The 54,372-nt window shown below is 71.1% G+C and carries 51 protein-coding genes; 8 read left to right on the top strand and 43 right to left on the bottom strand.

The window, feature by feature from the left end; genetic code table 11:
* A partial coding sequence (locus tag BBH68_RS15810; RefSeq protein WP_141713005.1) for a polyprenyl synthetase family protein occupies window positions 1-578 on the bottom strand: 578 nt, incomplete at its 3' end.
* 299 nt (window positions 579-877) lie between these two features.
* On the opposite strand from BBH68_RS15810, the gene fahA reads away from it, so the two are divergent.
* Window positions 878-2,107: a fumarylacetoacetase gene (gene fahA, locus BBH68_RS15805; protein WP_065962872.1), complete on the top strand. Its 1,230-nt coding sequence runs from the start codon at window positions 878-880 to the stop codon at window positions 2,105-2,107.
* Between the two features lie 48 nt (window positions 2,108-2,155).
* Window positions 2,156-2,653: a hypothetical protein gene (locus BBH68_RS15800; protein ID WP_065962871.1), complete on the top strand. Its 498-nt coding sequence runs from the start codon at window positions 2,156-2,158 to the stop codon at window positions 2,651-2,653.
* A gap of 85 nt (window positions 2,654-2,738) precedes the next feature.
* Here BBH68_RS15800 and nuoN read toward each other — a convergent pair whose 3' ends face one another.
* The 14 genes from nuoN to BBH68_RS15730 are packed head-to-tail and all read right to left on the bottom strand — an operon-like array spanning window position 2,739 to window position 18,937.
* On the bottom strand, window positions 2,739-4,367 hold the full coding sequence (nuoN, locus tag BBH68_RS15795) for an NADH-quinone oxidoreductase subunit NuoN (RefSeq protein WP_065962881.1): 1,629 nt from the start codon (window positions 4,365-4,367) through the stop codon (window positions 2,739-2,741).
* Window positions 4,368-4,387: 20 nt separating this feature from the next.
* Window positions 4,388-6,037 carry an NADH-quinone oxidoreductase subunit M gene (locus BBH68_RS15790; RefSeq protein ID WP_065962869.1) on the bottom strand — a complete coding sequence of 550 codons (1,650 nt, stop codon included), beginning with the start codon at window positions 6,035-6,037 and terminating at the stop codon, window positions 4,388-4,390.
* Window positions 6,038-6,040: 3 nt separating this feature from the next.
* Window positions 6,041-7,981 carry an NADH-quinone oxidoreductase subunit L gene (gene nuoL, locus BBH68_RS15785; protein ID WP_065962867.1) on the bottom strand — a complete coding sequence of 647 codons (1,941 nt, stop codon included), beginning with the start codon at window positions 7,979-7,981 and terminating at the stop codon, window positions 6,041-6,043.
* A 15-nt stretch (window positions 7,982-7,996) separates the two neighbouring features.
* On the bottom strand, window positions 7,997-8,296 hold the full coding sequence (gene nuoK / locus BBH68_RS15780) for an NADH-quinone oxidoreductase subunit NuoK (RefSeq protein WP_065962866.1): 300 nt from the start codon (window positions 8,294-8,296) through the stop codon (window positions 7,997-7,999).
* Entirely contained in the window at window positions 8,293-9,228 is a 936-nt protein-coding gene (locus tag BBH68_RS15775) for an NADH-quinone oxidoreductase subunit J (RefSeq protein WP_065962864.1), read from the bottom strand. Before BBH68_RS15775 ends, nuoK begins: the two co-directional genes overlap by 4 nt.
* Window positions 9,225-9,842, bottom strand: a complete 618-nt coding sequence (nuoI, locus tag BBH68_RS15770; protein WP_104531311.1) for an NADH-quinone oxidoreductase subunit NuoI — start codon at window positions 9,840-9,842, stop codon at window positions 9,225-9,227. The genes BBH68_RS15775 and nuoI overlap by 4 nt, the downstream gene beginning before the upstream one ends.
* Window positions 9,835-11,199 (bottom strand): NADH-quinone oxidoreductase subunit NuoH, encoded by a 1,365-nt coding sequence (gene nuoH, locus BBH68_RS15765; protein ID WP_065962861.1) that lies wholly within the window; start codon window positions 11,197-11,199, stop codon window positions 9,835-9,837. The genes nuoI and nuoH overlap by 8 nt, the downstream gene beginning before the upstream one ends.
* A complete protein-coding gene (locus BBH68_RS15760) occupies window positions 11,196-13,691 on the bottom strand; it encodes an NADH-quinone oxidoreductase subunit G (RefSeq protein ID WP_065962859.1) in 2,496 nt (831 codons plus the stop codon). Before BBH68_RS15760 ends, nuoH begins: the two co-directional genes overlap by 4 nt.
* On the bottom strand, window positions 13,688-15,070 hold the full coding sequence (nuoF, locus tag BBH68_RS15755) for an NADH-quinone oxidoreductase subunit NuoF (protein WP_065962858.1): 1,383 nt from the start codon (window positions 15,068-15,070) through the stop codon (window positions 13,688-13,690). The genes BBH68_RS15760 and nuoF overlap by 4 nt, the downstream gene beginning before the upstream one ends.
* Window positions 15,070-15,879, bottom strand: a complete 810-nt coding sequence (gene nuoE / locus BBH68_RS15750; protein ID WP_065962878.1) for an NADH-quinone oxidoreductase subunit NuoE — start codon at window positions 15,877-15,879, stop codon at window positions 15,070-15,072. The genes nuoF and nuoE overlap by 1 nt, the downstream gene beginning before the upstream one ends.
* Window positions 15,880-15,896: 17 nt before the next feature.
* On the bottom strand, window positions 15,897-17,240 hold the full coding sequence (locus BBH68_RS15745; protein WP_065962857.1) for an NADH-quinone oxidoreductase subunit D: 1,344 nt from the start codon (window positions 17,238-17,240) through the stop codon (window positions 15,897-15,899).
* Complete coding sequence (locus BBH68_RS15740) at window positions 17,240-17,995, bottom strand: NADH-quinone oxidoreductase subunit C (protein WP_065962855.1); 756 nt, start codon at window positions 17,993-17,995, stop codon at window positions 17,240-17,242. Before BBH68_RS15740 ends, BBH68_RS15745 begins: the two co-directional genes overlap by 1 nt.
* Entirely contained in the window at window positions 17,992-18,546 is a 555-nt protein-coding gene (locus BBH68_RS15735) for a NuoB/complex I 20 kDa subunit family protein (protein WP_065962853.1), read from the bottom strand. The genes BBH68_RS15740 and BBH68_RS15735 overlap by 4 nt, the downstream gene beginning before the upstream one ends.
* Window positions 18,547-18,577: 31 nt before the next feature.
* Window positions 18,578-18,937, bottom strand: a complete 360-nt coding sequence (locus BBH68_RS15730; protein WP_065962852.1) for an NADH-quinone oxidoreductase subunit A — start codon at window positions 18,935-18,937, stop codon at window positions 18,578-18,580.
* A 701-nt stretch (window positions 18,938-19,638) separates the two neighbouring features.
* Between BBH68_RS15730 and BBH68_RS15725 the strand changes: the two genes are divergently transcribed.
* The gene (locus BBH68_RS15725; protein ID WP_065962850.1) at window positions 19,639-20,463 is read left to right on the top strand and encodes a C40 family peptidase; all 825 of its coding nucleotides are present in this window, start codon (window positions 19,639-19,641) and stop codon (window positions 20,461-20,463) included.
* Between the two features lie 117 nt (window positions 20,464-20,580).
* On the opposite strand, the gene BBH68_RS15720 is transcribed toward BBH68_RS15725, so the two are convergent.
* Window positions 20,581-21,003: a CBS domain-containing protein gene (locus tag BBH68_RS15720; protein WP_065962848.1), complete on the bottom strand. Its 423-nt coding sequence runs from the start codon at window positions 21,001-21,003 to the stop codon at window positions 20,581-20,583.
* Window positions 21,004-21,277: 274 nt separating this feature from the next.
* Here BBH68_RS15720 and BBH68_RS15715 point away from each other — a divergent pair, with 274 nt between their 5' ends.
* Entirely contained in the window at window positions 21,278-22,063 is a 786-nt protein-coding gene (locus BBH68_RS15715; RefSeq protein WP_065962847.1) for a VOC family protein, read from the top strand.
* 20 nt (window positions 22,064-22,083) lie between these two features.
* On the opposite strand, the gene BBH68_RS15710 is transcribed toward BBH68_RS15715, so the two are convergent.
* From BBH68_RS15710 to BBH68_RS15685, 6 genes are all read right to left on the bottom strand, one after another.
* Window positions 22,084-23,436, bottom strand: a complete 1,353-nt coding sequence (locus BBH68_RS15710) for a geranylgeranyl reductase family protein (protein ID WP_425428816.1) — start codon at window positions 23,434-23,436, stop codon at window positions 22,084-22,086.
* Window positions 23,437-23,577: 141 nt separating this feature from the next.
* Window positions 23,578-24,270, bottom strand: coding sequence for a demethylmenaquinone methyltransferase (locus tag BBH68_RS15705; RefSeq protein WP_065962844.1), 693 nt, complete (start codon window positions 24,268-24,270; stop codon window positions 23,578-23,580).
* Between the two features lie 56 nt (window positions 24,271-24,326).
* Window positions 24,327-24,776 (bottom strand): imidazolonepropionase-like domain-containing protein, encoded by a 450-nt coding sequence (locus BBH68_RS15700; protein ID WP_065962842.1) that lies wholly within the window; start codon window positions 24,774-24,776, stop codon window positions 24,327-24,329.
* A gap of 86 nt (window positions 24,777-24,862) precedes the next feature.
* A complete protein-coding gene (mqnC, locus tag BBH68_RS15695; protein ID WP_065962840.1) occupies window positions 24,863-26,062 on the bottom strand; it encodes a cyclic dehypoxanthinyl futalosine synthase in 1,200 nt (399 codons plus the stop codon).
* A gap of 125 nt (window positions 26,063-26,187) precedes the next feature.
* On the bottom strand, window positions 26,188-27,969 hold the full coding sequence (locus BBH68_RS15690) for a serine/threonine-protein kinase (protein ID WP_065962839.1): 1,782 nt from the start codon (window positions 27,967-27,969) through the stop codon (window positions 26,188-26,190).
* A 68-nt stretch (window positions 27,970-28,037) separates the two neighbouring features.
* Window positions 28,038-28,976, bottom strand: coding sequence for a menaquinone biosynthetic enzyme MqnA/MqnD family protein (locus tag BBH68_RS15685; protein WP_079151012.1), 939 nt, complete (start codon window positions 28,974-28,976; stop codon window positions 28,038-28,040).
* A gap of 291 nt (window positions 28,977-29,267) precedes the next feature.
* Between BBH68_RS15685 and BBH68_RS15680 the strand changes: the two genes are divergently transcribed.
* Window positions 29,268-29,471: a cold-shock protein gene (locus tag BBH68_RS15680; RefSeq protein WP_009715975.1), complete on the top strand. Its 204-nt coding sequence runs from the start codon at window positions 29,268-29,270 to the stop codon at window positions 29,469-29,471.
* A gap of 159 nt (window positions 29,472-29,630) precedes the next feature.
* Here BBH68_RS15680 and BBH68_RS15675 read toward each other — a convergent pair whose 3' ends face one another.
* The 5 genes from BBH68_RS15675 to ctaD all read right to left on the bottom strand — a co-directional run bounded on the left by BBH68_RS15675 (window position 29,631) and on the right by ctaD (window position 35,161).
* Window positions 29,631-30,107 carry a cupin domain-containing protein gene (locus BBH68_RS15675; RefSeq protein WP_065962836.1) on the bottom strand — a complete coding sequence of 159 codons (477 nt, stop codon included), beginning with the start codon at window positions 30,105-30,107 and terminating at the stop codon, window positions 29,631-29,633.
* 57 nt (window positions 30,108-30,164) lie between these two features.
* On the bottom strand, window positions 30,165-32,108 hold the full coding sequence (locus BBH68_RS15670; RefSeq protein ID WP_065962834.1) for an AMP-dependent synthetase/ligase: 1,944 nt from the start codon (window positions 32,106-32,108) through the stop codon (window positions 30,165-30,167).
* Between the two features lie 148 nt (window positions 32,109-32,256).
* Window positions 32,257-32,904 (bottom strand): TetR/AcrR family transcriptional regulator, encoded by a 648-nt coding sequence (locus BBH68_RS15665; protein ID WP_065962832.1) that lies wholly within the window; start codon window positions 32,902-32,904, stop codon window positions 32,257-32,259.
* Window positions 32,905-33,108: 204 nt separating this feature from the next.
* Complete coding sequence (locus tag BBH68_RS15660; RefSeq protein ID WP_065962831.1) at window positions 33,109-33,480, bottom strand: hypothetical protein; 372 nt, start codon at window positions 33,478-33,480, stop codon at window positions 33,109-33,111.
* A 7-nt stretch (window positions 33,481-33,487) separates the two neighbouring features.
* Entirely contained in the window at window positions 33,488-35,161 is a 1,674-nt protein-coding gene (gene ctaD, locus BBH68_RS15655) for an aa3-type cytochrome oxidase subunit I (protein WP_065962829.1), read from the bottom strand.
* Between the two features lie 159 nt (window positions 35,162-35,320).
* Between ctaD and BBH68_RS15650 the strand changes: the two genes are divergently transcribed.
* Window positions 35,321-36,943, top strand: coding sequence for a GMC oxidoreductase (locus tag BBH68_RS15650; protein ID WP_065962827.1), 1,623 nt, complete (start codon window positions 35,321-35,323; stop codon window positions 36,941-36,943).
* Window positions 36,944-37,079: 136 nt separating this feature from the next.
* On the opposite strand, the gene BBH68_RS15645 is transcribed toward BBH68_RS15650, so the two are convergent.
* The gene (locus tag BBH68_RS15645; RefSeq protein ID WP_065962825.1) at window positions 37,080-38,177 is read right to left on the bottom strand and encodes an NAD(P)/FAD-dependent oxidoreductase; all 1,098 of its coding nucleotides are present in this window, start codon (window positions 38,175-38,177) and stop codon (window positions 37,080-37,082) included.
* 195 nt (window positions 38,178-38,372) lie between these two features.
* Between BBH68_RS15645 and BBH68_RS15640 the strand changes: the two genes are divergently transcribed.
* Complete coding sequence (locus BBH68_RS15640) at window positions 38,373-38,729, top strand: carboxymuconolactone decarboxylase family protein (protein WP_065962823.1); 357 nt, start codon at window positions 38,373-38,375, stop codon at window positions 38,727-38,729.
* A gap of 84 nt (window positions 38,730-38,813) precedes the next feature.
* Here BBH68_RS15640 and BBH68_RS15635 read toward each other — a convergent pair whose 3' ends face one another.
* The 8 genes from BBH68_RS15635 to BBH68_RS15600 form a co-directional block, all read right to left on the bottom strand.
* Window positions 38,814-40,145, bottom strand: coding sequence for a dicarboxylate/amino acid:cation symporter (locus tag BBH68_RS15635; RefSeq protein ID WP_425428815.1), 1,332 nt, complete (start codon window positions 40,143-40,145; stop codon window positions 38,814-38,816).
* Between the two features lie 352 nt (window positions 40,146-40,497).
* The gene (locus BBH68_RS15630) at window positions 40,498-40,785 is read right to left on the bottom strand and encodes a DUF4229 domain-containing protein (RefSeq protein WP_174589032.1); all 288 of its coding nucleotides are present in this window, start codon (window positions 40,783-40,785) and stop codon (window positions 40,498-40,500) included.
* 42 nt (window positions 40,786-40,827) lie between these two features.
* Window positions 40,828-41,550, bottom strand: a complete 723-nt coding sequence (locus BBH68_RS15625) for a UdgX family uracil-DNA binding protein (RefSeq protein WP_065962819.1) — start codon at window positions 41,548-41,550, stop codon at window positions 40,828-40,830.
* 96 nt (window positions 41,551-41,646) lie between these two features.
* Complete coding sequence (gene mqnE, locus BBH68_RS15620; protein ID WP_065962874.1) at window positions 41,647-42,825, bottom strand: aminofutalosine synthase MqnE; 1,179 nt, start codon at window positions 42,823-42,825, stop codon at window positions 41,647-41,649.
* A gap of 58 nt (window positions 42,826-42,883) precedes the next feature.
* Window positions 42,884-43,345, bottom strand: a complete 462-nt coding sequence (locus tag BBH68_RS15615; RefSeq protein WP_065962814.1) for an Lrp/AsnC family transcriptional regulator — start codon at window positions 43,343-43,345, stop codon at window positions 42,884-42,886.
* Window positions 43,346-43,487: 142 nt separating this feature from the next.
* Window positions 43,488-44,156: a UbiX family flavin prenyltransferase gene (locus BBH68_RS15610; RefSeq protein ID WP_065962812.1), complete on the bottom strand. Its 669-nt coding sequence runs from the start codon at window positions 44,154-44,156 to the stop codon at window positions 43,488-43,490.
* A 62-nt stretch (window positions 44,157-44,218) separates the two neighbouring features.
* The gene (gene mqnP / locus BBH68_RS15605; RefSeq protein WP_065962809.1) at window positions 44,219-45,142 is read right to left on the bottom strand and encodes a menaquinone biosynthesis prenyltransferase MqnP; all 924 of its coding nucleotides are present in this window, start codon (window positions 45,140-45,142) and stop codon (window positions 44,219-44,221) included.
* Window positions 45,139-46,590 carry a menaquinone biosynthesis decarboxylase gene (locus BBH68_RS15600; protein ID WP_065962808.1) on the bottom strand — a complete coding sequence of 484 codons (1,452 nt, stop codon included), beginning with the start codon at window positions 46,588-46,590 and terminating at the stop codon, window positions 45,139-45,141. Before BBH68_RS15600 ends, mqnP begins: the two co-directional genes overlap by 4 nt.
* 85 nt (window positions 46,591-46,675) lie before the next feature.
* On the opposite strand from BBH68_RS15600, the gene BBH68_RS15595 reads away from it, so the two are divergent.
* Window positions 46,676-47,071, top strand: coding sequence for a PLD nuclease N-terminal domain-containing protein (locus BBH68_RS15595; protein ID WP_065962807.1), 396 nt, complete (start codon window positions 46,676-46,678; stop codon window positions 47,069-47,071).
* Between the two features lie 217 nt (window positions 47,072-47,288).
* Here the strand turns inward: BBH68_RS15595 and BBH68_RS15590 are convergent, their stop codons facing one another.
* The 7 genes from BBH68_RS15590 to BBH68_RS15560 form a co-directional block, all read right to left on the bottom strand.
* On the bottom strand, window positions 47,289-48,311 hold the full coding sequence (locus BBH68_RS15590) for a CU044_5270 family protein (protein ID WP_065962805.1): 1,023 nt from the start codon (window positions 48,309-48,311) through the stop codon (window positions 47,289-47,291).
* On the bottom strand, window positions 48,308-48,955 hold the full coding sequence (locus BBH68_RS15585; RefSeq protein ID WP_065962804.1) for an RNA polymerase sigma factor: 648 nt from the start codon (window positions 48,953-48,955) through the stop codon (window positions 48,308-48,310). Before BBH68_RS15585 ends, BBH68_RS15590 begins: the two co-directional genes overlap by 4 nt.
* Window positions 48,956-49,050: 95 nt before the next feature.
* Window positions 49,051-50,133 (bottom strand): c-type cytochrome biogenesis protein CcsB, encoded by a 1,083-nt coding sequence (ccsB, locus tag BBH68_RS15580; RefSeq protein WP_065962802.1) that lies wholly within the window; start codon window positions 50,131-50,133, stop codon window positions 49,051-49,053.
* Window positions 50,130-51,917: a cytochrome c biogenesis protein ResB gene (gene resB, locus BBH68_RS15575; protein ID WP_065962800.1), complete on the bottom strand. Its 1,788-nt coding sequence runs from the start codon at window positions 51,915-51,917 to the stop codon at window positions 50,130-50,132. Before resB ends, ccsB begins: the two co-directional genes overlap by 4 nt.
* A gap of 3 nt (window positions 51,918-51,920) precedes the next feature.
* Window positions 51,921-52,697: a cytochrome c biogenesis CcdA family protein gene (locus BBH68_RS15570; RefSeq protein ID WP_076970862.1), complete on the bottom strand. Its 777-nt coding sequence runs from the start codon at window positions 52,695-52,697 to the stop codon at window positions 51,921-51,923.
* A complete protein-coding gene (locus BBH68_RS15565) occupies window positions 52,694-53,311 on the bottom strand; it encodes a TlpA family protein disulfide reductase (RefSeq protein ID WP_065962796.1) in 618 nt (205 codons plus the stop codon). The genes BBH68_RS15570 and BBH68_RS15565 overlap by 4 nt, the downstream gene beginning before the upstream one ends.
* Before the next feature lie 76 nt (window positions 53,312-53,387).
* Window positions 53,388-54,372: polysaccharide deacetylase family protein (locus BBH68_RS15560; RefSeq protein ID WP_065962795.1), on the bottom strand; the 985-nt coding region annotated here is incomplete at its 5' end.

Here is a 54,372-nt window from a genome sequence, read left to right as displayed (position 1 = left end):
ATCGCGCCGAACCGCCCGGAGACCGCGACCAGCGAGCCGGTCTTCCCCGCGAGCACGTCCAGGTAGTGCTCGATCGGGTCACGGCCGCCCTTCGGCCCCGCCGTCTCCAGGATCTGCCCGGTCACCAGCCGCTCGAACGCCTCGGCCTGGATCCGCACCGCCTCGGGCCCCAGGTCGGCCAGGATGTGCGAGGCGCGCGCGAACAGGAAGTCGCCGGTGAGCACCGCCACCGAGTTGCCCCAGCGGGCGTTGGCGCTGGGCACGCCCCGGCGGACGTCCGCCTCGTCCATGACGTCGTCGTGGTAGAGCGTCGCCAGGTGCGTCAGCTCCACGACCACGGCCGAGGGCACCACCCCGGGCGCGTACGGGTCGCCGAACTGGGCGGCGAGCAGCACCAGCAGCGGCCGGAACCGCTTGCCACCCGCCCGCATGAGGTGCTGGGCGGCCTCGGTGATGAACGGCACGCCGCTTTTCGTGGCCTCCATCAGGCCTTCTTCGACGGCTGTCAGCCCGGCCTGGGTGTCGGCTTCCAGAGTCCGGTCCCGCACGCTCAGCCCGAAGGGCCCGACGACGCTCACGGGGTACTCCTGTCTGCCTGCGGTCACACGCAATGTCGATGTGTCGCTGTCTCCACTAAAGGCAGCGTATCCGGTCGGCTATCGATCACCATGGGCGCCTTCCCGCCTTGTGCGAGCTATCACTTCCCGCGCGCGGCCGACCGGCTCCCCACGACATTTTCCGCGATCACCCGCAGATCAATCCTGCTCACACCCCCGATCATCAGCAGATCGGCCTCCTCCCCCGGGGCTGCCGCCCCATAGGGTGTGGCCCGGCGACACCGGAACCCCCGGCGACGAGGAGAAGGCGAGGCAGCCCCATGCCGCGACAGAGCCCGCTCGACCTGCCCCACGACGACCCCTTCGGCCCGCACAACCTCCCCTATGGGGTCTTCACCACACCGGACGCCCCTGACCTGCGGAGAATCGGGGTGCGATACGGCAATCACGTCCTGGACGCGGGCGCGGCCGCGGCGGCCGCCGGCTCCCCGCACGCCGCGCTGCTCGGCCACCCGACCCTCAACCCGCTGATGGCCGCGGGCCGGCCGGTCTGGCAGGCGGTGCGAGCGGAGCTGCGCGCCTGGCTGACCGAGGAGGCGCGCCGACCGGCGGTCGAGCCCCTTCTGCACCCCCTCACCGCCGTCGCGCTCCATCTGCCCTTCGAGGTCGCCGACTACGTCGACTTCTATGCCAGCGAGCACCACGCCGCCAATGTGGGGAGGATGTTCCGCCCGGAGGGCGAACCGCTCACCCCCAACTGGAAGCACCTGCCCATCGGCTACCACGGGCGCGCGGGCACGGTCGTGGTCTCCGGCACGCCCATCGGGCGCCCCCGCGGCCAGCTGGGCTCTCCCTCCGGTCATGCGCTCCCCCCTTTCGGCCCCTCCCGCCGGCTCGACTTCGAGGCGGAGGTCGCCTTCGTCATCGGTGCCCCTTCACCTGTGAATACACCGGTGCCGCTCTCCGGGTTCCACGACCACGTCTTCGGCGTCTGCCTGCTCAACGACTGGTCCGCGCGCGACATCCAGAGCTGGGAGTACCGCCCGCTCGGCCCCTTCCTCGGGAAGTCCTTCGCCACGTCTGTGGCCGCCTGGGTCACCCCGCTGGACGCCCTCGCCGCCGCCCGCACCGGCCCGCCCGCCCGCGACGTCCCGCTCCTGCCCTACCTCGACGACTCCGCCGCCGAGCCGGGCGCCTTCGACCTGCGCATCGAGGTCGCCCTCAACGGCCACCCCATCGCGCACCCGCCCTTCGCGGCCATGTACTGGACGGCCGCCCAGCAGCTCGCGCACATGACGGTCAACGGCGCCTCGCTGCGCACCGGCGACCTGTTCGCCTCCGGCACGGTCAGCGGCCCCGAGCCGCAGCAGCGCGGCTGCCTGCTGGAGTTGACGTGGTCCGGCCGCGACCCGCTGCGCCTGCCCGACGGCGAGCGGACGTTCCTGGAGGACGGCGACGAGGTGACCCTCACCGCCTGGGCCCCGGGCCCCGGTAACAACCGTGTCGCGCTGGGCGAGGTGACCGGCCGTATCGCCCCGTCGGCGCGGTGAACGCTGTTAGGTTGTCGTGTTCCTGTCCCACGACCGAGGAGTAAGCGCGTGATCAAGGCAGTGCGCATCGCCGGTGCGGTGGCCGCGGCCGCCCTGCTGATGACCGGATGCGGCAGCGACAGCGACGACGGCGGCGACAAGCCGGAGGCGTCCAAGAAGGCTCCGTCGGCCGAGCAGTCGAGCGCCCCGGCGGAGGGGGGCGCGGGCGGCAAGGTGGCCGGCGCCTATGTGTCGAAGTCCGGCGGCGAGGCCCTCTTCCTGTCCATCAGCGGCGAGAAGGCCGCCCTGGTCGCGGGCAAGCACACCTGCACGGGCGAGTACGCCGAGATGGGCAACAAGATGCTGATGCTCGACTGCGCCGACGGCAACACCGACCGCACCATGGGCAAGGTGACTCCGAGCGCGGACGGCAAGACCCTCAAGGTCAGCTGGGACGCCGGCTTGAACGACACCTTCACCAAGGTGACCACCCCCGCCGACATCCCGACCGGCTTCCCGACCGACCTCCCCGGCCTGGAGAGCGTCGGCGGCGTCACCGGCGGCTGACCGACGGCCCTGAAACCCGACCGCCCGGCCCCCACGCGGGGACCGGGCGGACGGCCGCCGGGCGGCCGGGGCGGCGACGCGCGGCTCAGCGCACGAAGACGCCCGCCTGGCCGGCCAGGTCGAGGAAGTACTGCGGGGCGACGCCGAGCACGATCGTCACCACGACGCCGATGGCGATCGCCGCCGAGGTCAGCGGGGACGGCACGGCCACCGACGGCCCCTCCGTCCGCGGCTCGCTGAAGAACATCAGCACGATCACCCGGATGTAGAAGAACGCGGCGATCGCCGAGGAGATCACACCGATCACCACCAGCGCGCCCGCGCCCCCGTCCGCCGCCGCCTTGAAGACCGCGAACTTCCCGGCGAAACCACTCGTCAGGGGGATCCCGGCGAAGGCCAGCAGGAAGACCGCGAAGACCGCGGCCACCAGGGGCGAGCGTCGGCCGAGCCCGGCCCACTTGGACAGGTGCGTGGCCTCGCCGCCCGCGTCGCGCACCAGGGTGACCACGGAGAACGCGCCGAGGGTCACGAAGGAGTACGCGGCCAGGTAGAAGAGGACCGAGGAGATGCCGTCGGGGGTGGTGGCGATGACACCGGCCAGGATGAAGCCGGCGTGGGCGATCGAGGAGTACGCCAGCAGCCGCTTCACATCGGTCTGGGTGACCGCGACGATCGCGCCGCCCAGCATGGTGACGATCGCGACGCCCCACATCACCGGCCGCCAGTCCCAGCGCAGCCCCGGCAGGACCACATACAGCAGCCGCAGCAGCGCGCCGAACGCCGCGACCTTGGTCGCCGCCGCCATGAAGCCGGTCACCGGGGTCGGGGCGCCCTGGTAGACGTCCGGCGTCCACATGTGGAAGGGCACCGCGCCGATCTTGAACAGCAGGCCCATCAGCACCATCGCGCCGCCGATGAGCAGCAGCGCGTCATTGCCCATGGTCCCGGCGAGCGCCGGGGTGATGTCGCCGACCTGGCCGTCGACCACATCGGCGATCCCGGCGTAGGTGACGGTGCCCGCGTAGCCGTACAGGAGTGCGATCCCGAAGAGCAGGAAGGCGGACGAGAAGGCGCCGAGCAGGAAGTACTTGACCGCGGCCTCCTGCGAGAGCATGCGGTGCCGCCGGGCGAGCGCGCACAGCACGTACAGCGGGAGGGAGAAGACCTCCAGCGCCACGAAGAGGGTCAGCAGGTCGTTGGCGGCGGGGAAGACGAGCATGCCGCCGACCGCGAAGAGGACCAGCGGGAAGACCTCGGTGGTGGTGAAGCCCGCCTTCACAGCCGCCTGTTCGGCCTCGCCGCCCGGGACGGCGGCCGGCTGCGCGGCGAAGGAGTCGACGCGATTGCCGTGTGCCGCGGGGTCGAGCCGCCGCTCGGCGAAGGTGAAGACCGCGACCAGCGCGACCAGGAGGATCGTGCCCTCCAGGAAGAGCGCGGGCCCGTCCACCGCGATGGCGCCCATGGCCGCGATGCGCGCCTTGGTCGTGCCGTAGTCCCCGGCCGCCAGGCCCAGGACGGCGGCGAAGGCCGCGGCCAGGGCGACCACGGAGACGAAGAGCTGGGCCGCGTAGCGGTGGCGGCGCGGCAGCAGGGCCTCGATCAGCACCCCGACGATCGCCGCGCCGAGCACGATCAGGGTGGGCGCCAGCTGGCCGTACTCGATGTCCGGCGAGGGGATCTTGTCGGGCGAGACCGACGCCGTCGTCCACAGCATGTGGACAGTGGCCGCGTGGCTCACTTGGCACCTCCGGAAGCACCGTCGTGCGTCGGGCTGTAGCGGAACCAGCCCGCGTCAGTGACGGGGTGTTCGGGCTTGGGATCCTTCTTGTCCACCACGGACAGCGTGTGATCGACCGCCGGGTTGACGATGTCGGTCAGCGGTTTCGGGTAGACGCCGAGGAAGATCAGCAGCGCGATCAGCGGCGCCACCACCACCAGCTCGCGCACCTTCAGATCCGGCATCCCCCGCACCTCGGCCTTCACCGGCCCGGTCATGGTGCGCTGGTAGAGCACCAGGACGTACAGCGCGGCCAGCACGATGCCGACGGTGGCGATCACGCCGATCGCCGGATAGCGGCTGAAGGTGCCGACCAGGACCAGGAACTCACTGACGAAGGGCGCCAGGCCGGGCAGCGAGAGGGTGGCCAGACCGCCGATCAGGAAGGTGCCGGCCAGCACCGGGGCGACCTTCTGGACCCCGCCGTAGTCGGCGATGAGCCGCGACCCGCGCCGCGAGATCAGGAAGCCGGCCACCAGCATCAGCGCGGCGGTCGAGATCCCGTGGTTGACCATGTAGAGGGTGGCTCCGCCCTGGCCCTGCGTCGTCATGGCGAAGATGCCGAGGATGATGAAGCCGAAGTGGGAGATCGAGGCGTAGGCCACCAGCCGCTTGATGTCCCGCTGGCCGACCGCCAGCAGCGCCCCGTAGATGATGCTGATGAGGGCGAGGACGAGGATCGCCGGGGTGGCCCACTTGCTGGCCTCCGGGAAGAGCTGGAGGCAGAAGCGGAGCATCGCGAAGGTGCCGACCTTGTCGACCACGGCGGTGATCAGCACGGCGACGGGGGCGGTGGCCTCCCCCATCGCGTTGGGCAGCCAGGTGTGCAGCGGCCACAGCGGCGCCTTCACGGCGAAGGCGAAGAAGAAGCCGAGGAACAGCAGCCGCTCGGTGCCGGTCGCGAAGTCCAGCGTGCCGGCGGCCCGCGCGTCGGTGATCTGCTGCAGCGAGAAGGTGCCGGTGCCCAGGTCGTCGGCGGTGACCGCGTACAGCCCGACCACCGCGGCCAGCATGATCAGCCCGCCCGCCAGGTTGTAGAGCAGGAACTTGACGGCGGCGTACGAGCGCTGAGTGGCCGTCTCCTCCTCGGACCGCCCTCCTGCCCGGTCCCCGAAGCCGCCGATGAGGAAGTACATCGGGATCAGCATGGCTTCGAAGAAGATGTAGAAGAGGAAGACGTCGGTGGCCTCGAACGAGATCACCACCATCGCCTCGACCATCAGGATCAGCGCGAAGAAGCCCTGGGTGGGCCGCCAGCGGCGGTTGGGCCGGGCCTCCTCCAGCGGGTCGGCGTCATGCCAGCCGGCCAGGATGATGAAGGGGATCAGGACCGCGGTCAGCGCGATCAGCGCGACCGCGATGCCGTCCACGCCCAGCTCGTACCGCACCCCGAAGTCCTTGATCCAGGCGTGGGACTCGGTGAGCTGGTAGTGGGCGCCGTCCGGGTTGAACCGCACCAGCACGATCGCCGCCAGGACGAGCGTGGCCAGCGAGAAGCCCAGCGCCACCCACTTGGCGGCGGAGCGCTTGGCGGCGGGCACGGCGGCGGTGGCGACCGCGCCCAGCGCGGGCACCGCGGCCGTGACCGTCAGCAGGGGAAATGACATGACTCAGACCGCCCTCATCAGCAGGGTCGCGGCGATGAGCGCCGCCGTACCGGCGAACATCCCGACCGCGTACGAACGGGCGTAGCCGTTCTGGAGCTTGCGCAGCCGGCCGGAGAGCCCGCCGACCGAGGCCGCGGTGCCGTTGACCACGCCGTCGACCAGCTTGTGGTCGACGTAGACCAGGCCGCGGGTGAGGTACTGGCCGGGCTTGACGAGCACGACGTGGTTGAAGTCGTCCTGGAGCAGGTCGCGCCGCGCGGCCCGGGTGAGCAGGCTGCCGCGCGGGGCGGTGCGCGGGACGGGGCGGCGCCCGTACTGCGCCCAGGCGAGCCCGACGCCGACCAGCAGGACGACCATGGTCCCGGCGGTGACGGTGGCGGCGCCGATCGGGGAGTCTCCGTGGCTGTGGCTGGTGACGGGCTCCAGCCACTTCAGGAACGCGTCGTTGAGGCTGAACAGCCCGCCCGCGAACACCGATCCGAAGGCCAGCACGATCATCGGGATGGTCATGGACTTCGGCGACTCGTGGGGGTGCGGCTCGGCGTGCGCCCCGGCGGTCTCGGCGGCGGGCTCGGCGCTGGGCTCCTCCGGCGACGGGGTGGTGCCCCAGCGCTTCTCGCCGAAGAAGGTCAGCAGCATCACGCGGGTCATGTAGTACGCGGTGATGGCGGCGCCGAGCAGCGCCACGCCGCCCAGGATCCAGCCCTCCGTGCCTCCCTTGGCGAAGGCCGCCTCGATGATCTTGTCCTTGGACCAGAAGCCGGACAGGCCCGGGAAGCCGATGATCGCGAGATAGCCGAGCCCGAAGGTCACGAAGGTGACCGGCATGTACTTCCGCAGGCCCCCGTACTTGCGCATGTCGACCTCGTCGTTCATGGCGTGCATGACCGAGCCGGCGCCGAGGAAGAGCCCTGCCTTGAAGAAGCCGTGGGTGACCAGGTGCATGATCGCGAAGACATAGCCGATCGGGCCGAGCCCGGCCGCGAGGATCATGTAGCCGATCTGCGACATGGTCGAGCCGGCCAGGGCCTTCTTGATGTCGTCCTTGGCGCAACCGACGATCGCACCGAAGAGCAGGGTGACCGCGCCCACGGTGACCACCGCGGTCTGCGCGTCCGGCGCGGCGTTGAAGATCGCGCCCGAGCGGGTGATCAGATAGACGCCCGCGGTCACCATGGTGGCCGCGTGGATCAGGGCCGAGACCGGGGTCGGACCCTCCATGGCGTCCCCGAGCCAGGACTGGAGCGGCACCTGCGCCGACTTGCCGCAGGCGGCCAGGAGCAGCATCAGCCCGATGGCGGTGAGCTTGCCCTCGCTCGCGTCGGTCGCGTGGGAGAGCACCGGGGCGAAGGCGAACGTCCCGAAGGTGGTGAACATCAGCATGATGGCGATCGACAGGCCGACGTCGCCCACCCGGTTGACGATGAACGCCTTCTTGGCCGCCGTGGCCGCGCTGGGCTTGTGCTGCCAGAAGCCGATCAGCAGGTACGAGGCGAGGCCGACGCCCTCCCAGCCCACGTACAGCAGCAGGTAGTTGTCGGCGAGGACGAGCAGCAGCATCGCCGCGAGGAAGAGGTTGAGATAGCCGAAGAAGCGACGGCGGCGCTCGTCGTGCTCCATATAGCCGATCGAATAGATGTGGATCAGGCTGCCCACACCGGTGATCAGGAGCACGAAGGTCATCGACAGCTGGTCGAGCTGGAAGGCGACGTCCGCCCGGAAGCCGCCCACCGGGATCCAGCTGAAGAGGTGGCTGTGCAGGGCCCGGTCGTGCTCGTCCCGGCCGAGCATGTCGGCGAAGAGCACGGCCCCGATCACGAAGGAGGCGACCGCGAGCGCGGTGCCCAGCAAGTGGCCCTTGCCGTCCAGCCGCCGCCCCCCGCACAGCAGCAGGGCCGCGCCGAGCAGCGGGGCCGCGACGAGCAATCCGATGAGGTTCTCCACGTGAACGCGACCCTTCTAGAGCTTCATCAGGCTGGCGTCGTCGACCGAGGCCGAATGGCGGGAGCGGAAGACCGTCACGATGATCGCGAGACCGACCACGACTTCGGCGGCCGCGACGACCATCGTGAAGAAGGCGATGATCTGGCCGTCGAGATTGCCGTGCATCCGGGAGAAGGTGACGAACGCCAGGTTGCAGGCGTTCAGCATCAACTCGACGCACATGAACAGGACGATCGCGTTCCGCCGGATCAGCACGCCGGCCGCGCCGATGGTGAACAGCAGGGCCGACAGGTAGAGGTAGTTGACCGGATTCACTTGGCGACCCCCTTCGAGTCCTCCGGATGCCCGGCGCCGGCCGGATCGTCGCCCGGATCGCCGGCCTGGTCCGCGCCGCCCCCGCCCTCGCGGCGGTCGGCGCCCTTCGGGTCCTTCGCGCCCTTGCCACCCTTGGCGTCGCGCCCCAGCCAGCGCGCCGAACGCTGCTCCAGCGCGGCCAGATCGGCCAGCGCCTCCCCGGAGACGTCGCGGACCTGGCCGCGGCCGCGCAGCGTCGCGCTGACCGTGAGCTCGGAGGGCGTGCCGTCGGGCAGCAGGCCGGGGATGTCCACCGCGTTGTGCCGGGCGTAGACGCCGGGCGCGGGCAGCGGCGGGACCTGCTTGCCGCCGCGCACCCGCCGCTCGGACTGCTCGCGCTGGCTGAGCGCCCGCTCGGTGCGCTCGCGGTGGGTCAGCACCATCGCGCCGACCGCCGCGGTGATCAGCAGCGCGCCGGTGATCTCGAAGGCGAAGACGTACTTGGTGAAGATCAGGGCGGCCAGGCCCTCCACATTGCCGCCGGAGTTGGCCTGGCCGAGGCCGTTGAAGCTCTTCAGCGAGGCGTTGCCGATCCCGGCGCACAGCAGGATGCCGAAGCCGAGCCCGCACAGCGCGGCGAGCCAGCGCTGCCCCTTGAGCGTCTCCTTCAGCGAGTCGGCGGCGGTGACGCCGACCAGCATGACGACGAAGAGGAACAGCATCATGATCGCGCCGGTGTAGACGACGATCTGGACGACGCCCAGGAAGTACGCGCCGTTGGCGAGGTAGAAGATCGCCAGGACGATCATGGTGCCCGCCAGGCAGAGGGCGCTGTGCACGGCCTTGCGCATCAGGATCGTGCCCAGCGCGCCGATCACGGCCACGGTGGCGAGGATCCAGAACTGCACCGCCTCGCCGGTGGAGGTGGTGCTCGCGGCGGCGGCCAGCGTCATGACTGCACCCCCTTTTGCCGCAGCTCCTCGTCGCCCGCGACCGGCGCGGCCCCGCCCGGGGGGACCTCGCCCTTGCTGACCGCGACCTGGCGCTGCGTCCCGGGCGCGGCCTCGGTCACCAGACCGCGGTAGTAGTCCTGCTCGTCCATGCCGGGGTAGATCGCGTGCGGGGAGTCGACCATGCCCTCCTCAAGTCCCGCGAGCAGCTCCTCCTTGGTGTAGATGAGCGATTCGCGGGTCCGGTCGGCGAGCTCGTACTCATTGGTCATGGTCAGCGCCCGGGTGGGGCAGGCCTCGACGCACAGGCCGCACAGGATGCAGCGCAGATAGTTGATCTGGTAGACGCGGCCGTAGCGCTCGCCCGGGGAGTAGCGCTCCTCGTCCGTGTTGTCCGCGCCCTCGACATAGATCGCGTCCGCCGGGCAGGCCCACGCGCACAGCTCGCAGCCGACGCACTTCTCCAGCCCGTCCGGGTGGCGGTTGAGCTGGTGGCGTCCGTGGAAGCGGGGCGCGGTCGGCTTCTTCACCTCGGGGTACTGCTCGGTGAGCCGCTTCTTGAACATGGCCTTGAAGGTCACGCCGAAGCCGGCCACCGGGTTCTGGAAGTCAGACACCGTCGGCCTCCTTTCCGTCACTGACAGTGTCGGGCCCGCCACTGACAATCAGCTCGCGTTCATGTCGCGGGCGTCGGCGCGGTACGGGCGGCAGGGTCTGGCCGGGCAGCGGCGGCACCGGGAAGCCGCCGGCCATCGGGTCGAAGGCGGGCTCCGGGCCCTCCTCGGCCTCCGCGGAAGCCGCGGAGCGCGAAGCCTCGCGGTCGCGGAAGATGTCGACGACGAAGGACAGCAGCAGGAGCGCGAGGACCGCGCCGCCGACGTACAGCACGATGTCCTGGTAGTCGTAGTTCTCGTTGCGCAGCGCCCGCACGGTCGCGACCAGCATCAGCCAGACCATCGAGACCGGGATGAGCACCTTCCAGCCCAGCTTCATGAACTGGTCGTAGCGCACCCGCGGCAGCGTGCCGCGGATCCAGACGAAGGCGAACAGCAGCGAGAGCACCTTGCCGACGAACCAGAGCATCGGCCACCAGCCGTGGTTGGCCCCCGCCCAGAAGGTGCTGATCGGCCATGGCGCCCGCCAGCCGCCCAGGAAGAGGGTCACCGCGACCATCGAGACGGTGACCATGTTGATGTACTCGGCGAGCATGAACATCGCGAACTTGATCGACGAGTACTCGGTGTTGAAGCCGCCGACCAGGTCGCCCTCGGACTCCGGCATGTCGAAGGGGGCGCGGTTGGTCTCACCGACCATCGCGATGATGTAGATGATGAAGGAGACCGGCAGCAGCAGCGCGTACCAGCGGTCGTGCTGGGAGTTGACGATCTCGGAGGTCGACATCGACCCGGAGTAGAGGAAGACCGCCGCGAAGGACATGCCCATCGCGATCTCGTAGCTGATCATCTGGGCGCACGAGCGCAGACCGCCGAGGAGCGGATACGTCGAGCCGGACGACCAGCCCGCCAGCACGATGCCGTAGATGCCCACCGAGGCGGTGGCCAGGATGTAGAGGATCGCGATCGGCAGGTCGGTGAGCTGCATCGCGGTGCGGTGCCCGAAGATCGAGATCTCGTTTCCGGCGGGGCCGAACGGGATGACCGCGACCGCCATGAAGGCGGGGATGGCCGCGACGATCGGCGCCAGGACGTAGACCACCTTGTCCGCGCCCTTGACGACGATGTCCTCCTTGAGCATCAGCTTCACGCCGTCCGCGAGGGACTGCAGCATGCCCCAGGGGCCGTGCCGGTTGGGCCCGATGCGCAGCTGCATCCAGCCGACGACCTTGCGCTCCATGACGATGGAGATCAGCACGGTCACCATCAGGAAGGCGAAGCAGAAGACCACCTTGATCAGGACCAGCCACCAGGGGTCGTGGCCGAACATCGACAGGTCTTCCGCGGCGAGGTAGCTCATGCGGTCACCTCCGGTTCCGTCGCGACAGCGCCGATCTTGACCAGTTCACCGGGGTGGGCGCCCAGGTCGCGGTACGCGCCGCCGCCCGTGGAATTCAGCGGCAGCCAGACCACCCGGTCCGGCATCGCGGTCACCGCCAGGGGCAGCGTGACCGACCCGGCCGGGCCGCTGACCCGTACGGCCTCCCCGTCGCGCACCCCCGCCTCCGCCGCGGTCGCCGGCGACAGCCGGGCCACCGCCGCGTGCCGGGTGGCGGCCAGCGCCGGGTCGCCCTCCTGGAGCCGGCCCTGGTCCAGCAGCAGCCGGTGGCCCGCGAGCAGCGCCTCGCCCTCGCCGGGGCGGGGCAGCGGACCGCCGGTCTCCATCGGCCCGATGCCGCGCGACCCGCGCCAGGTGCCCAGCCGGGTCAGCTCGGCCCGTACGGCGTGGACGTCCGGCAGGTCGAGCGGCGCCTCCATGGCGTCGGCCAGCATGTGCAGCACGCGCGCGTCGGGAAGGACGTGCCGGCGGGTCATCTGGTCGGGCTTGATGGCCGCCTCGAACGGCCGGGCCCGCCCCTCCCAGTTGAGGAAGGTGCCCGACTTCTCGACGACCGCCGCGACCGGCAGCACCACGTCCGCGTGCGCCGTGACCTCGGTGGGCCGCTGCTCCAGGCTGACCAGGAAGCCGACCGACTCCAGGGCCGCGAGGGCCCGCGCCGGGTCGGGCAGATCGGCGATCTCGACGCCGGCGACCAGCAGCGCGCCGAGCTCGCCGCCCGCCGCGGCCTCGACGATTCCGGTGGTGTCGCGGCCAGCCCGGCCGGGCAGTCCGGCCACGCCCCAGGCGGTGGCGGTCTCCTCGCGGGCCCGCGGGTCGGCGACCGGCCGGCCGCCGGGCAGCAGCCCGGGCAGCGCGCCCGCCTCGATCGCGCCCCGCTCACCGGCCCGGCGCGGGATCCAGACCAGCGTGGCGCCGGTCGCGGCCGCGGCCCGTACGGCGGCGGTCAGCGCGCCCGGCACGGCCGCGAGACGCTCACCGGCGATGATCACCGCGCCCTCGGCGCGCAGCGCCTCGGCGGCCCGCTCCCCGTCGGCGTCCAGGCCGGTGCGGCCCGCGAGCGCGTCCAGCCACTCGGTCTCGGTGCCGGGGGCCGCGGGCAGCAGCGTGCCGCCCGCCTTCGTCAGGCCCCGGGTGGCGTGGGTGGCCAGGGCGAAGGTCCGCTGGCCGTGCTTGCGGTGGGCCTTGCGCAGCCGCAGGAAGACGCCGGGCGCCTCCTCCTCCGACTCGAAGCCGACCAGCAGGACGGCCGGGGCCTTCTCCAGCGCGGCGTATGTCAGCCCGCCGCCGTCCAGGTCGCGGCCCCGGCCCGCCACCTGGGTGGCCAGGAAGTCGGCCTCCTCGGCGCTGTGCGCCCGGGCCCGGAAGTCGATGTCGTTGGTGTCCAGGGCGACCCGAGCGAACTTGGCGTAGGCGTAGGCGTCCTCGACGGTGAGCCGGCCTCCGGTCAGCACACCCGCCCGGCCGCGGGCCGCGGCCAGGCCGCGCGCAGCCGCCTCCAGCGCCTCGGGCCAGCTCGCCGGCTCCAGCCCGCCCGTCTCCCGGTCGCGCACCAGCGGGGTGGTGAGCCGGTCGGGCAGCTGCGCGTAGCGGAAGCCGAAGCGCCCCTTGTCGCAGATCCACTCCTCGTTGACCTCGGGGTCGTCCGCCGCGAGCCGGCGCATGACCTTGCCGCGCCGGTGGTCGGTGCGGGTCGCGCAGCCGCCCGCGCAGTGCTCGCACACGCTGGGCGAGGACACCAGGTCGAAGGGGCGGGACCGGAAGCGGTAGGCGGCCGAGGTCAGCGCGCCCACCGGACAGATCTGGATGGTGTTGCCGGAGAAGTACGACTCGAACGGGTCGCCCTCGCCCGTGCCCACCTGCTGGAGGGCGCCGCGCTCCAGCAGCTCGATCATCGGGTCGCCCGCGACCTGGTTGGAGAAGCGGGTGCAGCGCGCGCACAGCACACACCGCTCGCGGTCCAGCAGCACCTGCGGGGAGATCGGCACCGGCTTGGCGAAGGTGCGCTTGCGGCCCTCGAAGCGGCTGTCCGCCTGCCCGGTGGACATGGCCTGGTTCTGCAGCGGGCACTCGCCGCCCTTGTCGCACACCGGGCAGTCCAGCGGGTGGTTGATCAGCAGCAGCTCCATCACCCCGCGCTGCGCCTTCTCGGCCACGGGCGAGGTGAGCTGGGTCCTGACCACCATTCCGTCGGTGCAGGTGATCGTGCAGGAGGCCATCGGCTTGCGCTGGCCCTCGACCTCGACGATGCACTGGCGGCAGGCGCCGGCCGGGTCCAGGAGCGGATGGTCGCAGAAGCGGGGGATCTCGATGCCGAGCAGCTCCGCCGCGCGGATCACCAAGGTCCCCTTGGGGACGGAGATCTCGATGCCGTCGATGGTGACGGAGACCAGATCCTCGCGCGGCACCGCCGCCTCTCCGCCTCCGGAGGGTGCATTGGTGGTCACGGTCATGCGTTCACCCCCAGGTGAGTGGAGCTCGGATCGTCGGCCCACACGGTGGACTTGGCGGGGTCGAAGGGGCACCCGCCGCCGGTGATGTGCTGCTGGTACTCCTCCTTGAAGTACTTGAGGGAGGAGAAGATGGGGCTGGCGGCGCCGTCGCCCAGCGCGCAGAAGGACTTGCCGTTGATGTTGTCGGCGATGTCGGCCAGCTTCTCCAGGTCCTCCATGCGGCCCTTGCCCGCCTCGATGTCGCGCAACAGCTGGACCAGCCAGTACGTGCCCTCGCGGCAGGGCGTGCACTTGCCGCAGGACTCGTGCGCGTAGAACTCGGTCCAGCGGGTCACCGCGCGCACCACGCAGGTCGTCTCGTCGAAGCACTGGAGCGCCTTGGTGCCGAGCATCGACCCGGCGGCGCCCACGCCCTCGTAGTCGAGCGGGACGTCCAGGTGCTCCTCGGTGAGCAGCGGCGTCGAAGAGCCGCCCGGCGTCCAGAACTTCAGCCGGTGGCCGGGCCGGATGCCGCCGCTCATGTCGAGCAGCTGCCGCAGGGTGATGCCCAGCGGGCCCTCGTACTGGCCGGGGTTGGCGACGTGCCCGGACAGCGAGTAGAGCGTGAAGCCCGGGGACTTCTCGCTGCCCATCGACCGGAACCATTCCTTGCCCTTGTGCAGGATGGCGGGAACCGACGCGATGGACTCGACGTTGTTGACGACAGTGGGGCACGCGTACAGACCCGCGACCGCCGGGAAGGGGGGCCGGAGCCGGGGCTGGCCGCGCCGCCCTTCCAGGGAGTCCAGCAGCGCGGTCTCCTCGCCGCAGATGTACGCGCCGGCGCCCGCGTGCACGGTGATGTCGAGATCCGGGAGGCCGTCCAGGCCGAGCTTCCGCCGGCGCGCGTCGCCCGTGCCGAGGTAGCCCGCCTCGTATGCCTCGCGTACGGCCTCGTGCAGCCGCCGCAGCACGGGCACGACCTCGCCGCGCAGATAGATGAAGGCGTGCTCGGAGCGGATGGCGTGACAGGCGATGATCATGCCCTCGATGAGGGCGTGCGGATTGGCGAAGAGGAGGGGGATGTCCTTGCAGGTGCCGGGCTCGGACTCGTCCGCGTTGACGACCAGGTAGTGCGGCTTGCCGTCGCCCTGCGGGATGAACTGCCACTTCATCCCGGTGGGGAAGCCCGCGCCGCCGCGGCCGCGCAGGCCCGCGTCCTTCACCAGCGCGATCACGTCGTCGGGCGGCATGGCGAGGGCCTTGCGCATGCCCTCGTAGCCCTCGTGCCGCAGATAGGTGTCCAGGGTCCAGGACTTCGGCTGGTCCCAGAACGACGACAGCACGGGTGCCAGCAGCTTCTCGGGGCTGGACTCGCCCCGCTCGACTGTCACGGTCATCACTCCCCCTCCTCGGCGACCGGACCGGACGGGTGGTGCGGGTCGGAGGCGGAGGTCCGCTGCGGCGCGTCATGGGAGCTCGGGTGCGCGGGCGCCTCCTCGTCCGACGGATAGTCGGCGGACCTGGGCGAGACGACCCGGCCGGGCGCCGCCTCCCCCTTGGCCAGCCGCAGCCCGACGAGCGAGGCCGGGCCGGCGCTGCCGCCCGCCTCCACCGCGCCCGGGCGCGGGTCGGGGAAGCCGGCGAGGATGCGCGCGGTCTCCTTGAAGGTGCACAGCGGCGCGCCACGGGTCGGCTCGACGGTGCGGCCCGCCCGCAGGTCGTCGACCATCCGCGTGGCGGAGTCCACCGTCTGGTTGTCGAAGAACTCCCAGTTGACCATCACCACGGGCGCGTAGTCGCAGGCCGCGTTGCACTCGATGTGCTCGAGGGTGATCTTGCCGTCCTCGGTGGTCTCGCCGTTGCCGACGCCCAGATGGCGCTGCAGGGCCTCGAAGATCGCGTCGCCGCCCATCACCGCGCACAGGGTGTTGGTGCACACCCCCACCTGGTAGTCGCCGGAGGGGCCGCGCCGGTACATCGTGTAGAAGGTGGCGACCGCGGTGACCTCGGCGGTGGTCAGGCCCAGCATCTCGGCGCAGAACCGGACGCCGGTGCGGGTGACATGGCCCTCCTCCGACTGCACCAGGTGCAGCAGCGGCAGCAGCGCGCTGCGGCTGTCGGGGTAGCGGGCGATCACCTCCCGGGCATCCGCCTCGAGCCGCGCCCGGACCTCGGCCGGGTAGTCGGGGGCGGGGAGCTGCGGCATCCCCAGCTGCACGTCTGTCACCGGTCGACGCCTCCCATCACGGGGTCGATGGACGCCACGGCGACGATCACGTCGGCGACCTGGCCGCCCTCGCACATCGCCGCCACGGACTGCAGATTGGTGAAGGACGGGTCGCGGAAGTGCACGCGGTACGGGCGGGTGCCGCCGTCGCTGACCACATGCACGCCCAGCTCGCCCTTGGGCGACTCGACCGCCGTGTACGCCTGTCCGGGCGGGACCCGGAAGCCCTCGGTCACCAGCTTGAAGTGGTGGATCAGGGCCTCCATCGAGGTGCCCATGATCTTCTTGATGTGGTCGAGGGAGTTGCCGAGCCCGTCCGGCCCCAGCGCCAGCTGCGCGGGCCAGGCGATCTTCTTGTCCTCGACCATGACCGGCCCCGGCTCCAGCCGCTCCAGGCACTGCTCGACGATCCGCAGCGACTGGCGCATCTCCTCGAGGCGGATCAGGAAGCGGCCGTAGGCGTCGCAGGTCTCGGCGGTGGGGACCTCGAAGTCGTAGGTCTCGTAGCCGCAGTACGGCTGGGACTTGCGCAGGTCGTGCGGCAGCCCGGTGGCCCGCAGTATCGGGCCGGTGACGCCGAGCGCCATGCAGCCGGCGAGGTCGAGGTAGCCGACGTCCTGCAGCCGGGCCTTGAAGATGGGGTTTCCGGTCGCGAGCTTGTCGTACTCGGGCATGTTCTTGCGCATCTTCTTCAGGAAGTCGCGCACCTGGTCGACCGCGCCGGGCGGCAGGTCCTGGGCGAGTCCGCCGGGCCGGATGTACGCGTGGTTCATCCGCAGGCCGGTGATCAGCTCGAAGATGTCCAGGATCAGCTCGCGGTCGCGGAAGCCGTAGATCATGATGGTGCTCGCGCCGAGCTCCATGCCGCCGGTGGCGATCGCCACCAGGTGGGAGGAGAGCCGGTTGAGCTCCATCAGCATCACGCGGATGACCGAGGCCCGGTCCGGCACCTGGTCCTCGATGCCCAGCAGCTTCTCGACGCCCAGGCAGTAGGCCGCCTCGTTGTAGAAGGGCGTCAGATAGTCCATGCGGGTCACGAACGTGGTGCCCTGCGTCCAGTTCCGGAATTCGAGGTTCTTCTCGATGCCGGTGTGCAGGTACCCGATACCGCAGCGGGCCTCGGTGACCGTCTCGCCGTCGATCTCCAGGATGAGCCGGAGCACGCCGTGGGTGGACGGGTGCTGCGGACCCATGTTGACGATGATCCGCTCGTCGTCGGTGCGGGCCGCGGCCTCCACGACCTCGTCCCAGTCGCCGCCGGTGACGGTGTAGACGGTGCCTTCGGTGGTCTCGCGCGCGGAGGCGGAGCGGGTGGAGTGCGTGGCGTGGGTGGCAGACATCAGCTGTACGACCTCCGCTGGTCCGGAGCCGGGATCTGGGCGCCCTTGTACTCGACGGGGATGCCGCCGAGCGGGTAGTCCTTGCGCTGCGGGAAGCCCTGCCAGTCGTCGGGCATCATGATCCGCGTGAGCGCGGGGTGACCGTCGAAGATCAGGCCGAAGAAGTCGTACGTCTCGCGCTCGTGCCAGTCGTTGGTCGGGTAGACGTCGACGATCGACGGGATGTGCGGGTCGCTGTCGGGGACGCTCACCTCCAGCCGGATCAGCCGGTTGTGGGTGATCGAGCGCAGGTGGTAGACGGCGTGCAGCTCGCGCCCCTTGTCGCCGGGGAAGTGGACGCCGCTGACGCCCGTGCACAGCTCGAAGCGCAGCGCCGGGTCGTCACGCAGCGTCCTGGCCACCCTCGGCAGGTGCTCGCGCGCGATGTGGAAGGTCAGCTCGCCGCGGTCCACGACGGTCTTCTCGATCGCGTTCTCCGGGAGGAGCGACTGCTCCTCGAGCGCGCCCTCGAGTTCGTCGGCGACCTCGTCGAACCAGCCCCCGTACGGCCGGGTGGCCGGGCCGGGCAGCCGGACCGGCCGCACCAGGCCGCCGTAGCCCGAGGTGTCGCCGCCGTTGTTGGCGCCGAACATGCCGCGCTGGACGCGGATGGGCTCGCCCTGGTCGCCTCGCCGGCCGGGGAGGTTCTCGGCGTTCAGCTCCTGGTCCGGGTTCACGCCACTGGCCCCGGGGTTGACCCCATTAGCCTCGCTCACCGAAGCAGCCCCTTCATCTCGATCGTCGGGAGCGCCTTGAGCGCCGCTTCCTCCGCCTCGCGGGCCGCGCGCTCGCGGTTCACGCCGAGCTTCTCCTCGCGGATCTTCTGGTGCAGCTTGAGGATCGCGTCGATGAGCATCTCGGGGCGCGGCGGGCAGCCGGGCAGATAGATGTCGACCGGGACGATGTGATCGACGCCCTGCACGATCGCGTAGTTGTTGAACATGCCGCCCGAGGAGGCGCAGACGCCCATCGAGATGACCCATTTCGGATTCGGCATCTGGTCGTAGACCTGCCGCAGCACCGGGGCCATCTTCTGGCTGACGCGCCCGGCCACGATCATCAGATCGGCCTGGCGGGGCGAGCCGCGGAAGACCTCCATGCCGAAGCGGGCCAGGTCGTAGCGTCCGGCGCCCGTGGTCATCATCTCGATGGCGCAGCAGGCGAGCCCGAAGGTGGCCGGGAAGACGGAGGACTTGCGCGCCAACCCCGCCGCCTGCTCGACGGTGGTCAGCAGAAAGCCGCTCGGAAGCTTGTCTTCGATACCCATGCGACGGTTCTCCTCTCTCCTCGGTCTCTGCTTAGTCCCACTCCAGGCCGCCCCGTCGCCAGACGTACGCGTAGGCGACGAAGACGGTGAGCACGAAGAGGAGCATCTCCACGAGCCCGAACAGCCCCAGGGCGTCGAAGGTGACGGCCCAGGGGTAGAGGAAGACGATCTCGATGTCGAAGACGATGAAGAGCATCGCCGTCAGGTAGTACTTGATGGGGAAGCGCCCACCGCCGGCCGGATGCGGAGTCGGCTCGATGCCGCATTCATAGGCTTCGAGCTTGGCCCGGTTGTAGCGCTTGGGGCCGATGATCGTGGCCATCAGGACCGAGAAGACCGTAAAGCCTGCCCCGAGGGCTCCCAGTACGAGGATGGGCGCGTATGCGTTCACCGTCCTCGCTCCCTTCAGTCGACGGTGACTGTGGCGGACCGCACGGACTCACGGACCGCACTCACGAAGATCGCGCACATGTGAGGCAGTTCACAAGCCCGTTTCGCCTGCATCCTATGCCCGTCGGTATGTGATCTGCGACACGGGGTGCAACAACGTCTTTGTGATCTCCACCACCTGACGAAGGATCATGAAGTCGGATGAGCGGTGATCTTGCACTCGAAGCATCCGATCGATCACGAGAAGTGACATACAGACCCGTCGTCACTGGTGAGCGGCTTGTGCTCCTACCAAGATATGGTACCTACACGCAAATTTGCGATGGACGTCTTCACCTGATATGGGACATCCATTCTCATGAGTGACTCCGACGCGGGCCCCCGCGGAGTCACTCGTTGATCGCTACTACGCGCCTTCGTTCACGAGCCGGACCCGGGGAGTGAGGTATGCCACGCGGCAAAAGGTTGTGGATCTCGATTTGATCAGAGTGCTTGATGCGCGGCCTGGATTGGTGATAGGCCCCGCACCGCCTCGCCGGGACCGCCAAATGCCATGCGTATGCGCATGATCGAAAAATTCGGACACACCGCGGAAGGCTCGGAGCAAGATCAAAAACCCCCACTTCAGGGCATGAGCGCGTCAAGTGTGACGCAGTCCACTTTTCTTGATCCCGGACTACGGCCCCTGATAGCGGTTGGACCATGTCCCAGACCGCACACATACCCAGCCACCGGAAGCCCCGCCGTGCCGCCTCCTCCACGCGTGCACTCCGCGCCGGGGTCACCGGTGGCTTCCTCACCCTCGCGGTCGCCGGTGCCGCGGCGCCCGCCGTCGCCGCCGAGCCGGCCGCCGCCGAGTCCACCCTGGAGATGCCGACCCTCGGCTCCACGCTGGCCAGCACCGCCGCGCAGTCCGCCGACGCCACCCAGCAGGCCGCCGCCGACTACCAGCTCCAGGCGCAGCAGGACCAGGCCGCCGCCGAGGCGAAGGCCTCGGCGAAGAAGGCCAAGGCCGAGGCCGACCGCAAGGCCCGCGAGGCCCAGGAGGCGGCGCGCAAGGCCGCGGCCCGCCGCGCGGCCCAGGAGAAGGCCGAGCGGGCGTCCCGTACCGCCGAGCGCACCACCCTCTCCACCGCGACGGCCAAGGCCACGTCCACCGCGACGAAGGCGACGGGTAATGTCGCGACGCTCATCAGCTTCCTGAAGGCCCAGGTGGGCAAGGCGTACGTGATGGGCTCCAGCGGCCCGTCCTCGTACGACTGCTCCGGCCTGACCCAGGCCGCCTTCAACCAGATCGGCATCAGCCTGCCGCGCGTGTCGCAGGACCAGTCGCTCCAGGGCACCCCCGTGTCGCTGGACAACCTGCAGCCCGGCGACCTCCTCTACTGGGGCGGCCGGGGCAGCGCGTACCACGTCGCCGTCTACATCGGCGGCGGCAACTTCATCGGCGCCCAGAACTCGAGCACCGGCATCGTCGAGCGTCCCCTGAGCTACGACCCGCCGACCGGCGCCGTCCGCCTTCTCTGAGGTCCCTGAGGTCTTCCTTCCCGGACCCATGTGGGGCCGCCGTTCCCGTCGAGCGCGGGTCGGCGGCCTCATTCCGTACCCGGCGTGCTTTCCGTACCCGGGCTGGCTCAGGGCGGGCTAGCTCTGGGCGTAGACCTTCTCCACGAACTCGGCGATCTGGTCGTCGCTGAGGTGGTGGGCCAGATCTGCCTCGCTGATCATGCCGACCAGCCGCTTGTCCTTGTCGATCACCGGAAGCCTGCGGATCTTGTGCTGCTCCATCTCGCGGAGCACATCGCTCACGTCCGCGTCGGCCGGGATCCAGCGCGGCGTGCCCTTGGCCAGATCCCCCGCCCTCGCCCGGGACGGGTCCTTGCCCACGGCGACACAGCCGACCACGATGTCGCGGTCGGTCAGGATGCCGCACAGCCGCTCGTTCTCGTCGGCGATCGGCAGCGCCCCGACGTCCAGCTCCCGCATCAGCTGAGCCGCCCGGTCCAGCGTCTCGTGCGCGGGTATCCACTGCGCGCCCGGGTGCATGATGTCTGCGGCCTTGGTCATGGTGTACCTCCTGACGGCCCACCGGCGGCGCAACCGACCCGCGGGCCCGATCCGGTGTCACCGCGGCCGACGCCACGGCGCCCCTCCTTCATTGTCACCACCGTCGGCGGGCCCACGCGACCGGCGACGTGACCGGCGCCGCGGCCCGGCTTCCCGGCGGCGACCCCCGGTGCCCGGTGCCAGACTGAGAACTGCCGGGGCGGGCGCCGCCGGGAGACAGGGCCGCGGCGGCGCGGGACACGGCCCCGGCGACCCATCCGCCGAAGGAGCGCGCATGCTCACCACCGATTACGTCCCCGGCGCCCCCAACTGGCTCGACCTCGGCACCCCCGACACCGACGCGGCCGCCGCGTTCCACACCAGCCTGTTCGGCTGGACGTCGGAGTCGGCCGGTCCGGAAGCGGGCGGCTACGGCTTCTTCAAGAAGGACCGCAGGACAGTGGCGGCCGTCGGCCCGCTCCACGAGGAGGGCGCGCGCGCCGCCTGGACGCCGTACTTCCACACCCCCGACGCCGACGCCACCGCCGCGCTGGTCACCGAGGCGGGCGGCACGGTGCGCGCCGCGCCGTTCGACGTCTTCGACGAGGGGCGGATGGCCCAGTTCACCGACCCCGGCGGCGCCCGGTTCGCCGTCTGGCAGCCCGGAAAGACGCGGGGCCTCGAAGCGGTCACCGAGGAGGGCACGTTGTGCTGGGTGGAGCTGCACAGCCCCGGCCCGGTCGCCGATCTCGCCTTCTACCACACGGTGTTCGGCTGGGACGCCGAGGAGATGCCGTTCTCCGGCGGGACGTACACCGTGCTCTCGACGGCCGGGCGCGGCCGGGAGGGCTCCTTCGGCGGCGTGGCACCGCTCCAGGGGGACGTCGATGTCCCGCAGTGGCTGCCCTACTTCGAGGTGGCGGACTGCGACCTGGTCGCCGACCGGGCCGAGAAGCTCGGCGGCTCGGTGCTGATGCCCGCCATGACCGCCGAGGACATCGGCCGCATGGCGTGGCTGACCGACCCGTCCGGCGCGCACTTCGCCGTCATCACCAGCGCCAACCCGGCGACGGCCGGGTGACGCCGGCTGACCGGGCCGGACTACGCCTTCGGGGCCACCTTCGCCAGGCCGTTGATGATGCGGTCCATCGCGTCGCCGCCCGTCGGGTCGGTGAGGTTGGCCATCAGCTTCAGCGTGAACCGCATCAGCATCGGATGGGTCAGACCGCGCTGGGCCGCCAGCTTCATGACCGTCGGATTGCTGATCAGCTTCACGAAGGCCCGGCCCAGCGTGTAGTAGCCGCCGTAGGTGTCCTTGATGACCTTCGGGTAGCGCTGGAGGGCCAGTTCGCGACGGGCGGCGGTGCCGCGGGCGTGGGCCTGCACCACGACGTCCGCGGCGAGCCGGCCGGATTCCATCGCGTAGGCGATGCCCTCGCCGTTGAACGGGTTGACCATGCCGCCCGCGTCCCCGACCAGCAACAGGCCCCGGGTGTAGTGCGGCTGCCGGTTGAAGGCCATGGGGAGGGCGGCGCCGCGGATCGGGCCGGTCATGTTCTCCGGGGTGTAGCCCCAGTCCTCCGGCATCGAGGCGCACCACGCCTTGAGCACCTCGCGCCAGTCCAGCTCCTTGAAGGAGGCGGAGGTGTTGAGCACGCCGAGGCCGACGTTGCTCGTGCCGTCGCCCATGCCGAAGATCCAGCCGTAGCCGGGCAGCAGCCGGTCCTCGGGGCCGCGGCGGTCCCACAACTCCAGCCAGGACTCCAGGTAGTCGTCGTCGTGGCGGGGCGAGGCGAAGTACGTCCGCACCGCGACGCCCATCGGCCGGTCCTCGCGGCGGTGCAGCCCCATGGCCAGCGAGAGCCGGGTGGAGTTGCCGTCCGCGGCGACCACCAGCGGGGCGTGGAAGGTGACCGGCGTCTTCTCGACGCCGAGCCTGGCCTCGACGCCGGTGATCCGGCCCGTACGGTCGTCGATGACCGGGGCGCCCACATTGCAGCGCTCGTACAGCCGGGCGCCGGCCTTCTGGGCCTGCCGCGCCAGCTGCTCGTCGAAGTCGTCGCGCTTGCGGACCAGTCCGTAGTCCGGGTACGAGGCCAGCTCCGGCCAGTCGAGCTCCAGCCGCACCCCGCCGCCGATGATCCGCAGGCCGCGGTTGCGCAGCCAGCCGGCCTCCTCGGAGACGTCGATGCCCATGGCGACGAGTTCCTTGGTGGCGCGCGGCGTCAGGCCGTCGCCGCACACCTTCTCGCGCGGGAACGCCGTCTTCTCCAGCAGCAGCACGTCCAGTCCCGCCTTGGCGAGGTAGTACGCCGTGGTGGATCCGGCCGGCCCGGCGCCGACGACGATGACGTCGGCGGTCCGCTCCGTGGGTGCGGTCTCGCTCACGCGGGTCTCCCGAGGGCTCGGTAACGGCGTGCCGGTCACGCCGGGCACTGGACAGGTGCAGTCTATGGGGGTGCTCCGGCCGGTACGGAGGGCCACCCCGGAGCGCGCACGGCTCGGCGCGCACGGCTCGGCGCGCCGGCGCTCGCGTCGCGAACGCCCCGGCGCTCACGGCTCAGCCCCGGCGCTCGCGGCTCGGCGCGGCCGCGTCTACGGCTTGACGCCCCGGTGGAGGGCGGCGATCCCGCCGGTCAGATTCCGCCACGCGACCTTCCTCCAGCCCGCCTGGCCCAGCCGTGCGGCGAGCCGCGGCTGGTCGGGCCAGACGCGGATGGACTCGGCGAGGTAGACGTACGCGTCCGGGTTGCTGCTGACCGCGGTCGCGATCGGCGGCAGCGCGCGCATCAGGTACTCGGTGTACACGGTGCGGAACGGCCGCCAGGTGGGGTGGCTGAACTCACAGACCACGAGGCGGCCACCGGGCCTGGTCACGCGCAGCAGCTCGCGCAGCGCGGCGTCCGGGTCGTGGACGTTGCGCAGCCCGAAGGAGATGGTGACCGCGTCGAAGACCCCGTCCGCGAAGGGCAGCCGGGTTCCGTCGCCCGCCGTGAGCGGCAGTTGCGGATGGCGCCGCTTGCCCTCCCGCAGCATGCCGAGCGAGAAGTCGCACGGGACGACGTACGCGCCGGCGGCGGCGAAGGGCAGCGAGGAGGTGCCCGTACCGGCGGCGAGGTCGAGCACGCGCTCACCCGGGCGCACGTCGAGGGCGCGCGCCACGGCCTTGCGCCACAGCCGGGCCTGTCCGAGGGACAGCACGTCGTTGGTGAGGTCGTAGTTGGCCGCCACGCCGTCGAACATCGTGGCGACTTCCTGCGGCTGCTTGTCCAGGGATGCTCGGGTCACGCCCCCATTGTTCACCCGGCGCCGGCCCGCCCCGCGCGGGACCCCGCCCGCGCCGCTCAGCGGCGGCGGTGCACCAGCCGCCCGGCGAGCACCGTGGCCACGCACGCGCCGTCCGCCTCGAAGGCCGCCAGGTCCGCGCGCCCGCCCTCGGCGAGGGCGGGCGGGCGCGGCCGGTCCAGGACGGCGACGCCGCCCCGCCGCGCGGCCGCGAGCAGATCGGGGTCGGTGAGACGCGCCGCGACGACCGCGGTCGCGCCCAGGCGCAGCAGCGCGTGGATCCGCTCGCGCGGGCTGGGCGCGTCCGGCACCGGCGCGTCGTGGACCAGGCCCGGGCCCAGCGTGCCGGGCCACTGCCGCACACGGGCTCGCGGATACGTGCCGCGCAGCGCGTCCAGCGGCCCGACCGCCGCGATCCGGTCGCCGTCGACCGCGACGGCGGCGTCGTGCAGCGGCGCCGCGTCGTCGGGGGCGAGCCGGACGAGGGGCGCCGCGTGGAGGGTCAGCATCAGGGGGCGCCTTGAAGGGTGTTCAGAGCGGGCTAAAAAAGAGTGAGAAAGCTCGGGAAGGGGCCGGGCGGGTGCTCGGAGGGGCGTCAGGAGGCGTCGATCAGCTTCAGCTCCGGGTGGGCGGTGCCACCCTCCAGCGCCGTCGAGGAGAGGTGGGAGACGACCTGGTCGTCGACCGGGTCGTTGGCCGGGTCGTCGTGCACGACCAGGTGCTCGTACGTGGTCGCGCGCTGCGCGGGCACCCGCCCCGCCGTACGGATGAGATGGAGCAGCTCCATCCGGTTGGACCGGTGCCGGGCGCCCGCCGAGGAGACCACGTTCTCCTCCAGCATCACCGAGCCGAGGTCGTCCGCCCCGTAGTGCAGCGAGAGCTGGCCGGCCTCCTTGCCGACGGTCAGCCAGGAGCCCTGGATGTGGGCCACGTTGTCGAGGAAGAGCCGCGCGATCGCGATCATCCGCAGGTACTCGAAGATGCTCGCCTGCGTCTGCCCCTTCAGGTGGTTGTTCTCGGGCTGGTAGGTGTACGGGATGAAGGCGCGGAAGCCGCCCGTACGGTCCTGCACATCGCGGATCATGCGGATGTGCTCGATCCGCTCGGCGTTCGTCTCCCCGGTGCCCATGAGCATCGTGGAGGTGGACTCGACCCCGAGGTTGTGGGCCGTCTCCATGATCTCCAGCCAGCGCTCGCCCGACTCCTTGAGCGGCGCGATGGCCTTGCGCGGCCGCTCGGGCAGCAGTTCGGCCCCCGCGCCCGCGAAGGAGTCCAGGCCCGCGTCGTGGATCCGGCGGATCGCCTCCTCGACCGACACGCCCGAGATCCGGGCCATGTGCTCGACCTCGGAGGCCCCCAGCGAGTGGATCACCAGCTGCGGGAACTCCTTCTTGATGGCCGAGAAGTGCTTCTCGTAGTACTCGACCCCGAAGTCCGGGTGGTGCCCGCCCTGGAACATGATCTGCGTGCCGCCGAGTTCCACCGTCTCGGCGCAGCGGCGCAGGATGTCGTCCAGGTCGCGGGTCCAGCCCTTGGCGGTGTCCTTGGGCGGGGCGTAGAAGGCGCAGAACTTGCAGGCCGTGACGCAGACGTTGGTGTAGTTGATGTTCCGCTCGATGATGTACGTCGCGATGTGCTCGGTGCCCGCGTAACGGCGGCGCCGGGCGGCGTCGGCGGCGGCGCCGAGCGCGTGCAGCGGGGCGGACCGGTAGAGGTCGAGCGCCTCCTGCGGGGTGATGCGGCCCCCGGCGGCGGCGCGGTCGAGGACGGCTTGAAGCGATGCGTTCTCGGTCACCGGGGCGTCCCTTTCGGCGGGTTGCGGACGGACTGCCCCAGCGTACGCCAGCCCTCGCGGCCTCCCGCCGAGGCCCCGCGGCGGCCCGGGGCGTGCCCTCGGCGGGGTGCCGGGACGGGCGGGGGTCAGCGCACCTTGCGCAGCGTGCCGGCCGGGTTGCCGCCCTCCTCGTCCGCCGCCTTGTAGCGCAGCGAGCCGTCGGAGGTGAGGGTGAACCGTTCCTCGGCCGAGCCGTCGCTGCAGCCCGTCTGCTTCTCGCCCTTCCCGACCCGCGAGTCGAGGACCAGCGACGTCGAGGTGGCCGAGACCAGCTTCCAGCTGCTGTCGCAGCGGAGCACCGCCAGCTCGACCCGGCCGCTGCCGACCTTCTCCCCCGGCCTGCCGTCGCGGATGGTGATGGTCAGCTCGCCTCCGGGCAGGCCGGAGTCGGTGGTCAGATCGCCTTTCCAGGTGCCGAGGAACGCCTTGGGCACGCCCTTGCCGGAGTCCTCGGGCTGGCCGTCGCCGCCGTTGCCGCCGTCCGAGGCGCCCGCGGTGGGCCCGGGGGTGTGGGACGAGGAGCTGGGGGCAGTCGCCGCGTCGTTGGAGCCCTCGTCCCCGCCGCCGCCCGGCAGCACATGGAAGACGACCGCCGCGGTCGTGGCAGCGGCCAGCGCGCCCGCGACGGACAGCACCAGCGTGCAGCTGAGCGCCTTCGGCCGGTCCTTCCGCCCGATGGCGGCGGACACGGCGACGCTGCGGCCCTCCTTCGGCCGGTCGTACGGCCCATCGTCCGGCTGCCGGCCGTCGGGGTGCCGCTCGCCTGGCCGTCGGCCGTCGGGGTGCGGGCCGCCGGGCGGGACGGGTGCTCCGCCGTCGGCCCGGACCGGGCGGCCGTACGACGGGTCCGGCGGCCCGAACGCCCCCAGGGGCGCCGCGGGCACCGACGTGGGCGGGGCGCCCGGAGCCGTCGGCGGCGGGGTCGCGGGCGCGGCCGTCGGCGGGGCCGGGGCCGCGGCGGGCGCCGACGCGTCCAGGTCGAGGAGTTCCACCGCCTGGCGGCTCACCCGCTCGACCAGCGGCCCCGGCAGCCACCCCGGCCGCACCAGGCTCGAGGCGCCCCCGTCCGGGGCGAGGCGGCTCAGGATCCGCTCCGGAGCGGGCCGGGCCGCCGGGTCCTTGGCCAGGCAGGCGGCGACCAGGTCCCGCAGCTCCCCGGTCAGGCCGGGGCCGAACCGGGGCTCCTCATGGACCACCTTGTAGAGCAGCGAGGCCGAGCTGTCGCCCGGGAAGGGCGCCTCGCCCGTCGCTGCGTACGTCAGCACCGCGCCCAGCGAGAAGACATCGGCCGCCCCGCTCACGCCGAGGCCCAGGATCTGCTCGGGCGACATATAGCCGGGCGAGCCGATCGAGGCGCCGGTGGAGGTCAGCGACACCGTGCCCTGCGTGGCGCGCGCTATCCCGAAGTCGATCAGGCGCGGGCCGTCCAGGGCGAGCAGCACGTTCGACGGCTTGACGTCGCGGTGGACCAGCCCCAGCGCGTGCACCGCCGCCAGCGCCTCCGCCAGCCCGGCGCCCAGGGCCCGTACGGACCGCTCGGGCAGCGGCCCCTCGTCGGCGACGGCCTGGCTGAGGGACGGGCCCGCGACATAGCCGGTGGCCACCCACGGGACGCGCGCGTCCGGGTCGGCGTCCAGGACCGGCGCGGTCCACTCCCCGCCGACCCGCCGCGCGGCCTCCACCTCGCGCCGGAACCGGGCCCGGAACTCGTGGTCGAGCGAGAAGTGCGCGTGCACGACCTTGACCGCCACGGTCCGGCCCCCGGCGCTGCGCCCCACGAAGACCCGGCCCATGCCGCCCGAGCCGAGCCGGCCGAGCAGCCGGTAGGCGCCGATGACCTGAGGATCCTCCGCTCCCAGCGGCTCCATCGCGTTGCCTCCCCCTCGCCTCCGCGCCGCTCCAGCTTAGGGTCCGTCGTACAGACCTTGGACCGCCGCTACCCCGCTGCGCCCGGGCCGGAGCCCAGGCCCGCCGGGCGCACCCGTACGTCGGCGGGGTAGCCGGACTCCGGGCCGCCGGTGCGGCGGGCGAACTCGGCGATGCCTTCGAGCTGCCGTTCGCCCAGGCTGAAGTCGAGGGTGGTGAAGTAGCGCTCCAGGACCGGGGCCTCCAGGGCCTCCCAGCGCGCCGCCTGCTCGGCGACCTTGGTGACCTCCACCAGGGACAGATCGCGGGAGTCGAGGAACGCCTGGTGCATCTTGTGGACGATCTCCGGCTCGCGCTCCAGGTACTCGCGGCGCGCCGCCCAGACCGCGAAGACGAACGGCAGCCCGGTCCACTCCTTCCACATCTGCCCCAGGTCGTGCACCTGGAGGCCGAGCTTCGGGGCGTAGTGCAGATTGGCGCGCAGCGCCGCGTCCCCGATGAGCACCGCCGCCTCGGCCTCCTGCATCATCAGGCTGAGGTCGGGCGGGCAGGTGTAGTAGTCGGGGCTGATCCCGTACCGCTCGGCGAGCAGCAGCCGCGCCAGCCGTACGGAGGTGCGCGAGGCGGAGCCGAGGGCGACCCGCGCCCGGTCCAGCTGCTCGAGCGGCAGCTGGGAGACGATCACGCAGGACATGACGGGCCCGTCGCAGCCGACCGCGATGTCGGGCAGGGCCACGAGGTCGTCGGCGTTGCGGAGGAACTCCACGAGGCTGATCGGGCCGATGTCGAGATCGCCGCGGACCAGCTTGTCGTTGAGCGCGTCCGGGGTGTCCTTGGTCAGCTCCAGGTCGAGGAGAGCGCCGCTGGTGGCCAGGCCCCAGTAGAGGGGCAGGCAGTTGAGGTACTGGATGTGGCCCACCCTGGGCCGGGTCCGGCAGTGCGGGTGGGCGCCGCCCGCGGCGGTCGTGGCGGATGTACTCCGGTCGGGGGAACTCGGTGAATTGTCCACATACGGAGGCTAGCCCCGCGTGTCGTCGACGACGGCGGCGGGGGCCCGCTCCGGAGCGGCCGAAAAGTGCCCGACCTGCGGTACTATCCAATCAGCCGGTCCCGGAAACCCCTCGAATTCGTGATCTTCGGCTCCTTCCCCACACACAGAGAGCGTGCTACGCTCACAGCAAGTTGCAGTTTGGTTTCCTTGCAGTACAAAGCCTGCGGAGCATGTGACCGCGGGCTTTTGTAGTTTTCAGACTTCTTGCAGGTTCTGGAGCAGGGCAACCCTTTGGCCCAAGGAGGGCTTATGGCTACCGGAACCGTCAAGTGGTTCAACGCCGAGAAGGGCTTCGGCTTCATCGCCCAGGACGGCGGCGGCCCCGATGTCTTCGTTCACTACTCCGCGATCAACGCGTCTGGTTTCCGCTCCCTGGAGGAGAACCAGGCCGTTACCTTCGACGTGACCCAGGGCCCGAAGGGCCCGCAGGCGGAGAACGTCAGCGCGGTCTGATCAGCAGTACCCAAGGAGCCCCGGCCCCTCGCTTCGGCGGTGGGCGCGGGGCTCCTGCCCTTTGTTTTCCGGCCCCCGGCTTCCGGTATCCGATATCCGGCTTCCGCATCGGGATCCGTCTGCGGCATCCGTCCCCGGCGTCCGGTTTGTTTTCATCACTTATTCATTTCCGGCTTTCCCGTTGTTTCCCTCCGGCAGCAGCCGGAAGTCAGTGAAGTCGAATCCCGGCGAGACCACACAGCTCACCAGCGCCTCCCCGTCCCCCGCCGGGCGGGCCGCCTGCCAGACACCGGGCGGAACGACCGCCTGGGGCCGCTGGCCGGCCGCCAGGTCCGTGCCGAGGACAAGCTCCGTGGGGTTCCGGGTGTCCGGCTGCTCCCCGTCGCCCCCGAGGAGCAGCCGCAGCGGACCGCCGCCGTGCCACAGCCACAGCTCGGCGGAGCGCACGACGTGCCAGCGGGACTCCTCGCCGGGCGTCAGCAGGAAGTAGATGGCCGTGGCCGTGGCGCGCTCGCCGTCATAGCCCGGTGGCCGGAAGGTGACCTCGCCGCGCCAGGTCTCCCGGTACCAGCCGCCTTCCGGGTGCGGCTGGAGGTCGAGCGCTTCGGCCGTGGCCGGCCTGCGGATACCAGTCATCCGGTCAGCCTATAGACCCTCGTCCTTGTAGAAGCTCGTCCTTGTGGACCCTCGTCCTCATAGACCCTCGTCCCGCGCCTCACCCGTCACGCGCACGACGGCATCCGCGTACAGCGCGTCGATCTCTTCGGCGAAGTCCCGCGCGACCGCCGCCCGCCGCAGCTTCAGCGACGGCGTCAGATGCCCGGCCTCCTCGGTGAACGACACCGGCAGCACGGCGAAGCGGCGGATCGACTCGGCGCGCGAGACCAGCTCGTTGGCGTCGTCCACCGCCCGCTGGACCTCGGCGAGCAGCAGCTCGTCGGCGACCAGCCGGCCGATCGGCACGCCCTCCCGCTGCCGCATCCGCCGCCAGTGCGCCAGCCCGTCCGGGTCCAGGGTGAGCAGCGCCGTGACATACGGGCGGTTGTCGCCGATCACCATGCACTGGCCGACCAGCGGGTGGGCGCGCAGCCGGTCCTCCAGCGGGGCGGGCGCCACGTTCTTGCCGCCCGAGGTGACGATCAGCTCCTTCTTGCGGCCGGTGATGGTCAGATAGCCCTCGTCGTCCAGCGCGCCGAGGTCGCCGGTGGCGAACCAGCCCTCCGCGCCGGCCTGCGTCACCGCCCGGCCCGACCGGCCGTCCCAGTAGCCGGAGAAGACCTGCCCGCCGCGCAGCAGCACCTCGCCGTCTCCCGCGATCCGCACCGCGCTGCCGGGCAGCGGCCAGCCCACGGTGCCCGCGCGCGGGCGCAGCGGGGGTGTGACGGTGGCGGCGGCGGTCGTCTCCGTCAGGCCGTAGCCCTCGAAGATCTCGATGCCCGCGCCCGCGTAGAAGGCGGCGAGCCGGCGCCCGAGCGGGGAGCCGCCGCAGATCACATAGCGCACCTTGCCGCCGAGCGCGTCCCGGATCCGGCGGTAGACCAGCGGGTCGTACAGCGCGTGGGCGGCGCGCAGCACCGGCCCGGGGCCGCTTCCGGTGCCGCGCCGGGCCTCCTCCAGCGCCGTGCCGTACCGCCTCGCCACGCCGGCCGCGCGGTCGAAGGAGGCGGCGCGGCCCATGCGTTCGGCCGTCGCCCGCCCGGTGTTGTAGACCTTCTCCAACACATAGGGGATGGCCAGCAGGAAGGTCGGCCGGAATCCGGCGAGGCCCGCGAGGAGGTCCTCGGTGCGGAGGCTGGGCGCGTGGCCGAGCCGTACCCGCGCCCGCAGGCAGCCCACCGCAATCATCCGGCCGAACACATGCGACAGGGGCAGGAAGAGGAGGGTGGCGGCGGGCTCCTTGCTGACGGACTTGAAGACGGGGTGGAGCAGTTCGATCGCGTTGTCCACCTCGGCGAAGAAGTTGCCGTGGGTGAGCACGCAGCCCTTGGGGCGGCCGGTGGTGCCCGAGGTGTAGACGAGGGTCGCGATGTCGTCCGGCCCGCGGCCGGCCCGCCGCCTCGCCACCTCCTCGTCGGGGACCGCCCGCCCGGCCGCGGTGTTCTTGGCCACCGCCCCGGCGTCGAACTGCCACAGATGGGTGAGCGCGGGCAGCTCCCGCCGTACGGACGTGACCAGCCGGGACTGCTCGACGCTCTCGACGACGCAGGCCACCGCGCCCGAGTCCCGCAGGATCCAGTGGGTCTGTTCCCGCGAGGAGGTGGGGTAGACCGGGACGGTGACCAGGCCGGCGGCCCAGGCGGCGAAGTCGAACAGCGTCCATTCGTAGGTGGTGCGGGCCATGATGGCCAGCCGGTCGCCGGGCCGCAGACCGTGGGCGATCAGGCCCTTGGCGCAGGCCAGCACCTCGGAGGCGAAGGCGGCGGCGGTGACGTCCCGCCAGTTCCCGTCCGGGGTGGGGCGGCTGAGGACGGCGGCGGTGGGGGCCTCGGCGGCGTTGGCGAAGGGGATGTCGGCGAGGCTGCCGCGGGTGACGCGCGGGGCGAGCGGGGGGACGGCGGCCTGCCGTGTCCTGCCGCCCTCGGACCGCAGTTCGGGTGGGGTGAGGGTGGGGGTGGGAGGTGCTGGGCGCTGGCGCATGACGACTCCTGACCCGTCAGTAACCTTACTTCAGGGTAACCACCCGGGGAATCCTCGGGGAAGACCTGTGCGGGCTCCTGGGAGCCGACGGGGCCGTGCCGCACGCCTGCGGCCGATATCCCCGGCCCGTGCCGTGCGCCTGCGCCCGTTACCCCCGCGCGTGCTCGCCGGGCGACCAGCGCTCGCCCCGCAGCAGATTTCCCAGCCCCGCCCAGGCGAAGTTCATCAGCGTGGCCGCCGCCTCCTCGGCCGAGGGGCCGCCGCCCGCCGGGTCGCTCGCCCACTCGGCCAGCGACTCCGCCGCGCCCACCAGCGCGTGCGCGAGCCCGGACGCCTCGCCGCCGGTCATCCGGCGCGCCCGCGCCGGCCCGCACGCGCTCTCGCGCGCGGCCACCGCGAGGAGGTGCGTCACGAACTCCACGATCTCCACCCGCATCGCGGCGACCTCAAGAGCGAAGGGGTCGCCGTGGGTGCGGGCCTGGACGTGCAGCAGCGTCCAGCCGTCCGGGTGCTCCGCGGTGTGCGCGAAGAAGCCGTGCAAGCCGCTCCACAGCCGGCGGTCGGCGGGCGCGTCGTGCTCGACGGCGGCCCGTATCGCGGCCACCAGCGCGGCGGCCTCCCGCCGGACGCAGGCCGCGAACAGCTCGTCCTTGGAGTTCAGATACAGATAGACCAGCGGCTTGGAGACCCCGGCCAGCTCGGCGATGTCGTCCATGGAGGCGTTCCGGTAGCCGCGCCGCGCGAAGGTCCGTACGGCCGCGTCGAGCATCTGCTGCTCGCGTACGGCCCTCGGCATCCGCCTGCTCTTCGTCGCCCCGCCCACGCCGGCCGCCCCCTTCGCCCGTGCCCCCGGCAGCCTTGACCGCCTGACAGCTCATCACCTGATCACCGATCATCCGATCGCTTGATCACCTGATCGCCTGTTTGCCTGATCACTTGATCGGCGTCAAGCCTAAGGCGGCCGGGCACCCCTCACCGCGCTTCCGGAACTTCCGGAAGATCAGCCTCCCGGCCGCACCCCCAGGGCCGCCCACAGCGCGACCGCGCCCATGACGGCCAGCACCGTCAGGGCCACCAGGACCACCGCGACACACCGGTACAGCAGACGCCGCCGCAGCTCCTCGTACCGCGCCGTGTACTCGGCGCGCAGCTCCTCGCAGCGGTCGGCGATGCGACGCAGCATGCGCCGGGAGAGCTCGACACGCTCCTCGGCGTACAGCCGGACCACCTCCTCGCGCTGGGTGGCGGTGAGCCAGGGCAGCCGGTCGGCGTACGCCTCGGCCTCCGCACGGGCGTCGCCGAGTTCGCGCTGGCACAGCAGATAACCCTCCAGCCGGGCGATCCCCGACTCGATCTCATCGGGTCCGGGCACGGGTCGCTCAGGCCCGTTCGCGCTGCGGCGATTCGGTGACGGCCGCGATATCGGGGTGGTGCAGGTCGAAGGCGGGGGATTCGCTGCGGATCTTCGGCAGGGCGAGGAAGTTGTGCCGCGGCGGTGGGCAGGATGTCGCCCATTCCAGCGACCGTCCGTAACCCCAGGGATCGTCCACGGTCACTTTCTCTCCGTATTTGGCGGTCTTCCAGACGTTGTAGACGAACGGGAAGGTGGACATGCCGAGCAGAAACGCGCCGATGGTGGAGACGGTGTTCAGTCCGGTGAAGCCGTCCGAACTCAGATAGTCGGCATAGCGGCGCGGCATTCCCTCCGCACCGAGCCAGTGCTGGACGAGGAAGGTGGTGTGGAATCCGGTGAACAGGGTCCAGAAATGCAGTTTCCCGATCCGCTCGTCCAGCATTCTGCCGGTGAATTTCGGCCACCAGAAGTAGAAGCCGCCGAACATCGCGAACACCACGGTGCCGAAGACGACGTAGTGGAAGTGGGCGACCACGAAATAACTGTCACTGACGTGGAAGTCGATGGGCGGCGAGGCCAGGAGCACCCCGGTGAGCCCGCCGAACAGGAAGGTGACGAGGAATCCGATGGCCCACAGCATCGGCGTCTCGAAGGAGAGCGCCCCCTTCCACATGGTGCCGATCCAGTTGAAGAACTTCACTCCGGTGGGCACCGCGATGAGGAAGGAGAGGAGCGAGAAGAACGGCAGCAGCACCGCCCCGGTGACGAACATGTGGTGCGCCCAGACCGTGGCCGACAACCCGGTGATGGCGATCGTGGCCCCGATCAGGCCCACGTATCCGAAGATCGGCTTGCGGCTGAACACCGGGATGATCTCGGTGATCACCCCGAAGAACGGCAGCGCGATGATGTAGACCTCGGGATGGCCGAAGAACCAGAACAGGTGCTGCCACAGCAACGGGCCGCCGTTGGCCGGGTCGTAGACATGCGCCCCGAACTTTCGGTCCGCCTCCAGCGCGAAGAGGATCGCGGCCAGCACCGGGAAAACCATGATCACCAGAACGCTGGTGAGCAGGATGTTCCAGGTGAAGATCGGCATCCGGAACATCGTCATGCCCGGGGCGCGCATGCAGATGATGGTGGTGATGAAGTTGACCGCGCCCATGATCGTGCCGAATCCGGAAAGCGCCAGGCCCATCACCCACATGTCGCCGCCCAGATTCGGCGAGTGCGTCTTGTCCGACAGCGGCGTATAGGCGAACCAGCCGAAGTCGGCGGCCCCGTTCGGGGTGATGAATCCGGCCACCGCGATGAGCGAGCCGAAGAGATACAGCCAGTAGGCGAGCATGTTCAGTCGCGGGAACGCCACGTCCGGGGCGCCGATCTGCAACGGCATGATCGCGTTGGCGAAGCCGGCGAACAGCGGCGTCGCGAACATCAGCATCATGATCGTGCCGTGCATGGTGAACGCCTGGTTGTACTGCTCGTTCGAGACCAGCTGGGTGCCCGGCCGCGCCAGCTCCGCCCGCATCACCATCGCCAGCAGCCCGGCGAACAGGAAGAAGGCGAAGGACGTCACCATGTACAAGGTGCCGATCTTCTTGTGGTCGGTGGTGGTCAGCCACGAGATGATGACCGTGCCCACCCTGTTCCGGCCGCGGGGCTCGTGCTGCTCCGCCCGCCTCGCCTCTACCGCCATCGCTCCTCCGCCCGACGCCCTACGCGTCCGACGTTCATAACGCGCCTGGGACAGAAGAGGCCGTTATGACCCTTTGGTGGGCGTGTGACGGAAGTGGTCAGAAAAAGACCATGTGTGAGCGGGATGGGCGGAGCCCCGGATTCCGCACACGATGCGAGCATGACAGCAAATCTGACGCGTCGTCACATCCTTGGTCTGGCCGCGCTGCGCGGCGCCGCGGCCCTCGGGCTCACCCGCATAGCCCTCTCCCCGGCGGCCGCCGCCGATCGCCCCAGCGGCGCCGAGTACGCCCCCGCCGTCGTCGTCGGCTCCGGCTACGGCGCGGCGGTCGCCGCGCTGCGGCTCGGCGAGGCGGGCGTCCGCACCCTCGTCCTGGAGATGGGGCGGCTGTGGGACACCCCCGCCGCCGACGGCAGGGTCCACTGCTCGATGACCGCCCCCGACCGGCGCTCCATGTGGTTCAAGACCAGGACCGAGGCCCCGCTGGCCACCTTCCTGTGGCTGGACGTCATCAACAAGGACATCACCCCCTACCCCGGCGTCCTGGACCGCGTCCGCTTCCCCCACATGTCCGTCTACGTCGGACGCGGCGTCGGCGGCGGGTCGCTCGTCAACGGCGGCATGGCGGTCACCCCGTCCCGCGCGTACTTCCAGGAGGTGCTGCCCCAGGTCGACGCGGCCGCGATGTACGCCACCTACTTCCCGCTCGCCCGTCGCATGCTCGGCGCCGCCACCGTCCCGTCCGCCTGGTTCGAGTCCACCGAGTGGTACCAGTACGCCCGTGTCTCCCGCGACCAGGCGAAGGCGGCGGGCCTGAAGACCGTCTTCGTCCCCAATGTGTACGACTTCGACTACATGCAGCGCGAAGCCGCCGGGACCGTGCCCAAGTCCGCCCTCGCCCAGGAGGTCATCTACGGCAACAACTTCGGCAAGCGCAGCCTCGACAAGACGTACCTCCCGGCGGCGCTCGGCACCGGGAACGTCACCATCCGCACCCTCAGCCGGGTCAGGGCCATCCGCCGGGCCGCCGACGGCACGTATGTCCTCACCGTCGACCGCCTCGACGACACCGGCGCCGTCGTCGCCACCGACGAGATCTCCTGCCGCTCGCTCTTCCTCGGCGCGGGCAGCCTCGGCACCACCGAACTCCTCCTCCGCGCCCGCGAGACCGGCGCCCTGCCCGCCCTGAGCCCGCAGGTCGGCCAGGGGTGGGGCGGCAACGGGAACGTCATGCTCGGCCGGGCCAACCACATGTGGCACCCGACCGGCGCCCACCAGTCCACGATCCCGGTGCTCGGCATCGACGACTGGTCCAACGCCGCCAACCCCGTCTTCGCCGAGATCGCCCCGCTCCCGGCCGGCATCGAGACCTGGGCCAGCCTCTACCTGGCCATCACCAAGAACCCCGAGCGCGGCACCTTCACCTACGACGCCGCCAAGGACGCCGCCGTCCTCAACTGGACCGGCGCCCAGAGCGCCCCCTCCATCGCCGCCGCCAAATCCCTCTTCGACCGCGTCAACGCCGCCAACGCCACCATCTACCGCTACGACCTCTTCGGCGACACCCGCGCCTTCGCCGCCGACTTCTGCTACCACCCCCTCGGCGGCTGCGTCCTGGGCCGCGCCACGGACCCGTACGGCCGGGCCCTCGGCTACGACCGGCTGTACGTCACCGACGGCTCCCTCGTCCCGGGCTCCATCGGCGTCAACCCCTTCGTGACCATCACCGCCCTGGCCGAGCGCACCATGGCCCGCGTCCTGGCCGAGGACAACGTGGGCTGACCCCAGGGGGCGGCGCACCCCGCCCCTCACCGGCACCCCGGAGCCCCCGCCGGCCGCGACACCGCCGGCCCGGCCGACCGCTGCGGGCCCGCGGCCCCCGCCCCCGCCCCCGCTAGAGGCCGCCGGCCCCGCCCCGCTACGGGCGCTCGGCTCCTTCGGTGCCCCCCACCGTGCGCCCCACCGGGTCGAGGCCATGACGGCGATCGCCCAGGACCCGCGCACTGACCTCGGCCTCCTCGGCCGGCCCGAACACATCCCCGGCGGCGCCCCCGGAGACGACCGCCCTGCGGCGTGCCACGGCGGCATCCGTATCCGCCTCCACCAGGTCCGCGTTGATCGCCATCGCGGCCTGGACCCCGGCCGCCTGAGCGAGCGGGACACCGGCCAGCGGATCGGTGACGTTCCCCGCCACCCACACCCCGGCCACCTCGGTGAGGCCGCTCGCGTCCGAGGCCACGTGCGTCCCGACCCCCCGGGGATGCTCCACCGCCCTCAGTCCGAGGCCCGAGAGGACCTCGCCGCGGGCCACCATCCGCGGCGCCACCGCCAGCGCCTCCACCGGCACCAGGCGCCCCGAGGCCAGCCGGACCCCGGCCAGCCGGTCGTCCTCGACGGCCAGCCCGGTCACCTCGCCGTCGACCACCGCGATCCCGCGCGCCGCCAGCCGCTCCCACTGCTCCTCGGCCAGGTCGGCCCCGGTGTGCAGGAACAGCGTCACGCGAGGCGACCACTGCCGGAACAGCAGCGCCTGGTGCAGCGAAAGCGGACCGCCGCCGAGCACGCCGATCGGCGCGTCGCGCACCTCCCAGCCGTGGCAGTACGGGCAGTGCAGCACATCCCGCCCCCACCGCTCCCGCAGCCCGGGCACCTCGGGCAACTCATCGACCAGCCCCGTCGTCACCAGCAGCCGCCGGGCCCGGAAGCCACGCCCGCTCCCGGTCTCGACCACGAAGCCGCCCTCCTCCCGCCGGGCGCGAACCGCCCGGTCCGACACGACCCGCCCGCCGTACCCGGCCACCTCCTCCCGGCCGATCCGCAACAGCTCCAGCGGAGGCACCCCGTCCCGCGACAGCAGCCCGTGGGCTCCGGCGGCCGGCGCGTTCCGCGGCTCCCCGGAGTCGACCACCAGCACGGACCGCCGAGCCCGCGCCAGCGTCAACGCCCCCGCCAGCCCGGCCGCCCCGCCACCGACCACCACGACATCGAACTCTTCCGAAACCTTGTTCTCGGTCATGCGCCCACCTTGCGCCCGGCGTGCCGAAACGGCCACTTTCCTTGCCGATCCAGCAAGGCTCACCCGAGCAGCCCAGCGGGCGTGAGCCACAGGGGGCCTTTACGGTGAAGGAGCAAGCCGCCGAACGCGTGGGGAATCCCGTGGTCAGCGGGTGGCGCGTGTCGGCTACGTACAGCACCGGAAGGCGATACGGACATGGCCACAACGTCAGAAACGCCCGTTCTCGACACCCTCGCCGCCATGACAGTCGACTCCATCGACCGCTGTGGTCTGGACGACCGCACGCTCATCCTCACCCGCCTCGCCGCGCTCGTCGCCATGGACGCACCGGGGATCTCCTACCTCGCCCACGTCGATCCCGCGGTCAAGGCCAACCTGACGGCCGAGCAGCTGCAAGACGTTCTCGTCGCGATCGCCCCCGTCGTGGGCACGGCGCGCGTCATGTCGGCCGCGAGTCACATCACCAAGGCGCTCGGCTTCACCATCGCGTTGGCCGAGGCCGAAGCCGCGACAATCGCCGAGGCCGACGCCCGCCACCGGAGCAAGTCCTGAGCGAACAAAACGCATCGCCCCGCTCCCGGCCGGGGGCGGCGGGGAGCGGGGCGACGGTGGGGTCCGGCGCGGGCCGGGGTGGGGTCAGGCCGCGGCGGGGACGGCGTGGCGGTCGTCGGTGGTCTCCACGTCGTCGAGCGCGGAGGCCGAGGCGTGGTCGTAGGCCTGGCGGTCGAGGATCTTCTCGCGGGCCGAGACGAGGACCGGGACCAGCGCCTGGCCGGCCACGTTGGTCGCGGTGCGCATCATGTCCAGGACCGGGTCGATGGCCATGAGGAGGCCGACGCCCTCCAGGGGGAGACCCAGGGTGGACAGGGTCAGCGTCAGCATGACGGTGGCGCCGGTGAGGCCGGCCGTGGCGGCCGAGCCGATGACCGAGACGAAGGCGATCAGCAGGTAGTCGCCGACACCGAGGTGCACGTCGAAGATCTGGGCGATGAAGATCGCGGCGATCGCCGGGTAGATCGAGGCGCAGCCGTCCATCTTCGTCGTGGAGCCGAAGGGCACCGCGAAGGAGGCGTACTCCTTCGGGACGCCGAGGCGCTCGGTCACCTTCTGGGTGACCGGCATGGTGCCCACCGAGGAGCGGGAGACGAAGGCCAGCTGGATGGCGGGCCAGGCGCCCTTGAAGAAGTTGAGCGGGTTGACCTTGGCGACCGTGGCCAGCAGCGTCGGGTAGACGCCGAACATCACCAGGGCGCAGCCGACGTAGATGTCGGCGGTGAAGGTCGCGTACTTGCCGATGAGGTTCCAGCCGTACTCGGCGATGGCGTAGCCGATGAGGCCGAGGGTGCCCAGCGGGGCGAGGCGGATGACCCACCACAGGGCCTTCTGGAGCAGCTCCAGGACGGCCTGGCTGAGGGTGAGGATCGGCTGCGCCTTCTCGCCGAGCTTGAGGGCGGCGACGCCCGCGACGGCGGCCATGAAGACGATCTGCAGGACGTTCAGCTCGGTGAAGGGCGTGATGACGTCGGTCGGCACGATGCCGGTGAGGAAGTCCAGCCAGGAGCCCGCGTGGTCCGGCTTGGAGCCGTCCTGCGGGGTGAGGCCGGTGCCCGCGCCCGGGTTGGTGACCAGGCCGATGGCCAGGCCGATGGCGACCGCGATCAGGGAGGTCGCCATGAACCACAGGAGGGTGCGGGTGGCAAGGCGCGCGGCGTTGTTGACGTTCCGCAGGTTGGTGATCGACACGAGGATCGCGAAGAAGACCAGTGGGGCGACGGCGAGCTTCAGCAGCTGGACGAAGATCGAGCCGATCTTGTCGAGGGTGGTGACCAGCCAGCTCACGTCACCGCTGCGGGCGGCCCAGCCGAGCAGCACGCCGAGCACCAGGCCCAGCAGGATCTGCGCCCAGAACGGCACCTTGGGCAGGCGTATGGAGGACGTCGGGGAGGACGTCTTGGGGGCGGAGGACAACGGACACACTCCGAAGGCAGGGGACGGCGGGGGAAGAGAACAGGGGAAAGCCAGGAGTCCGTACGGGATCTCCGGCCGCTGGGCAGGGAACGGGTCAGCGGCGGCGACAGGCCGCTGAGCGGCAGCGGCAGAGATCGATGTGCAGGCGCGCCACGAGCGGAACGCTCGCGGGGAATCGGGGCGCGGCTGCTGTCGTCATGACGAAAACATTAACACTCTGACTTTGAGTTCCCCATAGGCGAGCTTTTACACACAGCGGGCCGAACACCACAACGCCCCGCCGGCCAGCGGAAGCTGGCCGGCGGGGCGCCGGACGGGTGTGAGGAGTCTTACAGCGGGTGGCGGGCGCTGCTCAGGCGACGTCCTCCTGGCTCTGGTTCGCCGAGAGCCGCTCCTTGGCGCGCTCGACCCGCTCCGCGACCTGCACCGCCATCTCCTCGCGCTGCTTGCGCAGCAGGACGAAGCTCAGCGGCGCCGAGACGACCAGGGCGAGCAGCACGACCCAGAAGAGGTTCGCGTTGCCCAGCGCCGAGCGCAGCAACGGGGAGTACGCCAGGCCCCACATCACCAGGAAGCAGCCCGCGAAGATCCCCAGGCGCATGGCGGTGTAACGGAACGTCGCGCTCGGCTTGAAAGACACGGCCGTCTTCTTTCTGCTGGGAAGTCCTGCCCATCCAGTGAATCACGGACCTCCGAGCGCCTCGGCGACGACCCTGAGGTCCGAGACCAGCCCCTGGTAGGCGGCCTCGCGGTCGTCGGCGCGGAGCACGGCGGAGGGATGGATGGTGGCGACCACGCACTCGCGCGGCTCCGCCTCGGGGGCCGGGCCGTGGCCGTCGAGCGGCGGGCAGGGCAGCAGCATCCCGCGCTGCTTGCCGACCCGGAAGGAGGGGCCGAGCAGCGCCTTCCCGGCCGTCGCGCCCAGCGCCACGATCACCTCGGGTTCGATCAGGTGCAGCTCGGCCGCCAGCCACGGCCGGCAGGCGGTCATCTCGCGCAGGCTCGGCGGCTTGTGGATGCGCCGCTTGCCGCGCCCGGGGAGGTGGCCGAACTTGAAGTGCTTGACGGCGTTGGTGACATAGGTCTCGGTCGGGTCGATCCCCGCCTCGTCCAGGGCCCGCATCAGCACCTTGCCGGCGGGCCCCACGAACGGGCGCCCCTGCCGGTCCTCCTGGTCGCCGGGCTGCTCCCCGACCAGCATCACGCGGGCGGCCGCGTCCCCGGAGCCGAAGACCGTCTGGGTCGCCTCGCGGTGCAGCGGGCAGCCGCGGCACCCGGCGGCCGCCTCGCGCAGCGCGGCCAGGTCGGCGTCGCGCGGCACGAAGGGCTCGGCGGTGTAGGCGTCCTCGGGGTCGCGCGCCGCCTCGGCGGCGGCCCTCCCGGTGGACCCTCGGGCTGCGGCCATGCGGCCCGGGTACCCGCCCCGGCGGGCCTCAGACAGCCGCAGACAGCCGCAGGCGGGCACCCCTCAGCAGCCGGCCGCACACAGCCGCAGGACCGCTCAGACGCGCATCGGCTGCGGCGCCTCGCGCCGGGCCGGGTCCGGGCCGTCGTACTCGCGGATGATCTCGTACCGGGTGTTCCGCTCCACCGGCCGGAAGCCCGCGTCCCGGATCAGCTCCAGCAGGTCGTCGCGGGTCAGCTTGTTCGGCGTGCCGTAGTTGTCGGCGTCATGGGTGATCTTGTACTCGACGACCGAGCCGTCCATGTCGTCCGCGCCGTGGTTGAGCGCCAGCTGCGCGGTCCGTACGCCGTGCATCACCCAGAAGACCTTCACATGGGGGACGTTGTCGAACAGCAGGCGCGAGACGGCGAAGGTCTTCAGCGCCTCAGCGCCGGTGGCCATGGTGGTCCTGGCCTGCAGCCGGTTGCGGATCTTGCCGTCCTTCATGTCCACGAAGTCGTGCTGGTAGCGCAGCGGGATGAAGACCTGGAAGCCGCCGGTCTCGTCCTGCAGCTCGCGCAGCCGCAGCACGTGGTCCACCCGGTGCCTCGGCTCCTCGATGTGCCCGTAGAGCATGGTGCAGGGGGTCTTGAGGCCCTTCTGGTGCGCCAGCCGGTGGATGCGCGACCAGTCCTCCCAGTGGGTCTGGTGGTCGACGATGTGCTGCCGGACCTCCCAGTCGAAGATCTCCGCGCCGCCGCCGGTGAGCGACTCCAGACCGGCGTCGATGAGCTCGTCCAGGATCTCCGAGGCCGGCAGGCCGGAGATCTTCTCGAAGTGGTGGATCTCGGTGGCGGTGAAGGCCTTCAGCGACACCTCCGGAAGGGCTTCCTTCAGCGCCTTCAGCGAGCGCGGGTAGTAGCGCCAGGGGAGGGTCGGGTGTAGGCCGTTGACGATGTGCAGCTCGGTGAGGTTCTCGTTCTCCATCGCCTTGGCGAGGCGGACGGCCTCCTCGATGCGCATGGTGTAGGCGTCCTTCTCGCCGGGCTTGCGCTGGAAGGAGCAGTACGCGCACGAGGCGGTGCACACATTGGTCATGTTCAGGTGGCGGTTGACGTTGAAGTGGACCACGTCACCGTTCTTGCGGGTGCGCACCTCGTGGGCCAGCCCGCCGAGCCAGGCCAGGTCGTCGGACGCGTACAGGGCGATACCGTCCTCGCGCGACAGCCGCTCTCCGGCGCGGACCTTCTCTTCCAGTTCGCGCTTGAAACCCGCATCGTCGATAGACGCAGTCATGCGGCCGCCTCCCATACGTCAGCTTATGTAGGCCTTTGCTTAAGTGGCCTTCCTGAGGCTACGCCTTGACGTCGTCGGGCAGTTCGCCGACCCGGTTCTCCCACTTCGTGGACAGCACGATCGTCGTACGCGTACGGGAGACGCCCTTGGTGCCGGACAGCCGGCGGATGGTCCGCTCCAGGCCGTCCACGTCCGTGGCGCGCACCTTGAGCATGTACGAGTCGTCGCCCGCGATGAACCAGCAGTCCTCGATCTCGGCCAGGTCGCGCAGCCGCTGCGCCACGTCCTCGTGGTCGGTGGCGTCGGAGAGCTGGATGCCGATGAGGGCGGTCACCCCGAGGCCGAGGGAGGCGGCGTCGACGGTCGCGCGGTAGCCGGTGATCACTCCGGCCGCCTCCAGGCGGTTGATCCGGTCCGTGACGCTGGGCCCGGAGAGGCCGACGAGCCGGCCGAGCTCCGCGTAGGAGGCCCTCCCGTTCTCCCGCAGGGCCTGGATGAGCTGCCTGTCCACCGCGTCCATATGCCGTGCGCCTTCCATTATTCAGAGATACAGCAAGTTTACATGCAGAATCTAAGGCATAAGGGCATCGCGCCCTCTAAACCTTGCAGGTCTGCCGGTCTTGTGGGCGTCGCGGGCGAGGACCGGCCGACGGCCCGGTCCGCTAGGCGTCCCCGGTCCCACCCCTCAGTTCCCCCTCCCAGCGGCGGTAGAGCTTGTGCGGCACCCCCGCCGCGTCCAGCACCCGGCCCGCCACGAAGTCCACCAGGTCCTGGATGTGGGTCGCCCCCGCGTAGAACGCGGGCGAGGCGGGCACCACCACCGCGCCCGCCTCGTCCAGCGCGACCAGGTGTCTGAGCGTCTGGCCGCTCAGCGGCGCCTCCCGCACCGCGACCACGAGCGGGCGGCGCTCCTTGAGCGTCACGCTCGCCGAGCGCTGGAGCAGGTCCTTCGACAGCCCCAGCGCCACCCCCGCCACACACGCGGTGCTCGCCGGGACGATCAGCATCCCCTTGACGTCATAGCTGCCCGAGGACGGGCCCGCGGCCAGGTCCCCGGCCGCCCAGTGGCGCACGTCCGCCACGTCCACCCCCGGCTCGAAGGCGTCGGGCGTGCCGTCCGCGCCGCGCGCCAGCCAGCGGCCGAGGTCCTCGCGCCAGTGCGCGTCCCGGAAGGAGATGCCCGTCTCGTCCAGCAGCGTCAGCCGCGAGGCCCGGCTCACCACCAGGTCCACGGCCTCCCCCGCGGACAGCAGCGCGCGCAGCACGGACGCCGCGTACGGCGTCCCGGACGCACCGGAGACACCGACCACCCAGGGCCGGCGCCGGCTCACTTCTACGTGCGGCCTGTACGGCTCGTGCGGCGGCTCCACACGACGAGCCTAACCGGCGGGTCTCACAGGCTCAGTCCCCGCACCAGCAGGTCGAGCAGCGCGCAGCAGAACAGCGCGATCCCGACGAAGCCGTTGACCGTGAAGAAGGCCCGGTTGAGCCGGGACAGATCGCCGGGCCGCACCACCGAGTGCTCGTACCAGAACGCCGCCGCCACGATCAGCAGACCGAGCCAGAAGAAGAACCCGGCGCCGGTGGCCAGCCCGTACCAGCCGAGCAGCAGCGTGGTGACGACATGGCAGACCCGCGCCCCGTACAGCGCCCCGGCGATACCGAAGCGGGCCGGCACCGACTTGACGCCGTGGGCCCGGTCGGCCGCCACATCCTGGCAGGCGTAGATCAGGTCGAAGCCGCCGATCCAGACGCCGACCGCGAGCCCGAGGATCACCGCGTCCCAGGACCACTCCCCGGTGACCCCGATCCAGGCCCCGACCGGGCCCATGGCCTGGGCGAGGCCGAGGATGGCGTGCGGGAAGTCCGTGAAGCGCTTCCCGTACGGATAGACCACCATCGGGACGACCGCGACCGGCGCCAGCGCCAGGCACAGCGGGTTCAGCAGCGCCGCGGCGCCGAGGAAGACCGCGAGCGCGACCAGCGCCCCGATCCAGGCGGAGCGCACCGGCACCACGCCGGTGACCAGCTCACGGCCCGCGGTGCGCGGATTGCGGGCGTCGATCTCCCGGTCGATGATCCGGTTGCAGGCCATCGCGAAGGTGCGCAGCCCCACCATGGCGACGGTCACCAGCAGCAGCCGCAGCCAGTGGACCGTGCCGTCCCACAGCTGCATCGCGGTCAGCGAGGCGATGTAGGCGAAGGGCAGCGCGAAGACCGAGTGCTCGATCATCACCAGCCGCAGGAAGGCGCGGACGCGGCCGGGCCGCGCGGGCTCGGGGCCGAGGAGGTCCGGCGTCGCGGAGTCGGCGCTCACAGCCCGTACTCCTTCCAGCGGCGGGTCACCTTCGCGGCCGTGTCCGGGTCCGGCTCGACCATGCGCGGCCAGCCGCCGTCGCGCGTGTAGCCCTCCTCGGGCCACTTCGCGGTGGCGTCGATGCCCGCCTTGCCGCCCCAGAACTGCTGGTACGAGGCGTGGTCCAGGTGGTCGACCGGGCCCTCGACGACCGTCAGGTCGCGGGCGTAGTCCGTGTTGCCGAGCGCCCGCCAGGACACCTCGTGCAGATCGTGGACGTCGCAGTCGGCGTCGACCACGACGATCAGCTTGGTCAGCGACATCATGTGCGCGCCCCAGATGGCGTGCATCACCTTCTGCGCGTGCTTGGGGTACTTCTTCTCGATGGAGACGATCGCGCAGTTGTGGAAGCCGCCCGACTCCGGGAGGTGGTAGTCCACGATGTCCGGAATGATGATCTTGAGCAGGGGGAGGAAGAACCGCTCCGTCGCCCGCCCCAGCGGCCCGTCCTCGGTCGGCGGCCGGCCCACCACGATGGACTGGAGCAGCGGGCGCTGCCGCATCGTCACACAGTCGATGGTGAGCGCCGGGAACGGCTCCTGCGGGGTGTAGAAGCCCGTGTGGTCGCCGAACGGCCCCTCGGGCAGCATCTTCCCGGGCTCCAGCCAGCCCTCGATGACCACCTCGGCGTGCGCCGGCACCTGGAGCGGCACCGTCTTGCAGTCGACCATGTCCACCCGCCGGCCCTGGAGGAAGCCCGCGAAGAGGTACTCGTCGATGTCGCCGGGCAGCGGCGCGGTCGCGGCGTACGTCACGGCGGGCGGCGCGCCGAAGGCGATCGCCACCGGCAGCTTCTCGCCCCGCCTGGCGGCCACTTGGTAGTGGTTGCGGCTGTCCTTGTGGATCTGCCAGTGCATGCCGATGGTGCGGCGGTCATGGCGCTGGAGGCGGTACAGGCCCAGGTTGCGCACCCCGGTCTCCGGGTGCTTGGTGTGCGTCAGGCCGAGGTTGAAGAAGGAGCCGCCGTCCTCGGGCCAGGTGAACAGCGCGGGCAGCGCCTCCAGGTCGACGTCGTCGCCGGTGAGCACCACCTCCTGGACGGGCGCGTCCTTCACCTTCCGCGGCGGCACGTGCGCCACGGCGCCGAGCTTCCCGAACGCCTCGCGCAGCCCGCCGAAGCCGTGCGGCAGCTCCGGCTTGACCAGCCCGCCGATCTTCTCGCCGATCTCCTCGTACGAGCCGAGCCCGAGGGCCTTGAGGAGGCGGCGGTCGGTGCCGAAGACGTTCATCGCCAGCGGCATGGACGCGCCCTTGACGTTCTCGAAGAGCAGGGCCGGACCGCCCGACTTGTTCACCCGGTCGACGATCTCCCCGATCTCCAGATACGGGTCGACTTCGGCCTTGATGCGCCTGAGGTCTCCCTCGCGGTCGAGCGCCCGCAGAAAGGAGCGAAGATCGTCATAAGCCATGCGTTCCAGTATCCGACACGCACTACCCTGGACCCGTCACGGGGCCGCACACGGCCCACCATCGTTCCCCGGGGGACCGGCCATCATGCTCAGGTACCTGCCCTTCCTGCTCATCCTGGCACTGTGGATCTATGCCTTCATCGACTGCCTGAACACCCCCGAAGAGGAAGTGCGCCACCTCCCCAAGGTGGCGTGGGTCATCATCGTGCTGCTCTTCGGCGAGGTGCTGATCGGCCCGGTCGCCTGGCTGGTCGCCGGCAAGAACCGGCCCGCGCTCGCGGGCGCCGGCGGGGGCGGGTCCCCGGCCGGGCGCCGGCAGGAGTGGGTCGCGCCGGACGACAACCCGGAGTTCCTCAAGTCCCTCCGGGAGGAGAACAAGAAGGACGAGGAGCTGCTCAAGGACTGGGAGGCGGATCTGCGCCGCCGCGAGGAGGAGCTGCGCCGCAAGAACAACGAGGGCTCGGGAGACACGAACGAGTAAGCCTTAAGGGCGACGCGCGGCGACACACAGAGGCGTAGGGGCCGGTCGGCCCGTACGCCTCTTCACGTGTCGGCGTCGTGCGAGTCAGCGCCTCGCCGTGTCGGTGCCTCGCGAGTCAGCGCTTCGCCGTGTCAGCGCTTCGCCGTGGGTGCCTCGCTGTGTCGGCGTCCAGCGAGTCAGCGTCTTCCCGCCGTGCCCGCCGCCGTGTGTGTCACCGTCATGAGGGGCGCTGTCCCACCTTGTCCACGACGGCGCGCTCGACGACCGCGGAGGTTCCGGTCACCTGGCCGGCCTTCACCCCGTGCGACGACTCGAGGGCGACGGTGCGCGTCCCCAGGTATTCACCGGTCTTCTCGTCGAAGATCCACTCATTGCGTTCGCCGGTGCTGTACGAGTCGACCCGCGCCACCGCGACGCCGTGCCGCCCGGCGGCGTCCACCGCGTCGGGCACCACCACCACACCGGGGATCTTGGCGACGGCACGGTAGAGGGCGGCGCTCACCTTGGGCGGCATCATGCCGTGGAGGAGTTCACCGGCGAGGACGAAGGCGTCCTGGTCCCGGTCCCGCCCGCTCTCCCCCTCGTGGCCCGTGTGGCCGTACAGCCACCTCCGCATCGCTTCCGGGTCGGTCGGCAGGGTCTGCAGATGGCGGTAGTTGACGCTCTGGTCGTAACCGGGCTTCCCGGGCGCGGGATCGGGGTCGTTGGGCAGGTCGAGGGGCGGGTTCCCGCGCGGCTCGAGCATCCGTCCCTTTCGCGTGCCGTCCACGGACGTCCAGTCCTCGAGGTCGTGGAGCGGGGCGAGCACGGTCGGCTTGCCGTCGGTGACGGTCGCGTACGAGACCAGGCTCTTGGTGTACACGAACTGGTCGTCACGGATGCCGGCGTGGGCCTTCTTCTTCTCCGCGACCGTCGCGACGCGGGCGAGCACCCGGGCCGCGCCGCCCGTGGTGTCCGCGCCCGCCCGGGGCGCGAAGGCGTAGGTGGCCGTGCCGTCCCTGGCGACCTCCGTCCGGGTACCGCCGTCGCCGGAGCCCGCCACCGCGATCCCCGCGACCACGGCGAGCGCCAGGGCGCCGGCGAGGGCGGGGCCCGCGACGGCCGGGCGCAGCCACCTCCTGCGGGGTTCTCGGACCGCCTGGGCCTCGGTCTGCCGGATCTCGCGCATCAGGTGCTCCTTGAGGAGTCGGTGACGGCCCGGCGGAAGGTCGCGCTCGGGGAGCGGCGGGATGTCGTTCATCGGTTTCCCTCCTCGATGGGCCTGGCCGCGGGTGTGCGGCCATCTCTCACCTGTGCGCGGCGGCGGGCGGGTTCCCGGTTCCGGTCCGCGGCCTTCTCGGTCTTCGTGGTCTTCTCCGTCGCCGCGGCGAGCTTCTTGCGGGCCCGGGACAGCCGCGAGCGCACCGTGCCCACGGGGACGCCGAGGGCCTCGGCGGCGGCCGCGTAGTCGAGCCCGGACCACACGCACAGGGCGAGGACCTCGCGCTCGGGGCGGCGCAGAGCCTCCAGGGCGGTCGTCACGGAGGCGAGCAGGTCCGTGTCGTCGATACGGGAGGCGACGTCGTCGGCGAAGTCCCGTACGGGCTCCTGGCGCGGCAGCCGGCTCAGGGCGACGGCGTGGCGGCGGGCGGCGCGCCGGGCGTTGCGGACGGTGTTGGTGGCGATGCCCAGCAGCCAGGGCCGCAGGCTGCCGCCCTCGGCGTCGATCCGGCCGCGCAGCCGCCAGGCTTCGAGGAAGGTCAGGGACACCATGTCCTCCGCCGTCGACCAGTCCCCCGTCAGCCGGTAGGCGTGGTTGTGGACGGAGCGCGCGCAGGCGTCGAACAGCTCCCCGAAGGCGTCGGGGTCCCCGTCTCTGATACGGGTTCGAGGTTTCGTCTCCACGTCCGGGGACTGTCCGCACGACGAGGGCCGGTTCCCGTGATCGAGGTCACGGGAACCGGCCCTGTGCGGTCGGCGGCGTGTCAGACGTGGGCGGATCAGACGCCGGCGTAGGAGTGCTTGCCGCTGATGAGCATGTTGACGCCGTAGTAGTTGAACAGGTAGCAGGCGAAGGCGAGCAGCGCGAGGTAGGCGGCCTTACGGCCCTTCCAGCCGGCGGTGGCGCGGGCGTGCAGGTAGGCGGCGTAGGCGACCCAGGTGATGAAGGACCAGACCTCCTTGGGGTCCCAGCCCCAGTAGCGGCCCCAGGCGGCCTCGGCCCAGATCGCGCCCGCGATGATCGTGAAGGTCCACAGCGGGAAGACCGTGGCGTTGATGCGGTACGCGAACTTGTCCAGGCTGCCGGCCGCGGGCAGCCGCTCCAGGACGGACGCGAAGCGGCCGGGCTCCCCGCCCTTGGCGAGCTTCTCCTCGTGCCGGTCGCGGAAGAGGTAGAGCAGCGTGGCGACGGCGCCGAGGTAGAGGCAGGCGCCGGAGATGATCGCGCAGCTGACGTGGATCCACAGCCAGTACGAGTGGAGGGCGGGAACCAACTGGGCGCTGGCGGTGTACAAGACAGAGACAGCGAGACCGAGGTCGAGGAGGACCGTGGTGACCAGGGGGAGCCCGAGCCAGCGCACGTTCTTCTTCAGCGCGAGCAGGGTGAGGTACGCGCCGACCGCGACCATGGCGAAGGTCGTGGAGAACTCGTACATGTTGCCCCAGGGGGCGCGCTGTACGGACAGGGCGCGGGTGAGGACGGCGCCCGCGTGCATCAGGAAGGCGAGCACGGTGAGGCCGACGGCGATGCGGCCGTACAGATCGCCCTGCTCGGTGCCGCCCCCGGCGCCGGGCCCGTCGGGCACGTCCCGGGTGCCCGCGGCGGAGCGGGTGACGATCTTGGGGCGCTCGAGGACGGCGGTGCCGCCGCCCTGGGCGGCCCGCACGGTGACCTCGGCGGGGGCGGAGGCGGCGGGGGCGGCGGTGATGGCGGCGGCGGTGCGGCCGACGGCGCTGCGGCTGCCGAACACCCACTCGGCGATATGGGCGAGGAAGGCGAGGGTGTAGACCGCCATGGCCGAATAGATCAGCACATTGCTGATATGGGCCAGATTCTCGTTGGTTTCGGCAGCGAGGTTCACGCGCGCGCTCCTTCGGAAGGATCAGCGGGTTGTGCGGTGTCGGTCCCGGCGGTGTCGGTCCCGGCTTCGGCGGTGCCGGCTTCGGGGTCCGGGTCCGGTTCCGGGTCCGGGTCCGGCGCGGGCGGGGCCTCGGACTGGAGGGCCACGGCGAGGTCGGCGAGTTCCTCGGGGAGCTTCGCGGACTCGCTGCGGCCGAGCCCCGCCATCTCGACCACGGTGACGCCGTCGTCTCCGGTCACCGCGCGGACCCACACCCGGCGGCGCTGGATGAACAGGGAGGCGGCGAGGCCGATCAGGGCGGCGACGGCGCCCACGAGGGCGTAGTCGTTGCCCGGGCGGTGGGAGATCTGGAAGGTGGCCCAGGTCTTGATGCCCTCCAGCTTCAGGGTCCCCGCGCCGCCCGGCAGCTTCATGGAGTCGCCCACCCGGAGCACCTTCGCGAAGGGCGACCCGTCGGACTTCTTGAACTGCTTCATCCGGGAGGTGTCGAGTTGGTAGACGTTCTGCGGGATCCCGCCGTCCACCCCCAGGTCGCCGCGGTAGGCGGTCAGGATGAGCGCCGGATTGTCCAGCGCCGGGAACTGGGAGAACATCGTGCCCGTGCTCAGGTCGAGGGTCGGCACGAACTGGCCCTGGAAGCCGAGCTGGTCCTTCTTGCCGTTCTTGTCACGGTAGTCCGGGACCTTGACGACCACGTTCTCGGTGAGGTTGACCCCGTCGATCGGCAGCGAGGCCACGGCGCCGCGGTAGGCGACCCGGCCCTGCCCGTCGCGGACCGTGACGACCGGGGCATAGCCGTGGCCCAGCAGATAGACCTTGGAGCCGGCGACCTCCAGGGGCTCATTGACCTTGATCGAGGTCTTGTGCTCCTTGCCGTCCGCGCCCTCCCAGTAGGTGACATCGGCGCGGAAGGTGCGGGGGGTGCGCTTCTGCGGGCCGGTGCGCTCGTAGGTCGCCGTGAAGCGGTCCAGCGTGAAACCGAAGGGAGCGAGGTCGTTCTTGTCGAAGAGCGTGCCCGACTTGAAGTCGTCGTACTGCGTCAGGTTGTTGGCGAAGCCGTCGCCCTCGACGATCAGCTTGCCGCCCTCGGCCTTGTACAACTGCCCGACGGCGAAGGCCACCAGCATCACGATCAGCGCGATGTGGAAGAGGAGGTTGCCGGCCTCGCGCAGATAGCCCTTCTCGGAGGCCACCGCGTCACCGACCGTATGGGTCCGGAAGCGGCGCCGCCTGAGGATCCGCCGGGCGGCCTCACGCACCTGCTCCGGCTCGGCCTCGGTCCGCCAGGTGGTATACGCGGGCAGCCGGGTCAGCCGGCGCGGGGCGCCCGGCGGGCGGCCGCGGAGCTGGCCGACGAACTGCCAGGTGCGCGGCACGATGCAGCCGATCAGCGAGACGAACAGGAGGATGTAGATCGCCGAGAACCACACCGAGCTGTAGACGTGGAAGAGCCCCAGCTTCTCGTAGACCGGTGTGAGCGTCTCGTGCCGCTGCTTGAAGTTGTCCGCCTTGACCGGGTCGATGCCGGTCTGCGGGATCAGCGAGCCGGGGATCGCGCCGAGCGACAGCAGGAAGAGCAGCAGCAGCGCGACCCGCATCGAGGTCAGCTGCCGCCAGAACCACCGGGCCCATCCGATCGGCCCCATGGAGGGGACGCTGATGTCCTCGGCGGGGGCGGTGGACAGCTGGGCCCCCGCCGCGCCGAGCTCGCGCGCGTCGGCGGGTCCGGCGGCTCCGTTCTCGGTGCCGCTCCCCGTGGCGGTGTCGGTATCGGTGGTGGCCATCGATCAGATCCCAACGTTGAAGCGCAAGGCCCATGCCTGCATGTCGCCCATGATGCTGTCCCAGACACCTGTGAGGAGCAGCACCCCGAGGGCGACGAGCATGCCGCCGCCGATCCGCATCACCCAGACGTAGTGCCGCTTGACCCAGCCGAACGCGCCGAGCATGCGCCGATAGGCGAGGGCCACGGCGATGAACGGCAGCCCGAGCCCGAGGCAGTAGGCGACCATCAGCAGGGCCCCGCGCCCCGCGCTCGCCTGTTGCATCGCCAGGATGTTGACGGCGGTCAGCGTCGGGCCCAGGCACGGGGTCCACCCCACGCCGAACAGGGCGCCCAGCAGCGGCGCGCCCACCAGTCCCATCCCGGGCTTCATATGGAAGCGGAACTCCCGCTGCCCGAAGCCCTTCAGCAGCCCCATGAAGGCGAGGCCCATGACGATCGTGACGACCCCGAGCACCTTGGAGAGGGTTTCCCTGTGCTCCTGCAGCGTCCAGCCGAAATTGCCGAAGAAGGCGCCGGTGGAGACGAAGACGGCGGTGAAGCCGAGCACGAAGAGCGAGGCGCCGGCCACCATCCGGCCGCGCTTGGCGGCGCCCAGATCCGTACCGGTGACGCCTGTGACATACGACATATAGCCGGGCACGAGCGGCAGGACGCAGGGCGAGAAGAAGGAGACCAGCCCGCCGAAGACGGCGACCGGCAGCGCCAGCAGCAGCGCCCCGGTCAGGACGGTCTCGTTGGCGCCGGGGACGGCGGCGGCGAGGGTGCTCACGGGCGTCACTTCTCCGCGATCAACGGCTCGACCATCTTGCGCAGGGCCTCCTCGCTCAGCGGGGTGAGCGCGCGCGCCGCGATCCGGCCCTGCCGGTCCAGGACGATGGTCGTGGGGATGGCCTGCGGGTTGAGGCTGCCCTTCGGGAAGCGCAGCATGAGCTTGCCGATCGGGTCGTACAGGCTCGGGTACTGGACCTTGAATTCCTTCTCGAACTGGATCGCGTTGGCCCGGTCCGAGTCACGGGTGTTGATCCCCACGAACCGCACCCCGTCGGCCTCGGTGTCCTTGGCGACCTTGACGAGGTTGGGCGCCTCGGCCCGGCAGGGGGTGCACCACGAGCCCCAGACGTTGAGCACGACGATCTTGCCCTTGTAGTCGGCGAGATCGAGCTGCTTGCCTTCGAGGGTCTTGCCCGTGATCTCGGGGGCGTGTTTGCGGTCACCCTTGGCGACCGTGTCCACCCCGCCCTTGCCCTGGACGAACTTGGTGTCGCTGGAGCCGCCCGACGTGCCGCCCGCGCCACAGGCGGACAGGGTCAGCGCGGCAACCGCGGCTCCGGTGGCCAGCACGGTTGCGCGACGGCGGGTCGCGAGGCGCCGAGGGGCGCGGCAGGCACTCATGTGAAAAGTTTCGCATGCGCCTTTCGCGGATCTTCGGCACCCCCCTCGCCCCCGCGGGCCCCCGCTCAGGGGGCGCTCAGGCGGCCGCGGGGCGCCACGCCTCCCCCACGCCCAGGGTGCGCAGATGGGCGAGGACCTGGGGGTCCTGGGCGTCCATCCAGTCCGTGAGCTGTCGGAAGGACACCAGCCGCACGTCCTTCCGCTTTTCGTCCGCGATGTGCTTCAGCGCCTCCTCGACGGCGTCCATGTAAATGCCGCCGTTCCACTTCTCGAAGTGATTACCGATGAAGAAGGGCGCGCGATTGGACTCGTAGGCCCGCTGGAAACCGGATATGTACGCCTGGGCCGCCTGCCGGCGCCAGGCCGGGTAGTTGGCCGGCGGGGCGTTCGTCGAATTCCGCGACTGGTTGGCCAGCATGTTGTAGTCCATGGACAGCACTTCGAAGGAGTGCCCGGGAAACGGGATCTGCTGCAGCGGGAAGTCCCACAGGCCCTGCTTCTTCGACGGCCACACCTGGCGCCCGCCGGGCGAGCTGGCGTCGTAGCGCCAGCCCAGCTCCCGGGCGGTGGGCAGCAGGTTGTCCTGGCCGAGCAGGCATGGCGTGCGGCCGCCGACGAGTTCCTTGCGGTAGTCGAAGGGCAGCGGTTCCAGGTCCGTGAAGCCGGTGTTGGTGCGCCATTTTGTGACGAATGACACAGCCTGGTCGATCTCGGACCGCCACTGGGCGGGCGTCCAGTTGGCGACCGTGCCGGTCCCGGAGCAGAAGTGGCCGTTGAAGTGGGTGCCTATCTCATGGCCCTCCAGCCATGCCTCGCGCACGTTCTGCAAGGTCATCCGGACGTGGTCGTCGGTGAGATAGCCGATGTCGGAGGCGCCCACCGGGTTGTTCGGCGGCCGGTAGAGGCTCTTCTTCCCCTCCGGCAGGCAGTACAGCCCGGACAGGAAGAAGGTCATGGCCGCGCCGTGGTCCTTCGCGAGCTTGCGGAAGCGCGGGAAGAGGCCGTTGCCGACCTCCCCCGCCCCGTCCCAGGAGAAGACCACGAACTGCGGTCTGGCCCGG

It is taken from the genome of Streptomyces sparsogenes (assembly GCF_001704635.1).
Taxonomy (GTDB): domain Bacteria; phylum Actinomycetota; class Actinomycetes; order Streptomycetales; family Streptomycetaceae; genus Streptomyces; species Streptomyces sparsogenes.
This window is presented reverse-complemented; position numbering and strand designations above follow the sequence as displayed.

Coding starts and splice junctions, on each gene's coding strand:
- BBH68_RS15680 (WP_009715975.1), top strand. CDS start 29,268: ATGGCTACCGGAACCGTCAAGTGGTTCAACGCCGAGAAGGGCTTCGGC.
- BBH68_RS15615 (WP_065962814.1), bottom strand. CDS start 43,345: ATGGACGCGGTGGACAGGCAGCTCATCCAGGCCCTGCGGGAGAACGGG.
- BBH68_RS15760 (WP_065962859.1), bottom strand. CDS start 13,691: ATGACCGTGACCACCAATGCACCCTCCGGAGGCGGAGAGGCGGCGGTG.
- BBH68_RS15645 (WP_065962825.1), bottom strand. CDS start 38,177: ATGACCGAGAACAAGGTTTCGGAAGAGTTCGATGTCGTGGTGGTCGGT.
- resB (WP_065962800.1), bottom strand. CDS start 51,917: ATGGCCACCACCGATACCGACACCGCCACGGGGAGCGGCACCGAGAAC.
- BBH68_RS15720 (WP_065962848.1), bottom strand. CDS start 21,003: ATGACCAAGGCCGCAGACATCATGCACCCGGGCGCGCAGTGGATACCC.
- nuoH (WP_065962861.1), bottom strand. CDS start 11,199: ATGAGCTACCTCGCCGCGGAAGACCTGTCGATGTTCGGCCACGACCCC.
- BBH68_RS15650 (WP_065962827.1), top strand. CDS start 35,321: ATGACAGCAAATCTGACGCGTCGTCACATCCTTGGTCTGGCCGCGCTG.
- mqnE (WP_065962874.1), bottom strand. CDS start 42,825: ATGACTGCGTCTATCGACGATGCGGGTTTCAAGCGCGAACTGGAAGAG.
- BBH68_RS15715 (WP_065962847.1), top strand. CDS start 21,278: ATGCTCACCACCGATTACGTCCCCGGCGCCCCCAACTGGCTCGACCTC.
- BBH68_RS15590 (WP_065962805.1), bottom strand. CDS start 48,311: ATGAACGACATCCCGCCGCTCCCCGAGCGCGACCTTCCGCCGGGCCGT.
- BBH68_RS15775 (WP_065962864.1), bottom strand. CDS start 9,228: ATGACGCTGGCCGCCGCCGCGAGCACCACCTCCACCGGCGAGGCGGTG.
- BBH68_RS15640 (WP_065962823.1), top strand. CDS start 38,373: ATGGCCACAACGTCAGAAACGCCCGTTCTCGACACCCTCGCCGCCATG.
- BBH68_RS15670 (WP_065962834.1), bottom strand. CDS start 32,108: ATGCGCCAGCGCCCAGCACCTCCCACCCCCACCCTCACCCCACCCGAA.
- BBH68_RS15675 (WP_065962836.1), bottom strand. CDS start 30,107: ATGACTGGTATCCGCAGGCCGGCCACGGCCGAAGCGCTCGACCTCCAG.
- BBH68_RS15625 (WP_065962819.1), bottom strand. CDS start 41,550: ATGGCCGCAGCCCGAGGGTCCACCGGGAGGGCCGCCGCCGAGGCGGCG.
- ctaD (WP_065962829.1), bottom strand. CDS start 35,161: ATGGCGGTAGAGGCGAGGCGGGCGGAGCAGCACGAGCCCCGCGGCCGG.
- fahA (WP_065962872.1), top strand. CDS start 878: ATGCCGCGACAGAGCCCGCTCGACCTGCCCCACGACGACCCCTTCGGC.
- BBH68_RS15565 (WP_065962796.1), bottom strand. CDS start 53,311: ATGAGTGCCTGCCGCGCCCCTCGGCGCCTCGCGACCCGCCGTCGCGCA.
- BBH68_RS15725 (WP_065962850.1), top strand. CDS start 19,639: ATGTCCCAGACCGCACACATACCCAGCCACCGGAAGCCCCGCCGTGCC.
- BBH68_RS15790 (WP_065962869.1), bottom strand. CDS start 6,037: ATGTCATTTCCCCTGCTGACGGTCACGGCCGCGGTGCCCGCGCTGGGC.
- BBH68_RS15665 (WP_065962832.1), bottom strand. CDS start 32,904: ATGCCGAGGGCCGTACGCGAGCAGCAGATGCTCGACGCGGCCGTACGG.
- BBH68_RS15600 (WP_065962808.1), bottom strand. CDS start 46,590: ATGGCTTATGACGATCTTCGCTCCTTTCTGCGGGCGCTCGACCGCGAG.
- BBH68_RS15735 (WP_065962853.1), bottom strand. CDS start 18,546: ATGGGTATCGAAGACAAGCTTCCGAGCGGCTTTCTGCTGACCACCGTC.
- nuoF (WP_065962858.1), bottom strand. CDS start 15,070: ATGACCGTGACAGTCGAGCGGGGCGAGTCCAGCCCCGAGAAGCTGCTG.
- nuoN (WP_065962881.1), bottom strand. CDS start 4,367: ATGCTGTGGACGACGGCGTCGGTCTCGCCCGACAAGATCCCCTCGCCG.
- BBH68_RS15745 (WP_065962857.1), bottom strand. CDS start 17,240: ATGTCTGCCACCCACGCCACGCACTCCACCCGCTCCGCCTCCGCGCGC.
- nuoE (WP_065962878.1), bottom strand. CDS start 15,879: ATGCCGCAGCTCCCCGCCCCCGACTACCCGGCCGAGGTCCGGGCGCGG.
- BBH68_RS15700 (WP_065962842.1), bottom strand. CDS start 24,776: ATGCTGACCCTCCACGCGGCGCCCCTCGTCCGGCTCGCCCCCGACGAC.
- BBH68_RS15595 (WP_065962807.1), top strand. CDS start 46,676: ATGCTCAGGTACCTGCCCTTCCTGCTCATCCTGGCACTGTGGATCTAT.
- BBH68_RS15690 (WP_065962839.1), bottom strand. CDS start 27,969: ATGGAGCCGCTGGGAGCGGAGGATCCTCAGGTCATCGGCGCCTACCGG.